Raw genomic sequence first — 55836 nt, forward strand, 5'->3', positions numbered from 1 at the left:
ACGTCGGCGACGCCGGGCAGGGTGAGCTGGAGCAGCTTGGTCGCGAGCACCGAGCGCCGGACGGTGGGCGCCACCTGCCCGACCCACTCGGTAAACCCTGCGACGACGTCCGGGTGGGTGAGCAGGTCGGTCGCGTACCGCACCAGGCCCTCCTCGCGGGTCTCGTCCGGTGCGGTCCAGGTGGTCCATGCCTTCTGCTCGCGCGCCGCCTTGACGAGGTACGCGGTGAGGCGGTCGGCCTCGATCGGGCCCGCCTCGGTCCAGGTGCCCGCGAGCGTCTGCCAGAGCAGGTTCTCGGTGCGGCCGTCGAGGTCGGCGGGGCGCGCGGCCGTGGTGGCCTCGCGCAGGCGCCGCACGAGCGTGGTCCAGGCGTCCGTGTGCGCGGCGAGCGCCCCGGTGCGCGAGCGCACGTCCTCGCCGCGCTTGGTGTCGTGCGTCGAGCCGGCGGTCATGGTCGCGGGCCACGACTCGGCGGTGCGTCGCGCATGCTCGTGGACCTCGTCGGGCCCGACGCCGAAGCGGCCCGGCGCCCCGCCGACCTCGCACAGGCTCACCAGGTGCGTCCACCTGTAGTACGCGGTGTCCTCGACGCCCTTGGCCATGACGGCGCCGCACACCTGCTGGAACCGGACCACGAGCTCGGCCCGCCGGTCCTCGTCCTGGCGCCCCGCCGATCCGGCCTCCCGCCCGAGGACCAGGTCGACGACGAGGTCCAGCGTGTCGTGGCGCTCCGGGTCGAGCCGGGAGCCGGCGACGTCGGCCGCCTCGCGCACGACGCGCTCGGCCGCAGGCGGCGGCGCCGCTCCCGGCACCACGTAGGCGCGGTACCGGCCGAACGCGACGACCAGCTCGACGACGCAGTCCTGCAGGGAGCGGAACGTGTGGTCGCGCAGCCGCACGTCCTCGCGGCAGATGTCGGCGAGCATGGTGGTCAGGAGGTGGGTCTCCGCGTACAGCGACGTCTCGACGATCTGCCGCTTGGCCTGCTCGACGACGTCGTCGAGGGTGGTGTGCTCACCGGTCACCTCGTGCATCAGGCGTGCGAGCGGGGCGCCGCCGTCGGGGTCGACCTGCAGGGCGTGCAGCCGCCACGCCGTGTCGTAGCCCGTGGTCCCGGCGACGGGCCAGTCGTCGGGCAGCTCCTCGTCCTCCTCGAGGATCTTCTCTGCCGCGACCCACGCCCCGCCGGTCGCCTCCCCCAGCCGTCGCAGGTAGCCGCGGGGGTCGGCCAGCCCGTCGGGGTGGTCGATCCGGAACCCGTCGACCACGCCAGCGTGGAAGAGCTCGAGCAGCAGCGCGTGCGTGGCGTCGAAGACGTGCTCGTCCTCGACGCGGATGCCCGCGAGGGAGCCGACGTCGAAGAAGCGCCGGTAGTTGAGCTCCTCGTCGGCCACGCGCCAGTACGCGAGCCGGTAGTGCTGGCGGCCCACCAGCTCCGCGAGCGGCAGGTGCTCCGTCTCGGGCCGGACGGGGAACAGGTGGTCGTAGTAGCGCAGGACGGGCTGCTCCTCGCCGCTCCCGGCGCTGCCGTCACCGGGCACGACGGTGTGGTCGAGCACCAGCTCCCCCGCGGCGAGCACCGTCCCGACCCGTGCGCCCAGCACCGGCATGAGCAGCCCCCCACCCTCGGCGAGCTCGACGTCGAACCAGCTCGCGTACGGCGAGTCGGGCCCGTGCTTCAGCACGGACCACAGGGCGCGGTTGTGCCAGGCCGGTGTCGGGACCGCCATGTGGTTCGGGACGACGTCGAGGACGACGCCCATCCCCCGCGTGTGCGCAGCGGCCGCGAGCCGTTCCAGCCCTTCCCGGCCGCCGATCGTCTCGCTGATCCGGGTGTGGTCGACGACGTCGTACCCGTGCGTGGACCCCGGCGCCGCCTGCAGGACCGGCGAGAGATACAGGTCAGTGACCCCGAGCGTGTCGAGGTACGGCAGCACCTTCTCGGCATCCGCGAACGTCAGGCCGGGCCCGAGCTGCAGGCGATAGGTGCTCACCAGGGTGCGGCGGCCCGGTCCGGGGAGATGGGAATGCACTGTGCCTCCGTCGCTCGGTGGTCCGTCGGCCTACACGGTAGGCGGGATGAGCCGCGCTCGCCCGGAGGTCACGCCGGGAGGCTCAGCGCCCCGGCCCTGCACCACATCCCGCGTATCGTCGGCGTATCGAAAACCACATACGCCACCGCAACAGGCCACGCCCTTCACTCGCGGTATGAGCCACGACGCGCCACCGGCAGAGCCTGCCCCCACCGCCCGCTGGCCCGTGCTTGCCGGCCTGGCGGTCCTCGGTCTGGCGATCGTCCTGTTCTTCCCGGTCGGGATGGTGCTGCGGATGCTGTCCGTGCCGCTGCGCACGGCGGACTGGCAGACCTGGGTCGGCACGTTCAACGGCATCGCCCTCCTCACGCTCGCCGCGCTGCCGGTGGCCGCGCTCGTGGCGTGGGCGCTCGCCCGACGCCGCCGTCGCACCCTCGGCACGACGGCGGCGTGGCGAAGGTCGCTGGCCGAGGTCGGCACCGTCTACGGGACGGTGCCGTGGGTGTGGGTCACGATGCTGCCCGGCAGCGGGGCCGGCGTCGTCCCCGGACGGCTGAGCCTGGTCCCGCTGCAGGACCTGGTCACGATGGGAACCGGCGGGATCATCGGCAACCTGCTGGTGTTCGCGGCCCTCGGGGCGCTCGCCCCGCTGCGGTTCGCGGCGCTGCGGTCGGTGCCACGGGTGCTGGCGCTCGCGGCGGGCTGCTCGGTCCTGATCGAGGTCACGCAGTACGTCCTGCGACTGGACCGCGTGTCCTCGGTGGACGACGTGCTGCTCAACGCCGCCGGCGCCGGGCTGGCCGCGCTGGTCTCCCGCCCCTGGTGGCGATCGCTGCCCCGGGCGGCCGGGACCGGGCCGCGCGCGGCACCCGCGACCTAGGCTGCACGTATGCGCGTGCTGATCGTGGAGGACGAGCCCTACCTGGCCGAAGCCGTCCGGGACGGACTACGGCTGGAGGCCATCGCCGCCGACATCGCCGGCGACGGCGACTCCGCCCTGGAGCTCCTGAGCATCAACTCCTACGACCTCGCGGTCCTCGACCGCGACATCCCCGGGCCGTCCGGCGACGAGGTCGCCCGGCGCATCGTCGCGTCCGGCAGCGGCATCCCGATCCTCATGCTGACCGCCGCCGACCGGATCGACGACAAGGCCTCCGGGTTCGAGCTCGGCGCCGACGACTACCTCACCAAGCCGTTCGAGCTCCGCGAGCTCGTCCTCCGCCTGCGGGCGCTCGACCGCAGGCGCGCGCACGCCCGGCCCCCGGTCAGCGAGATCGCAGGGCTCCGGCTGGACCCATTCCGCCGGGAGGTCTACCGGGACGGCCGCTACGTCGCGCTGACCAGGAAGCAGTTCGCCGTGCTCGAGGTGCTCGTCGCGGCGGAGGGCGGCGTGGTCAGCGCGGAGGAGCTGCTGGAGCGGGCGTGGGACGAGAACGCGGACCCCTTCACCAACGCCGTGCGCATCACGGTCTCGGCGCTGCGCAAACGGCTCGGCGAACCCTGGATCATCGCCACGGTGCCCGGCGTCGGCTACCGCATCGACACCGGGCCTGGCGACGGGCCTGGCAACGGGCACGGCGACGGGCACGGCGACGTGCCGAGCAGCGGGCGTGCGGGCGCGGACCGTGGATAGAGAGCCCGGGACGAGCGTCCGCCTCAAGCTCGCCCTCAGCTACGCCGGGTTCCTCCTGGTCGCCGGCGTCCTGCTGCTCGCGGTGGTGTGGGTGTTCCTGCTGCGCTACGTGCCCGAGCAGATCTACACCCCGGGTGGCTCGGTACCCGGCGGCCTCGGCTCCGTGTTCATCCCCAACCAGGGCGACCTGGAGCGCGCCTTCTTCCCGCGGGCGCTGGTCGCGCTGGCGTTGCTGCTGGTGTTCGGGCTCCTGGGCGGGTGGCTCCTCGCCGGACGCATGCTCAGCCCGCTGCGGCGCATCACTCATGCCGCACGCCTGGCCACCGACGGATCGCTGTCCCACCGGATCCAGCTCGAGGGACCCGAGGACGAGTTCCGCGAGCTGGCCGACACGTTCGACGCCATGCTGGCGCGGCTCGAGGCACACATCGCAGAACAGCAGAGATTCGCCGCCAACGCCTCCCACGAGCTACGCACGCCGCTGGCGATCACCCAGACCCTTCTCGAGGTCGCCCACAACGATCCGGGTCGCGACGCCGGCGAGCTGGTCGACCGCCTCCGGTACGTCAACACCCGGGCGATCGACCTCACCGAGGCGCTGCTCGTGCTCAGCCGCGCCGATCAGCGGTCCTTCGTCCGGGAACACGTCGACCTGTCCCTCATCGCGGAGGAGGCAACCGAGACGCTCCTCCCCCTGGCGGAGAAACGCGGCCTCACCATCGAGACCTCCGGGGACGTCGCGCCCGCCGCCGGCTCGTACGCGCTCCTGCTGCAGCTGACCACCAACCTCGTCCACAACGCGATAGTCCACAACCTCCCCGAGCAGGGCAGCGTGCTGGTCACGACCGGCGTCCGCCCCGGGACGGTGGTGCTCACCGTCGAGAACACCGGCGAGAAGCTCCCGCCACAGCTGGTCACGACGCTCACCGAACCGTTCCAGCGCGGCGCCGAGCGCATCCGCGGCGACCACGCGGGTGTCGGCCTCGGCCTGGCGATCGTCAAGAGCATCACCACGGCGCACGACGGCACCCTCACCCTCGCTCCCCGGCCCGACGGCGGGCTCCGGGTCACGGTGCTTCTGCCCACCCCGCACGTCCCGGGAGCCGTTCCGCAGCCGTGACGGTGCCCGCCTGGTGTATCGCCCGGTGTATCGGGCGGTGTATCGGGCGTGTATCGAGAAACGGAGACGTCCCGGCAACGCCCTCCGCGATGGGCTGGGGACATGACCCGACAGGACTTCACCCAGCTCCCCCCTGCACACGCGGGTGCCTCCGCCCGCCGACGCTCCAGCCCTCGCAGGACTCCGGCCGTGCTCGCGGTGGCCGCCGTGCTGCTGGCCGCCCTCTTCGGCATCTATCCCCTGCTCGACCGCGCCGACTCGCCGGTGGTCCAGGCGGTCGACGACGCGCTGGCCCAGGGCTCCGCGTCGTCCGGCCCGACCGGCGTGGACGGCGGCGAGATACCCGACGGCGCCGCGACGCTCGACGACGACCTGCCCGCGATCACCGGGCTCGACCCTGCGCTCGCCGACGCCGTCCGCCAGGCCGCTGCCGACGCGGCGGCCGACGACATCGACTTCTGGATCACGAGCGGCTGGCGCAGCCCCGCCTACCAGCAGGAGCTGCTCGACCAGGCGGTCCGGAAGCACGGCGGCCTCGAGGAGGCTCGGAAGGTCGTCGCAACGCCCGAGAAGTCGGCGCACGTCAGCGGCGAGGCCGTCGACATCGGGCCGACCGAGGGCGACTACTGGTTGATTCAGCACGGCACCGACTACGGGCTGTGCCAGGTGTACTCGAACGAGATCTGGCACTTCGAGCTCCTGACGGAGCCGGGCGGCACGTGCCCGCCGATGCTCGACGGCGCGGCCGGGTGACCTTCCGGCCGGGAGACCTGCCGGCCGGGTGACCTTCCTGCCGGCCGCGCCTGACTCTCGTTAGCCGGCGGACTCGGCGACCCCCGCCACCGCCTTCGTCCGCGACCGGCCCGAGGCGTCCTTGAGGACCACGTACTTCAGGTCGACGTGCGGTTCCAGGGCGCTGTACTTGTCGTTGGGCGCACCGATGATGAGCTGGAAGCCGAGCCCGCGCCAGGCTCCGACGGCGCGACCGGTGAACCGGGCGTCCGCCTTGATGAGGGCCTCGTCGAGGAACACAGGGGCGTACCGCGGCCGCTCCGCCCCGGCGTCGCCGAGCTGGTAGCGCAGCGCCGCGCCGACGATGAACGCGACCAGCTCCTGCGACTCCCCGCCGGACTTCTCCCCGATGCCGTCGTAGTGCGCCACGTGGTTGCCGTCGAGGTCCACCTTCTCGGCGCTGAGCCGCACGTGCCGTCGCACGTCCACGAGGTCGGCGAAGTCGGGCGCGTTCCGGCGGATGCGGTCGATCACCTTGGCCATCCGCAGGTACCGCCGCTCACGCTCCGCGTCCGTCGCCTCGCGGGTCAGCGAGTCGCGCAGGTTGCGCAGCTCCTTGCGGAACGCGCCGACCACGGAGGACTGGTTGTCGCGCGCGTCGATCCGGAGCCGGTGCTCGTCGTCGGCGAACGGGAGGTTCGCGAGGATGTCGTTGACGGGGCCGATCCGCTCCTTGATCTCGCGGACCGAGCCGGCCAGCGCCCGGTACAGGTCGGTCAGGTCGTTCCCCGACAACCGCAGGAGGCTGTTGCGCCAGTCCGCCTCGAGCTCGTGGAGCCCGCTGGTCTCCAGGTCCGTCAGGATCCGGTCGTAGTCGCCGAAGGACGCCTCCGGGTCGGTCCCCAGGTTCGGGTCGTGCCAGCGCTCGCGGAAGTTCTCGAAGGTCCGGCGCAGCGCCTCCCTTGCGGTGCCGAGCGCGGTCTGCGCGGCTTCCCGGTCCGCCTTGAGCCGTTCGGTGGCCTGCCGGAGCGCCCCGTCGAACGCCTCGAGCGCGGCTGCCGCGGCGGCGCCACCGCTCGCGGTGTCGACGTCGGCGGCCGTGAACAGCCCGTCGAGGTAGGCACGCTGCTCCGGCCCGACGGCGACCGCTGCGGCCTCGGCGTCGTCGAGCGCCTGCTGGGCGGCGTCGACGTCGTCGGTGACGGCGGTCCAGCGCGCCTCCAGCGCGTCGGCGCGCGCCGTCGTCTTGCCGAGGTCCTGGTTGAGGGCGTCGATCTGCTTCTCGAGCGCGCCCGACTGGTCCCGCAGGCGCGTGATCTCGGGGTTGCCTGCGGTGACCTCGTGGATGACCTGCGTCCAGCGGGACCGTTCAGCCCGGACGGCGGCGACGTCCACCTGGTCCCACGTCAGGCCGCTGACCACGCGGTAGGCGGCGAGCTCGTCGTCGTGCCGGTTCAGGTGCGCGTCGGCGTCCGCCACGCGGCGTTCCGCCTCGTCGAGCCGCTCCCGTGCCTCGCCGATGCGCTCGTCGAGGTCGGCCAGCGCGCGGCCGTTGGTGAAGCCGAGCACGTTGGACCGGAGGCTTCCGCCGTGCGCGCCGCGGTGGCCCTCTGACTGCTGGCCCGTCCGGGTGAGCGCCATCTTGTGCTGCCCGAGCTGCCCCGGCGTGTCCACGCAGACGTAGGCGAAGCGCTGCGCCAGCTCGTGCTTGAGCCAGCCGGCGAAAGGCCCGCCGCGGACGTCGAGCCGGCCCGGAAGGGTCCGCGTGTCGAGGCCCAGCTCGTCGCGCATCCCTGTGGGTACCCCCTCGAACCGGATCCGGGTGGTCGTCGGGACGGCGTCGATCGCCTTGCGGAAGGCCTGGATGCGCGCCGTGTCGATCAGCATCTTGGTCGCGAAGCCGCCCAGCGCGAGGTTGAAGGCCCCACGCCAGGGCTCGAACTCGGTGCGGACCTCCAGGAGCTCGCCCACGAAGGGCAGGTCCTCTGGGGTCAGCCCTGCGGCCTCGGCCAGCGTGGCACGCGCCCGGTGCAGGTGGTCGGGGATGTTGCCGCGCCGCTCGGCGGCCGCCGACCGTTCGGCCTCGAGCTCCGCGAGGTGGGTGCGCGCGGCGTTCCGCGCCGACATCGCCTCGCCGAACGTGTCGCGCGCTGCCTTCTTCGTCCCGACGTCGGCCAGGGCCGCGCCTGCACGGGCAGCCACCGCCGAGAACTCCGCCTCCGAGGTGGCCTCCGCTTCCAGCACGCCCAGGGCGTCGTCCAGCCGGCCGCGGGCTCGCTCGACCTCGGCCAGCCGCGAGTCGACGCTCTTGAGCTCGCGCTGCGCGGTCGCCAGCCGGTCGCCGCCCGACGCGCGGAGCGTCTCCAGCACGCCGTCCAGCTCGGACTTCGCCGCGGTGATCCGGACCCTGGTCTCCTCGGCGCGCCCCGATGCCGTCCGGTGCTCGGTCTGCAGGTCGTGCTCGACGGCGCGCAGCAGGCCGAGCCGCCGCCCGTTGCGCCACAGCGCCGCCGGCGACGCGGCGTCCGCGAAGGAGCCGATCTCGTCGATGACCCGCAGCCGCTCGACCGCTCCCTCGACGGCCGCGTGATAGCCGCGGATCGGCGCGAGCGCGCCCACCTGCTGGCGGGCCGTGATCATCTGCTCACGGGTGCCCGCGAGCTTGTCGAAGTGCTCGACCACCTCGTCCGCCTTGGCCAGGGTCTCCGGCTCCTCCAGGACCATGGCCTTGTAGAGGGCGTCCACCGTGGTGATCTGCTGGCCGGCCTGGATGCGGCCGAGCAGCGCCACCGCCTTGTTGCCGTCGCCCGACGCGCCGATGCCGAGCGTCGAGTGCAGGCGCGCCGTGAACTCCCGGTCGGTGTCGAAGCACGTCAGCCCGGCCGCAGTGACCTCGGTACGGGCCAGCCGCTGGGCGGCGGCCCGCTCCAGGTCGCGCAGGTCGAAAGGGCCGTCGAGCGTGGCCCGCAGCGGGACGACCTCCTCGAGGGTGCGTGCGGCGGACGGGACGTACCAGGCGCGGACGGCGGTGAACTGGGTGCCGGACTGGTCCACCCACGTCATCGCGATGGCCGACCAGGTGTCCCTGCCGTCGCCCCGCAGCACGCGCTGGCGGGGGCCGTCGTCGGTCCGGGACTCGTCGATCTTGCCGCGCGCGTAGGACAGGATGTTGCGCTGGTCCTTGCCGCGCGGCCGCCCGACGACACTGCCGTTGGACGCGCCGTTGAACGGCGTGGTGTGCGGCATGAGGAGCGCGATGTAGGCGTCCATCAGCGTCGACTTGCCGGAGCCGGAGCCGCCGGAGAGCAGGGTCGCCGTCGTAGCCAGGCGCACCTGGTGGAGGCCGTCGTAGCCGCCCCAGTTGACGAGCTGGAGGTCACGCGCGACCCACTGCTGGCCGGTCGACGCCGCGGGGATCATCCCGAACAGGGTGTCGATCATCGTCATCGCTGGTTCTCCTGGTTCTGCTGGTTCTGCTGGTTCTGCGCACGCAGCCACTCGCGCAGCTCGCCGAGCCGTTCGTTGCTGAGCACGATCTCGACCAGCGGCGTGACGCGGAATCGGCCCTCGGACTCCTCCTCGATGAGCCCTTCCTTCTCCAGCCGCCGGACGGCGGTGCGGATCTCCGTCTGCCGCGCGGCCAGGTTCTTGTCGTCCGGGTCGAAGAACGTCAGCACCGTCTGCTCGACCTCCTCGACGTCCACCCGGGCCGAGGCCTCCCCCGCACCCTGCTCCCGCTGGAAGACCGTGCGCAGATGGACCAGGACCAGCGTCTCCGCACGGGTGTACGGGTCGTCCTTCAACAGGATCGGGACGTCCAGCTCGGCGGAGCGGACCTGCTTCTTGTACGCGATCCCCCGGTCGTGGTCCACGACGAGGTGGACGAACAGGTCGTGCAGCCGGGACTCGATCACGTGCTGGTTCTCCAGGAGGGTCCGCCACTGCGCCGGGTTCCGGTCCGCGACGAGGAACCTGCCCCGCAGCAGCCGGACCAGCACCCGGCGCACCGCTGCGTCCAGCGTTCCCGAATCGCCGGCGAACAGCTGCTCCGGATCCTCCTCCATCGGCACCGGCTCGATGAACCCGCCGTCGGCCTCTGCAACGTACTCCTCGACGGCGGTCTCACTCATCTGCGTCTTCCTTCGTGCGTCGTTCGGTGTCCAGCTTGGTATCCAGCTCGGTGCCCTGCTTCGTGTCCTGCTTCGTGTCCTGCTTCGTGCCCTGCTTCGTGCCCTGCTTCGTGTCCTGCTTCGTGCCCTGCTTCGTGTCCTGCTCGGTATCTGCCGCCGTCCGCACCGTGACGCCGCCGAACGCGAACCGCCGCCGCGAGCCGTCGGGCCGGATCGCCTCGACGACCGCCACCTGGTCGGTCTCGGTCATGCCCTGATGGTCCGCGAGCTCCAGCAGCCCGAGCAGGTCCACCGGCCGCCGGATCGCCACGGGTGCGGCGCTGAACACCGCGGCGAGGTCCGTGCGGCCGCCGTCGCCGTCGGTGGTGGGCACAGCGGCGAACGCGGCGAGGTGCTCGCGCAGCTCGGCGTAGTGGGGGCCGCCCCACTCGCGGGCGCCGTCCTCCAGGTCGGTGTCCGCGCCGTCGTCCGGTGCCTGCAGCGGGGCCGGCGGCTGCGGCGGGCTCAGGTCGCTCGTCGACTGACGCAGGTGCGCGATGTCCGCGACGGGCAGCCTGCGCAGCGGGTCGACCTCCTGGCCCCGTCGCGTCGTCGGCACCCACGCCTGGAAGCTGATCATGACCTCGCGCAGCAGCTCGTCGACCTGCCGGTCACGGAGCGGGTCGTGGTTGCGCACCTGGGTCGTGATGACGTGGGAGGCCTGGCGCTGGGCCTTGATGACCTCGGCGACGCCCTGCTCGATCCGCCGCCCGACATCGCGCAGCTCGGTGCGCTGCTGCCCCGGCAGCCGCCCCGTGAAGCGGTGGCGCAGCACCGTGTCGAGCTGGAGCGACAGCTCGTCGATCCGCTGCGGGTCGCCGATCAGCCGCAGGGCGCCGGCGAAGGCCCTGCCCTCCGGCGTGGTCGTCATCACCTGCTCGCCGCGCTCCAGGTACTCGCGCAGCACGTCGCCGGAGGGCCGCTCGTCCTGGCGGAGCGCGGTCACCACGTCCCGCTGCATCGCCTTGATCGACTCCGCGACGCGCGCGAAGTCCGCCGGCAGCTCGCGCACCAGGTGCAGGACGTTCTCCGCCTCCTCCAGCAGCTCCTCGTCGTCGACCTCGTCGACCTCGCCGCCCCGGTCGAGCCGCAGCAGCTCGGCCTGCAGCCGGTCGATCTGCGCCTGGAGGCGGGCCATGCGGACCGCCACGTCGGGGTCTGCGTCCTGCGCCAGCCGCTCCACCGCGTCCAGCAGCGTCCGGACCCGCGACTCCGAGACCCGGGCCCGCGTTCCGCCGGCCCGCCCGGCGACCTCCAGCGCCCCGACGGCGTGCGCCGAGAGCTGGTAGACCTCGACGTCGCCGTCGACGATCTGACGCTTCAGCCAGCCGACGTCGGACCACTGCCGGCACAGCTCCCGCGCACTGCCGAGCGGGATCGCCCTCGTGCCGTCCGCGTTCAGCTCGTATCCCTGGGCGCGCAGCTGGTCCAGGGCGTCACCGATCTCGGTATGGGCCTCCGCCACGGGAACCGTCGGGCGCTCCGGCGTGAACACGAGCGAGAGCAGCGACACGACGAGCGGGGCGTACCTGCGGTGGAGCAGGTCCAGCATCGGCTCCTGGAAGGCGCGGAGCGCACCGAGGTAAGCACCCTCTGCACGAGTAATCATCGCCGCTCAGGGTACGTGGGACCACGGACGTCCACCGTCCCGTCGTGCACAGGCCAGGCCCGCGCGGTTCAGCCCGCCGGGATGTCGGACGGGGTGTCGGACGGGATGTCGGACGGGGTGTCGGACGGGCCGCCGGGGATGGCGGGCAGGAGCTGGGCCGCGAGCGAACGCGCCGTCGCCGACAGCGTCCCGATGTCCATCCCGCTGCGGCCCATGAAGGTCAGGCCCTGCTGCGCGGCGAGCAGCGCCCGTGCGGTGCCGTCCGGGTCGGCGGAGGCCGGCACGTCGCCCTCGGCCTGCGCCCGCACCACGCACTCGGCCAGGAGCGCCGTCGTTCCCTCGTACGCCTGCCGCGCCTCCGCCGCGACGACGGGGTCGGCGGACGCCAGCTCGGTGGTGCTGTTGGCGAGCAGGCAGCCGCGCCGCGCGGACACGCCGTCGGGGTCGCCCACCGACCCCATCAGGAAGGACCGCAGCGCGTCGACAGCGCGCGGCGCGGAGTCGAGGGACCGGCGCAGTCCGAGGTCGAGCGACTCCACGTACCGGCGCAGCACCCGGAGGAAGAGCTCGTGCTTGTCCCCGAAGGCGGCGTAGAGGCTGCCCTTGCCCAGGCCGCTCACCCGCATGAGGTCCTGCATCGAGGTGGCCGCGTAGCCCGAGTCCCAGAACTGGTTGCAGACCGCGCGCAGCACCGCGTCCTCGTCGAACTGCCTCGGCCTCGCCATGCCCCCAGGATAGTGATTCTTGACCGGCCGGTCCAGCACACCTAATCTGGACCGACCGGTCAAGAAAAAGTGGTGGGGCACCCGCGACCGGACGGACACCCAGCCTCAGCACGCTCCGAGCACCACACCGCAGAGGAAGAACAGTCATGGGTCAGCTGACCAACAAGACCGTCCTGGTGACCGGCGGAACCTCCGGCATCGGGCTCGCCTCAGCGAAACGCTTCGTCGCCGAAGGCGCCCGCGTCTACCTCACCGGGCGGCGCGAGCCGGAGCTCGCCGCCGCCGCCGAGGCGCTGGGTGACCAGGCGATCGCCGTCCAGAACGACGTCTCCGACCTGGACGACCTCGACAGCCTGTTCCGGCGGATCGCCGACGACGGGAACCGGCTCGACGTCCTCTTCGCGAACGCGGGCGGCGGAGAGGCCGACCAGCCCCTGGACACGCTCACCCCGGAGGCCTTCGACCACACCTTCGGGATCAATGTGCGCGGCACCGTCTTCACGGTCCAGAAGGCGCTCCCGCTGCTGAACGACGGCGGCAGCATCGTGCTCACGGGCTCCAGCTCGGCAAGCCGCGGCATCGCGGGCTTCGGCGTCTACTCCGCCACGAAGGCGACCCTGCGGCAGTTCGGCCGGGTCTGGGCGGCGGAGCTCGCGCCCCGCCGCCTGCGTGTGAACACGGTGGTACCCGGGCCCACCGACACCCCAGGACTCCGCGGCCTCGCCAAGGACCCGGGCCAGACCGCCGCGCTGCTCGACGGCATGGCCAGCAGCACGCCCATGGGCCGCGCCGCCGATCCGGCCGAGATCGCCAACGCCGTGCTCTTCCTGGCCTCCGACCAGTCGAGCTTCATCACGGGCAGCGAGCTGTTCGTGGACGGCGGCGAGGTTCAGGTCTACCCCTGACCCCCGACCGCCCCATAGCCCGGCCGCTCGACGAGGACCTGCGCCAGCCGGACGCGCAGGTCCTCGTCGGTGAGTGTGCCGACGTCGTCGACCCACTGCTCGGTGCCCCCGCGGTGCGACAGCGCGCGCACCTCCGAGTCGGCGATTGCGCCCCGCAGCGTCCCGGCCACACCGTCGCGCAGCCCCGTGAACGGCCGGTCGTAGAAGTCCTCGCAGGCCGCCCCGGCCAGTGCCGGCAGCCCGATGGCGTGCTGCCGCTCGTGCAACGCCTCGCACGCCGCGCGCAGGGCGGCGTCCCGCTCCGGCCAGGTAGGTGCCGCGAGCGCGTCGGTCAGGTGCCCGGCGACCGACGGCGCCACGGGCAGCCGCCCGAACAACGTCCCGGCCCACTTGGGGTACGGCGGCCAGCGCCGCTCCAGCAGGAAGCCGAGCCGGACCAGCGCCGTGACCAGCCGAGCGGCGATCAGCCGGGAGCCGAGGTCGTCGCCACGCTGCCCGGTGCGGCCCACGAACGGCAGCTCCTGCCCGATCCGTGTCCAGTCGGCCGCGAGCACGTGGAGCCACACGTCGTGCGGGTACCAGGCGAGCCGTTCGCGCAGCGCGGTGATCGCGCCGGCCGTGTCCTCGAACACCGGCCCTGCCGTCACCTCCAGGACGGACTGGCCCGTGAGCGACAGCCAGTCCGGCACGCTCAGACCGGCGCCGACGTCGAGCCCCGTGCGGGACCGGACGAAGCCGTCCGGCGCCGCGACCTCGATCCGGTGCCGGGCCGCCGGGTCCCAGGTGAGCGGGAACGCCGTCGGCCAGCCCTGGTAGGCGGCCGGGAGCGACGCCGCAAGGAGCTCGTCGACCTCGCCCACCCGGTCGGCCGGGACGAGCAGCGTGAGCCGCAGCCCCCAGTCGTGGTCTCGGGAGGTGTCGTCGTCGAGCCCCAGCACGTCCGAGCCGGTGCCGAGCTGGCCTGCCGCCCTCGGCACCTCGGGCAGCGTGCGCTCCAGGATCGGGCGGACGACGTCGGCCCAGTACGCACGGGCGAGCTCGGTTCCGGACATGCCGCCAACCTAGGAGCCGCGCCGGGAACGGTCCAGGTGAATCGGCCCGCCGACGCCGCGCGGCCGGCTCACCGCACGTTCGCGGTGACCGCCCGCGCCGTGAAGCAGGTCGAGCCTCCCACGTAGATGCGGTCGCCGTCGGACAGCCAGCGTCGCTCCCCCTGCCGCAGCGGCTCTACGGGGACGGCCTCACCGCGCCCTGCGACGTACGTGCCGTTGGCCGACCCGAGGTCGATGACGCTCCAGCCGCCCTCCACCCAGGCGATCTCGCAGTGCCGGCGGGACACGCCGCTGTCGTCGCAGACGATGTCGGGCACGACGCCGCGGGTGCGCGACGCGCGACCGACCACGAGGCGCGCGCCCGTCAGCGGCACGACGGCGTCGACCGACGTGGCGACCAGGGTGTCCTCGGGGACCTGGTCGGCCGACCACTCGAAGTCCGACCGGACCTCGACCGCCCACGCCGTCGGCTCGCTCTCCATCCGCAGGGGCCGGACGACGGGCAGCACCACGCGCGGCAGGGTGATGGAGTCGTCGAGCCGGGGCGCCGCACCGATCCGGACGGCCAGCAGCGGGACGTGCTCCCGGACGACGACCGGGTGGGCGGCCAGCATCCTGGCCAGGCTCAGCGCGCCGTCGAGCGGCAGGCCGGCGCTGGGCTGCACGCGCACGTCCTCCCGCTTCTCCAGGAGGTGCTGGAGCACCATCGACCGGAACATCGGCGCGTACATCAGGAGCTTTCCCGTGGTGACCGCCACCGGCTCCACCCCGGGGTGGCGCAGCACCGCGCACAGCCCGTCCGCCAGAGACCTGGCGGCCTCGTCGAGGATCTCGCGGCACGCCAGGTCCCCGTTGCCCGCCGCCCTGATGACCTGCGGCGCGAACCCGGCGAACAGGGACACGTCGGTGACGGCGGCCCACCGCTCCCTGCGCCCGAAGTGCCGCTCGGCGGCCTGCACAAGACCCGGCGACGCCCCCACCCGGCGACCGTCCATCGACCGCGCCGCGGCGTCCAGCCCGCGCCGGCCGATCCACGCGCCGCCGCCGTTGTCGCCGACGTGCGGCCCCATCCCGTCCGCGAGGTGCCACCGCCCGACGTCGTCGCACGCGACGGCCACCGCTCCGGTCCCGACGGCGAGCGTGGCGCCAGGCCCCGAGCCGAGGGCACCCAGGTGCGCCGTGACGGCATCGCTCGACACGGCGGTCGAGCTGGTGCGCAGCTCCTCGGCGAGGATGTCGTGCACGAGGTTGGGGTCGAGGCTCCCCGCCTGCGTCTGCGACCGGAACCCGCGCATCCCGACGGCGGCGGCCGCCACCCGCGGACGCCCACCGAACTCCGCGGCGAACCCACGGCACAGGCCTCGCACCACGTCCGGCACGGTCGAGCGCCCGGCGACGACGCCGGCAGGCGGCCCCGTGACCTCGTAGGACCGGCTACCCGGCCCCGTGCTGACCCGCAGGCGCGAACCCGTGCCGCCGATGTCCACACCGGCTACCCCGGCGTCCGCTCTCGGGGCCCCTGCCCCACCCTGCTGACCAGTCACTATCGGCACGGGGCCATAGTCACCCGAGATGTCGCAGTCCGCTATGCGTCGAGTGTCATATGCGCTCGGCGCCCGTCCGACCTTCGCGTAGCGAGCGGACCGGGGTCGGGACAGGCTGGTGACGAGGACACCGAGGAGGTCGACCGTGTCACCTGCCGCCGCTGCCGGCCGCAAGCCCGCCCGCCCGGGCGCGGAGGAGTGGGTTCCCGCGAGCGCCCGTGTCGACAAGCTGGCGCAGGCGGTGCACGACTGCCGTGGCTGCGAGCTGTGGGGTCCGGCGACCCAGGCGGTCTTCTCGTCCGGGCCGGACGACGCAGCGGTGGTGCTGGTCGGCGAGCAGCCGGGCGACCGCGAGGACCGCGAGGGTGAGCCGTTCGTCGGCCCGGCGGGGCGGGTGCTTGCGGAGGCGCTGGAGGCCGCGGGCCTGGACGCGGAGCAGGTGTACGTGACCAACGCCGTCAAGCACTTCCGGTTCACCGAGCGCGGCAAGCGGCGGCTGCACAAGAAGCCGGATGTCGCGCACATCCGGGCCTGCGTGCCGTGGCTGGAGGCGGAGCTTTCGGCAGTGCGGCCGCGCGTCGTGGTCGCACTGGGCGCGACGGCGGCCCGGGCCGTGCTGGGGCACGAGGTCCGGATCGGCGCCGAGCGCGGGCAGGTGCTGGACGGCGAGACGCACGACGTGGTGGTCACCACGCACCCCTCGGCGCTGCTGCGGCTGCGGGACCGGGCGTCGTACGGCGCGGAGTTCGACGCGCTGGTCGCGGACCTGCGGACGGCGGCCGACGCGGCGGCGTGACGGCACTCAGGCCGCCGGGTCGAGCACCACCTTCACGCAGCCGTCCTCCTTGCGCTGGAACATCGCGTACGCCTCGGCGGCGCGCTCGAGCGGCCAGCGGTGGGTCCGCAGGTCGAGCGCGCCGAGCGGGTCGGCGGGGTCGGCCGCGAGCCGCAGCAGGCCGTCGGTCCAGTGCCGCACGTTGGCCTGTCCCTGCCGGATGGTCACCTGCTTGTCGAACAGGCGCAGCATCGGCAGCGGGTCCTTCGCGCCCCCGTAGACGCCCGAGATGGAGAGCACACCACCGCGGCGCACGAGCTCGATCGCCGTGAGCAGGGCGGCCAGCCGGTCGGTGCCCGCCCGTTCGACCAGCGGTCTGCCCACGGCGTCGGGCAGCACGGCTGCTGTCTTGTGCATGGTCTCGGCGACCGGCGAGCCGTGCGCCTCCATGCCGACCGCGTCGATCACGGCGTCCGGGCCGCGCCCCTCGGTGAGGTCCTTGACCGCCCCGACGACGTCGTCCTGCCGCCCTGAGTCGATGACGGTGGCGCCGTGCCGAGCCGCCATCGCGAGCCGCTCCGGCACCAGGTCCACCCCGATGACGAGGCCTGCCCCGCGGTGGGTGGCGACCCGGGCCGCCATCTGGCCGACCGGGCCGAGCCCGAGCACCACCACCGATCCGCCGTCGGGCACCTGCGCGTACTCGACCGCCTGCCAGGCGGTGGGCAGCACGTCCGAGAGGTACAGGTACCGCTCGTCCGGCGCCCCGTCGTCCGGTACGACGACGGGGCCGTACTGCGCCTGCGGCACCCGCAGGTACTCCGCCTGACCACCCGGCACCTGCCCGTACAGCTTGGTGTAGCCGAACAGGGCGGCCCCGCTGCCCTGGGCGGTGACCTGGGTCGTCTCGCACTGCGACTGCAGGCCGCGACGGCACATCCAGCACGTCCCGCAGGCGATCCCGAAGGGCACCACGACGCGGTCGCCGACCCGGAGGCCGCCCGCCTGCGGGCCGACCTCCTCGACCACGCCCATCGCCTCGTGCCCGAGCACGTCACCGGCGTCGAGGAACGCTCCGAGCACACCGTAGAGGTGCAGGTCGGACCCGCAGACAGCCGTAGAGGTCACCCGCACTATCGCGTCGTTCGGCTCCTCGATCCGCGGGTCGGGGACCGTCTCGACACTGACGTTCTCCCGGCCCTGCCACGTGACTGCTCTCATCGTCCGCTCCTCGTGTCGTGGGTGGGGCGCCATGTCCACGCTGGCACCGCCCTTCCCCACCCGCATCTCTGCCCGCTGCGGGCGGGGAAGGGCGGTCAGATCGCGGACAGCATCAGGGAGACGGCGAAGCCGACCGCGACCAGTGAGCCGGTCGCCACGCCCTCGACCCGGTACGACTCGGGCAGCAGGGTGTTCGAGACCATCGCGAGGAGCGCGCCGGCCGCGAACCCCTGGGCGAGGGCTCCTGTGCGGTCGCCGCCGGCCGGGTCGAGGAGCAGGTAGCCGAGTGCGGCGCTCACCGCGGCGACGAGCACCACGGCCGACCACATCCACAGCACCCGTGACCTGGTCCAGCCGGCGGCACGCAGCCCGCTCGACGAGGACAGCCCCTCGGGGAAGTTGCTGAGGATGACGCCGGCGAGCAGAGCGACGCTGACGTTGCCCTCGAGCACCGTCAGGCCGAGGACGAACGACTCGGGGATGCCGTCGAGCACCGACCCGAACACGATCGCGAGCGGTGCCCCAGTTGCCTGGGCACCGCTCGCGTCCTTGCGCTCGCCGCCACCGCGGCGGCTCAGCCACCAGTCACCTGCGGTGAAGGTCGCGGCCCCCAGCAGGGTGAGGAGCCCGACCTGAGCCACCGACGCCGTCTTGACCGCCTCGTCGACCAGCTCGAAGGCGACCGACCCGATGAGCAGGCCGGCACCGAGCGCCATGACCACCGCGATGAACCGGCGGCTCGGTGCCCCGGCGTACGCGACCAGGGCGCCGACGAGCAGTGCCGCCGCGCCGACCGCGCCCCACAGGAAGGCCAGGGCCATGAGCTCGGCCGGTCAGGCCAGCGCCTTCGTCTTGAGCCTCTCGTACTCCGCCGGCGTGATGGTGCCGGTGTCCAGGAGGGCCTTGGCACTCGTGATCTGGTCGGCGGGTGACGCGGTGGCCACCTCGCGGATGTAGCTCTCGGTCTCGTGACGCGCCTGCGAGACCATCTCGACCTGACGCCGCGCCATTCCCCGCCCGCGGGCGATGAGGTAGACGAAGGCGGTGATCACCGGCAGGAAGATGAGGAAGACCATCCACAGGGCCTTCCACCATCCCGAGAGCTCCTTGTCGCGGAACAGGTCCGCGATCACCTGGAAGAGCACCATGAGATACGCCAGGAAGAAGAAGCTGAAGACCATCAGCCAGAAGAAGTCCCAGAAGTCCATGATCCGTCCTACTCTCGTGATCCTCCATGAGGCTCAGTCCTCGAAGTGCCGGTGAGCACGGACCGAGAGCTCGAACGTAAGCGTGCACCGGTGTCGGCGACCTCGTAGGAATCGGGTGAGAGCGGCCGTCTCACTCGTAGCGCAGCGACGAGATCGGGTCCTGCCGGGCCGCTCGCAGCGCAGGAAGGGTGCCGGCAAGGAACGCGATGCCCATGACGGCGAGCACGACGGTCGCGACGGACACCGGGTCGAAGGCGACCAGCGTCAGGCCAGGGAGGTCGGCCAGCAGCGTCCCGGAGAAGCTGTTCACCAGCTGCCCCGCACCGATCGCACCGAGCACGCCCAGAGCGCTGCCGACGAGGCCGATCACGACCGCCTCGATGCTGAACAGCGAGAAGACCCGGCCGCTGGACAGCCCCATCGCCTTCATGAGGCCCACCTCGCGGGTCCGTTCCTGGACCGCCATGAAGAGCGTGTTGACGATGCCGATGCCCGCAGCGACCAGCGCGATCACGGCGAACCCGTTCAGGACGAGCACGATGCCGTCGATGACCGCCGTGAAGGTGCCGAGCTGGTCCTCGAGGGTGCTGCCGAGGTAGCCGGCGTCCTCCAGCCGGTCCTGCAGCGCCTGCGCCTCCGCCGTCCCGGCGGCGGCGTCGAACCATACGGACGCCTGCCCGTACCGGGTGGCCGCCGCCTCGGGACCGCCAGTGGTCTGCAGGTCGAAGAGCACCTCGGTGAGTGCGTCGTTCGGGATCGCGCCGGCGCTGCTGATCACTCCCGGCTCGGCGACACCGACGATCGTCGCCCGCGTGGTCACCTGGTTCCCGGTGCCGTCGGTGACGCCGAGCCGCACGGTCTGCCCGACGGCGTCCTGCGCGCTGCCGAGCTCCAGCGGCTCGAGATAGCTCTCCGGGAGCACGAGCTGGCGCTCGTCGGCGTCGAGGTCGACCTGCCGGCCGGACGCCAGCTCGGCCTTCATCCCCGGCACGAACTGCGAGACGGACAGCTGGTACTTGTCGCCGCCGTCGTGCTGGACGTAGTCGGTCGCGACCTGCTTGACCGGCTGGACGCTCTGCACGCCGTCGATGTCCGCGATGGTGTCGATGTCGTCGTCGGTCAGCGCGACGGTGCTCGCCCCCGGCGGGCCGTCGGCCTCCACCTGGTCGGGGTCGTACTCCGCCGGACCCTCCGTCGGCGCTTCCTCTGCCGCCTTGGTCACCGTCATGACGTCCTCGACCCCCACGGAGGCGACCGTGTCGTCGAGGTAGCTGTTGACGCCGGTGCCCAGGCCGTTCGTCAACGACAGCGTGAAGGCACCGATGAAGATGGCCAGCACGGTCAGGCTGGTGCGCAGCCTGGACCGGAACGAGTTGCGGAAGGCGGTGGCGACGACGTCGACGGCCTTCATGCCGCCACCCCCTCTGGCACCGCGACGAGACCGTCGCGGATGAACACGCTGCGGTCGCACCGGGCGGCGAGGTCCTCGTCGTGCGTGACGACCACCAGGTTGATGCCCTGGCGCCGGTTGAGGTCGAAGAGGATGTCCTCCACCACTGCGCCGGTGGCCGTGTCCAGGTTGCCGGTCGGCTCGTCCGCGAAGATCACGCGCGGCTGGTTGATCAGCGCCCGGGCGATGACCACGCGCTGCTTCTGCCCGCCGGACAGGTCGTTGGCCCGGTTGCCCGCCTTGTCGTCGAGCTCGAGCTGGGCGAGCGCCGCCATCCCGCGTGCGGTGCGCTCGCGGCGCGGGACCCCTGCGATCTTCAGCGGGAGCGTCACGTTGTCGAGCACGCTGGCCTGGGCGTTGAGGAAGAACTGCTGGAAGACGAACCCGAAGGCGCTGTTGCGGGTCTGGTTGAGCTGCTTGGCCGACAGCCGCGAGGTGTCGGTCCCGTCCAGGGAGATGGTCCCGGAGGTGGGCCGGTCGAGCAGGGCGAGCAGGTGCATCAGGGTCGACTTGCCCGAGCCGCTCTTGCCGATGATGGCCATGGACTCACCCTCGGCGATGTCCAGGTCCAGGCCCTTGAGCGCCTCGAAGGCGCTCGGGCCTGAACCGTAGGTCTTGTGCAGGTTGCTGACGGAGAGCAGTGGGGATGCCACGTCGGCCGCCTCTCTCGTGTTGCCGGAGATGTTGACGTGGTCAAACCTCGCCGATGCCGAGCCAGCGCGAATCACCCTGACGGTGACTCTCGTGTACCGCTCTGGTAGTACTCGCCGGTCACCGGGCCGATCGGCGGCCTGCGAGCCGCCACCGCGACACCACTCGACACCACTCGACGCCATACTGGTGTCATTAGTGACGCCACAGGGGTTGCGGTGACACCACAGTGGTGTCATAGTTGCGTCATGGACCTGACGAGATATGTCGACGAGCTGCAGCGTCAGCTCTCCACCGCAGCCGCCGCGGGCGGGGACGAGGCCCGCGAGCTCGCCGGCCGACTGACCGCGCCCCTCGATGCGGCAGCTCGCCTCGTCCTGCTCGAGGCACTGTCCGCTGCGGCCGGCGAGATCTCCGCCGAGCTCGCCCCGGGCTCCGTCGACGTGCGGCTGCGCGGCGGCGAGCCCGAGTTCGTCGTCGCAGCACCCGCCGCCACCCCCGCACCTGTCGCCGCACCCGCCGCGGCCTCCGCACCCGTGGCGCCGCCCGCCGCACCAGCGACCGCCGACTCCGACGCGGGCGCCACCACGCGCACCACCCTGCGCCTGCCCGACCACCTCAAGACCCAGGCCGAGGTCGCCGCCGCCCGCGAGGGCGTCTCGGTCAACACCTGGCTCGTTCGGGCGGTCGCCGCTGCGCTCGACCAGCCCGCAGGCCGGCCCGAGCCGCAGCCCGGCCCGGGTCAGCCCGCCACGAACCGCGTCACCGGCTGGGTGCGCTGACAGCCGCCGCGACACCACACCGACACCACTCCCTCGACCACCGCCACTGCCCCGCCGCCCCCGCCACCGCACCTCGCCCTCATCAGGAGCCGTCATGCCCACATTCCCCGCCCCCACCCCCGTCCCGGTCGTCGTGGACGTGCCCTTCGGAAACCTGCGCGTCGTCGCCTCCGAGCGGGACGACGTGGTGGTCACCGTCCTGCCGGCCGACCCGGCCAAGTCCGGCTCGGTGCGCGCCGCCGAGGAGACACGCGTCGAGCGGGACGGCGACGCCGTCACGATCATCTACCCGGCCGCCTGGAAGCAGTACGTCCTGCCCTTCGCCGCCGGCGGCGCGATCGTCAACATCGAGCTGCCCGCCGGCTCGGACCTCAGGGGCAAGGCCGGCTCGCTGTTCGCAGAGGGTCGGCTCGGCGCCGTCGACCTCACCCTCAACGGCGGCGACGCCCGGCTCGACGAGGCCGCCCGCCTCGACCTCAAGGCCTCGGCCGGGAACGTCGTCGTCGGCCGCGCCACCGGCCCGACCACCGTGAAGGTGAGCGCGGGATCCGTACGGATCACCGAGTTCTCCGGCGAGGGCACCGTCCGTGCCAGCAACGGGACAACGACCGTCGGGTCGGTGACGGGCACGCTGGACGTCGTCGGGGCGCACGGGGAGATCGCGGTGGGCCGTGTGCACGGCACGCTCAGCGTCAAGTCGGCGCACGCAGGCATCCGCGTCGACCGCGTCGAGTCCGGCAGCGTCACGCTCACCACGTCCTACGGCTCGATCGAGGTCGACGTTCCAGAGGGCACCGCGGCCTGGCTCGACGTCTCCTCGGAGCACGGCACCGTCCGCAACCAGCTCACACCCACCGAGGGGCCTGTCGAGAACGAGGCCACCGCCGAGATCCACGCCAGCACCGGCTGGGGCGACATCATCGTCCGCCGCCCCTGAGCCCGGCCCGGCCCGCCTGGGCCTGAGCCGACCTGAACCACCGGACCGCCGTCGCCGGTCCTGGGACCGCCCGAACCACCTCCATGGCTACCCCCTACCCAAAAACCGTCCCACCCGTCTCTCCAGAGAAGGAAAAGCCCATGAGCATGGCCACCGAACGGGGTCGCGAGCCCGCGATCCGGGTACAGCACATCGAGAAGTCGTACAAGGACCTGCACGTCCTGAAGGGCGTGGACCTCGAGGTCGCACGCGGCAGCATCTTCGCGCTGCTCGGCTCCAACGGAGCCGGCAAGACCACCGTCGTCAAGATCCTGGCCACGCTGCTCAAGGCCGACGGGGGCACCGCGAGCGTCAACGGCTTCGACGTCGCCACCCAGGCCGCCGACGTCCGCGAGTCGATCAGCCTCACGGGGCAGTTCGCCGCCGTCGACGAGGTCCTGACCGGCCGCGAGAACCTGATCCTCGTCGCCAAGCTCCGCCACCTCAAGAACCCCGGCAAGATCGCCGACGACCTCCTCGCCCGCTTCTCCCTGACCGACGCCGGCGGGCGCAAGGCCGCCACGTACTCCGGCGGCATGCGCCGCCGCCTGGACATCTCCATGAGCCTGATCGGCAACCCGCCGGTCATCTTCCTCGACGAGCCCACCACCGGTCTGGACCCCCAGGCCCGGATCGAGGTGTGGGAGGCCGTCAAGGAGCTCGCCCGGAACGGCACGACGGTGCTGCTCACCACGCAGTACCTCGACGAGGCCGAGCACCTCGCCGACCGGATCGCGATCCTGCACCAGGGCCGCATCATCGTCAACGGCACCCTGTCCGAGCTCAAGGCCCTGCTGCCCCCGGCGAAGGTCGAGTACGTCGAGAAGCAGCCGACCCTCGAGGACGTCTTCTTCGCCGTCGTCGGCGACAACGGCACCGCCGGCAAGACCGGCACCACGACCAGCAGCCCCGCCGGCTCGGACAAGTGAGGAACACGACCATGAGCAAGCACTTCTTCGGTGACACCGCCGTCCTGACGGGACGGTCCCTGAGCCACATCATGCGCAGCCCGGACACGATCATCACGACGGCGGTCACACCGATCGCCCTCATGCTGATGTTCGTCTACGTGCTCGGCGGCGCGATCGACACCGGAACCGGCAGCTACGTGAACTACCTGCTGCCAGGGATCCTGCTCATCACCATCGCCTCGGGCATCGCCTACACCGCCTACCGGTTGTTCCTCGACATGCAGGGCGGCATCTTCGAGCGGTTCCAGTCCATGCCGATCGCCCGCTCGGCGGTCCTGTGGGGACACGTGCTGACCTCGCTGGTCGCCAACCTGATCTCGGTGGCCGTCGTCGTGCTGGTGGCCCTGCTCATGGGCTTCCGCTCAGGAGCAGGGGTGCTGGCCTGGCTCGCCGTCGCGGGCATCCTGATCATGTTCACCGTGGCCCTCACCTGGCTCGCGGTCATCGCGGGCCTGTCGGCCAAGACCGTCGACGGCGCGAGCGCGTTCTCCTACCCGCTGATCTTCCTGCCCTTCATCAGCTCGGCGTTCGTACCCACCGAGACCATGCCCGGCCCGGTGCGGTGGTTCGCCGAGAACCAGCCGGTCACCTCCATCGTCGACACGATCCGCGACCTGCTCGCGCAGGAGCCGGTCGGCACCGACATCTGGGTGGCCCTCGCCTGGTGCGTCGGCATCCTGGCCGTCGCCTACGGCTTCGCCATGGCCTCCTACCGGCGCCGGATCGCCTGACACCACCGGCACACAACGCTCGACCAGGGTCCTCGGCCGCACACCGCCCGGTGTGCGACCGAGGACTCGCGGCGACGGCGGCGACGCCCGCGAGGCCGTGAAGGGCTATCCACAGATTTCGACCTGGACGTGCGATGCGTACGACTGTTCGAGATGATGGTCGTGGTGAAGATGAGGAGCCTAGGAGAGCGGGTGGTGACCGGTGGAGCAGTCGACGAACGGCAGTGCGGCCGGCGGTCGGCCGCCCGCTGCTGGGGTGTTGGAGGACGTGCTGGCCCGGTTCGAGGACGTGATGGACGATCTGGCAGTCCTGACCGACCCGGAGGTGCTGGATGGGTGGGACGCGCCGAGCGTCACGCGGTTGATGCAGGCGCACACCCGGATTCGTCGGTTGACCGGCCGCCTGGACGGGGCGCGGTACACGTTGTTGCCCAGGATCGAGGCGGAGGGATCATGGCGTTCGGGTGGGATGGCGCGGGCGTTCACGACCTGGCTGCGGGTACGTGAGGGCATCTCAGCGTGCACGGCGGGCAAGGACATGACGATGGCGCGCCGCCTGGCCACCGCACTACCGGCCACCAGGGAGCGTCTGGTGGCGGGGACCTTGGGTGTGGATCATGCGCGGGTGATGACGGAGGTCGCGCCGACGAGCGAGACCCGTCAGGATGCGTTGGCCTGGCTCATCGACACCCGCACGGGTGAGACGACGACACCCGAGTTGTTCGTCCAGACCGTCGCGGTCGACTTGCCTGACCCGGTCGACGACCCGGACGGCAGTCGTACCCGTGAACAGGTCACCGCGGTGCTGGAGGGCGCGGTCACGGACGGGACGCTGGTGACCGGGGAGGGCCTGGTCCTGCGCGAGGCCGGCTCCTTGAACGCGGACCAGTTCCGGGTGGTGGCGCGCCGGTTCGCGACCGTGACCGACCCGGACACCGACGACGTTGACGACGACAAGGCCGCCCAGGGCGAGTTCCTCGACCTGGCCAAGACGTTCGGCGGCTACCACGTCGCCGGATTCCTGACCGACGTGCACGGACTACTCGTCACCGCGGCGATCAACGCGGTCATGGGCGCACCCTCGGCCGAGGACGCGCGTTCGTCGACACAACGGCGGGCACAGGGCCTGGCGGACGCGGCCCGCGTGGTGCTGGACACCAACCAAGCCTCACCCGGCGCGGCAATACCGCCACACCTGAACGTGACCGTGTCCTGGACCGAGTTCGTCACCCAGGCCACCCGCACCCGCGACGGCCTGTGCGTCACCTGCGGACAGACCAGTCCCGGCCGCACAGCACCGGGCCGCGCGACGGGCGCGGCCGCACCGGACACCGGCCCGAGCACACCAGGTACCGGCACCGGCGCTGGGCCGGTCACAGCTACGGGCGCGGGCGCAGTGGGCACCATGACGGTGTCGGGGCTGCTGTCAGCCGGTGGCCCGGTGTTCACCGAGACCGGTGGACGCGCCCCACGGGCGCTGATCCGGCGGCTCGCGTGCGACAGTGCCGTCACCAGGATCGTGTTCGGGCCCGACGGCGCCGTGCTCGACGTCGGCCGGGCACAGCGCACCGTGACCGGCCAGATGCGCCGCGCGGTGATCGCGCGGGACCAGCATTGCGTGTTCCCGGGATGTGATCAGCCGCCATCGAGATGCGAGGTCCACCACGCCGTGACCCACTGGGCGCACGGAGGGAACACCTCCGTCACCAACAGCGCCCTGCTGTGCTGGTACCACCATCAGCTCGTCGACACCCGGGGCATCACCATGCACTGGACCGGCAAGCCCACCGCCGACCCCAGCGCAACCGGCAGCACCGACGCCGTCCCCAGCGCCCTGCTGGAGACCGGGTGGGCCTTCACCGACGCCTCCGGGCACCGCATCCAGGTACCCGAACCCGTCGAAGCCCTACCCCCACCCGAGGCCGAAGCCGCCTGACCCCGCCCAGACCACGCCAACAGCCCGCGCCGGGGGGAGCCAGCTACTCCCAGACCGCGATGCTGCGCCGCACCGGCACGGAACCGTCGTCCGTGGCGAAGAGCTCCGGCGAGCGCCGTCGGGTCTTCTCGATGTCGTCGAACACCGCGCGGAGGTGGGCCCGCAGACTGTCGCGCGCGCTCGGGATGTCCCCGGCCACCACCGCGTCGAGAATGGAGTGGTGCTCGTCGACGAAGCGGCCCATGCCGTTCGTCTCGTGCAGGCCGAGGCGGCGTGCGCGGTCCAGGTGCCCCTTGGCGGCGACGACCGTGGACCAGGCCCTGCCGTGTCCGCTGAGGCGCAGGAGCCCGTGGTGGAACGCCTCGTCGAGCTCGAAGAACTTCTCGAGGTCGAGCCGCGCCTCTCGCTGCTGCTCCAGGTTGGCGCGCAGCTCGGCGAGCAGGTCGGGGTCGAGCGTCTCCGGGATGTCGTCGAACGCGGCCAGCTCGACCGCCTCGCGGAGGAACTGCGCGTCAGCGACTCGTTCGGCGTCGACCCGGGACACGAAGGACCCGACCTTGGGGAACACCCGGACCAGGCCTTCCTCGCCGAGGAGGATCAGGCTCTCACGCACGGGCGTGCGGCTGACGCCGAGGGACGCGGCGAGCTCGTTCTCCGACAGGGAGGCGCCGGGTGGCAGCTCAAGGGTGAGCACCTTGCGGCGCAGCGTCTCGTAGACGACTCGCCTGTTGGATCGGTTCGAGGCATCCCTCATGCACGCAGTCTAGGCGGGACGGCCCGATCTTCCACACCACGGCCAGTTGACACCCTCTTGTCGACGCTGCTTACATACAAGCACTGCCACACATTGGCGGGCGGGCATCCCCGACAACGACGTCAGTCAAGAAGGCAAGGAGCACACTTCCAATGGCGGAAACAGCAATGACCCCGCCGGGTAACGCGGTCACCCGATCTACCAAGGACCTCACCAGGGCCGCCGTGTCGGGCTGGCTCGGCACCGCCATGGAGTTCATGGACTTCCAGCTCTACTCGCTGGCAGCAGCCATCGTCTTCAACCAGATCTTCTTCCCCGAGGCCAGCCCCGCGATCGCCCTGATCGCCGCGATGGCCACCTACGGCGTCGGGTACGTGGCCCGGCTCGCCGGTGCCATCTACTTCGGCCGCATGGGCGACCGGCTCGGCCGCCGCAAGGTCCTGTTCATCACGATCGCGCTCATGGGCGGGTCGACGACCCTGATCGGCGTGCTGCCGACGTACCAGATGATCGGCATCACCGCGCCGATCCTGCTCGTCGTGCTCCGCCTGGTCCAGGGCTTCGGCGCCGGCGCAGAGATCGCGGGAGCCACCGTGATGCTGGCGGAGTACGCGCCGGTGAAGCGTCGTGGTCTCGTCGCCTCGCTGGTCTCGCTCGGCACCAACTCCGGCACCCTGGCGGCGTCGGCCCTGTGGGCGCTGCTGCTGGCCGTGCTCAGCGAGGAGCAGCTCCTGAGCTGGGGCTGGCGGCTGCCGTTCCTGCTCAGCTTCGTCCTGATGATCTTCGCGGTCTGGATCCGCCGGAACGTCAAGGAGAGCCCGGTCTTCGAGGCGCGGGCCGACGTCGTGGACGGGGTGGCCCTCAGCCGCGCCGAGGTCGAGTCCGCCACCGCCGCACCCGTGCTCCAGACGGCCATCAAGCAGCGCAAGGGCAAGGCGTTCTTCCTCGCGCTGACCCTGCGGTTCGGCCAGGCCGGCAACTCCGGACTCATCCAGACCTTCCTGGTCGGCTACATCGCCACCACCCTGGCGATGGACCGCGCACTGGCCACCGAGGCGATCATGTGGGGCTCCATCGCGGGCTTCGTGACCGTGCCGGTGATCGGCATGCTGGGCGACCGCTTCGGCCGACGCACGATGTACACCGTGCTGTCCCTGCTCACCATCGCGTTCGCGTTCCCGATGATGCTGATGATCACGAGCGGCAGCACCGCCGGCCTCCTGTTCGGCATGATCGCCGGGCTGAACCTCGGTGTCCTTGGCCTGTTCGCCCTGGAGAGCGTGACGATGGCCGAGCTGTTCGGCGCCCGGACCCGGTTCACCCAGCTCGCCCTGACCAAGGAGATCGGCGGCATCCTCGCGACCGCGATCGGGCCGGTCGTCGCCGCGTCGCTCACCGCGCTCACCGGCAGCTGGTGGCCGATCGCCGCGATGCTCGTCGTCTACTCGACCATCACGCTGGTGGCCGCACGGCTCTCCCCGGAGACCGTGGGCCGCGACCTCGTCCGGCTCGAGGACGCAGCATGAGGGCGGTAGTCGTCCACGGGGCCGGCGACCTGCGGGTCGAGGAGCGTCCCGACCCCGTCGCAGGGGCCGGCGAGGTGGTCGTGGCCATGGAGTGGGGCGGCGTCTGCGGGTCGGACCTGGCCTACTGGAAGAACGGTGCCTCCGGCACAGCGGTGCTGCGCGACCCGCTCGTCCTCGGCCACGAGGTGGCCGGCCGGGTGGTCGCGAGCGGCCCGGGCGTCACCGGCTGGGAGCCGGGCACGCCGGTCACCGTGCACCCGGCACAGGCCGCCGACGGATCGGCCCTGCCGCCGCGGCTGGCCGGCCGGACCAACCTCCACTCGCGGGTGCGCTACTTCGGGTCGGCGGCCTTCCACCCGCACACCGACGGCGGGTTCAGCGAGCTGCGGGCCGTCCCTGCCCACCAGCTGCGCCGGCTGCCCGACGGCGTGAGCACCGAGCAAGGCGCTCTCGCCGAGCCGCTGGCCGTGGCCATGCACGCGGTCAACCGCGCCGGCCAGATCAGCGCGGGTGTCCGCGGACGCGACGTGCTGGTCAACGGCGCGGGCCCGATCGGCTGCCTCGTCGTGGCGGCCGCCAAGCATGCGGGTGCCGCGACGGTCACCGCCGCAGACCTCTCCGCCTCCTCGCTGGCCGTGGCCAAGGAGCTGGGCGCCGACCGCGTCCTCGACCTCGGCGCAGGCGACCGCCTGCCCGACGACTGCGAGCTCGTGTTCGAGGCCTCCGGGGCTCCGGCCGCCCTCGGCGGCGTGCTGCGGGCCACCGCCCGCGGCGGGACCCTCGTCCAGGTCGGCAACCTCCCCGGCACGGCTGCCCCTGCTGCCCTCGGCGACCTCGTCACCCGCGAGATCACGTGGGTGGGCGCCTACCGGTTCGTCGAGGAGATCAGCGACGCCCTCGACGCCCTCGGCGACGGGCTGGACGTGTCGAGCGTGGTCACGCACCGCTTCGGCATCGAGCAGGCCGGCGAAGCGCTGGCCACGGCGGCGGGGCCTGGCAGCAGCAAGGTCCTGATCCGCCTCTCCGGCGACTGAGCCAGGCGCCAGCCGCTCCCGCCACCAGCGGGGCCCGGCAGCAACCGAGCCCGGCAGCAACCGAGCCCGGCGGCAACCGGGCCCCGGGGCAGCCAGGCCGGGCCGGAGCCGGCGCCGGCGCCTTCCGCCGTCGTTCACCCTCGTGTGAGGACCTGGCCATATCGGCTGCCTAGCGTGGCGCGCGTCCCGGCCGCATCGCGGCCCGCGCCAACGGTTGGAGCCTCAGTGAACGCCGACACCCCCGACACACCGTCGATCTCCGAGCTCGCCGAGCTTCGGCTGTCCCGCCGGACCGCCATGGCAGGCGGCTTGGCCACCGCGGCAGCGGCCTTCTTCGGCGTCACGACACCGGCGACCGCGGCAGGGGCCGGGGGCGGGGCCGGGGCCGCCACGGCGGCGGAGAGCCTGGGCCGCGGCGGCGGACGCCCGCTGCTCGGCTTCCCCGCCATCCCGCCCAGCATCGCCGATGAGGTGATGCTGCCGCCGGGGTACCGGTACGACGTGCTCTTCCCCTGGGGCCACCCGATCGTCCCGTCCGGCCCTGCGTTCGCCGAGGACGCGAGCAACAGCGCCGCCGACCAGGCGCGGCAGGCCGGTGACCACCACGACGGCATGTGGTTCTTCCCGCTCCGGGACCGGCGCTCCGGCCTGCTCTGCGTCAACCACGAGGCCACCACCGAGAACCTGCTGCACACCGACGGCCGGGCCGCCTGGTCGGCCGAGAAGACCGCCAAGTCGCAGGCCGCGCACGGCGTCTCGGTCATCCAGCTCGAGCAGGACCGGCGGGGCGAGTGGCAGCTCGCCGAGTCGCGGTTCGCCCGGCGCGTGACCATGACGACGCCGATCGAGCTCACCGGCCCCGCGGCCGGTCACGCCCTGATGCGCACGGACGCCGACCCGGACGGCGTGCTCGTGCTCGGCACCCTGAACAACTGCGCGAGCGGCCCCACCCCGTGGGACACGTACTTGACGTGCGAAGAGACCATCAACAAGTACTTCTACTACGGCGAGGAGCCGCCGCCGGCCGGGTCGGTCGAGGAGCGCTACGGCATCGGATCCGAGAGCCCGTACCCCTGGTACACCACCGACAGCCGCTTCGACATGCGGAACGAGCCGAACGAGTACAACCGGTTCGGCTGGGTGGTCGAGGTCGACCCCTTCGACCCGACGTCGACGCCCAAGAAGCGGACAGCACTGGGCCGCATGGAGCACGAGAACGCCGTCGTCGTGCGCGGCCGCCGCGGCGAGGCCGTCGTGTACATGGGCGACGACACCCAGTTCGACTACTTCTACAAGTTCGTGGGCGCCGAGCCGATCGCCAAGGCGCGCAAGCAGGGGCGGAGCCCGCTCGACGAGGGCACGCTGTACGTCGCCAGGTTCGACGAGGACGGTTCGGGCCGGTGGTTGCCGCTCGTCCACGGCGAGCCGGGCCTGACCGCAGCGGACGGCTTCGCGGACCAGGCCGAGGTGCTGATCCACACGCGCCTCGCGGCCGACGCGGTGGGCGCGACGCCGATGGACCGGCCCGAGTGGTGCACCGTGCAGCCGCACACCGGCGCGGTGTACTTCACCTGCACGAACAACACGGCCCGGACCGAGACCGTGAACGCCGCGAACCCACGGCTGAACAACCGCTACGGCCACATCATGAAGATCGACGAGAACGGCAACCCGAGCGCCGTCCGGTTCGACTGGGACATCTTCCTGCTCGCCGGGGACGAGACCAGCGGCGCCACGGTCCCGCCGGACCAGGCGTTCGGCTCCCCGGACGGCCTGTGGTTCGACGCCGTCGGGCGGCTCTGGATCCTGACCGACGGTGCCCAGCCGCAGGTCGACGGCGGCGACCAGAACAACCAGATGCTCGTGGCGGACACGGAGCGCGGCGACATCCGCCGGTTCCTCGTCGGTCCCCCGCGCTGCGAGATCACCGGCATCACCGCCACCCCGGACGGCCGGTCGCTGTTCGTCAACATCCAGCACCCCGGTGACTCCGGCACTCCCGACAACCCGCGGGCCAGCTCGAGCTGGCCGGACTACAGCCCGACGGGCCGCCCCCGGTCCGCCACCATCGTCATCACCAGGGAGGACGGCGGAGTGGTCGGCGCGTAGCTCCGACCCGACGCGCCGAGCGAGCCCGTGGGTGCCATGGCATCGTGGCCGGGGATGCCGAGGCACGAGAGGGGACTATCGATGCGTGGTACGGATCTGCTCACAGACGCGTTCGGCCGGATCAAGGAGGCGGTGCACGGCTCGGTCCTTGGCTTGTCGGCCGACGAGCTCGCGTTCCGCGTCGACGAGGACGCCAACTCGGTGGCGTGGCTCGTCTGGCACCTGACCAGGGTGCAGGACGACCACGTCGCCGACGCGGCGGGCACCAGCCAGGTCTGGTCCGACGACGGGTGGGACCGCCGGTTCGGGCTGCCCTTCCCTGCGGAGGAGACCGGCTACGGGCACGACGCCGACGAGGTCGCCGCCGTCCGGGTGCCGTCGGCCGACCTGCTGACGGGCTACCACGACGCGGTGCACGCGCGGACGGTGCGGTACCTGGCCACACTGTCCGACGACGACCTCGACCGGGTGATCGACGAGTCGTGGGACCCGCCGGTCACCCTCGGCGTACGGCTGGTCAGCGTCGTCAACGACGACCAGCAGCACGCCGGCCAGGCAGCGTTCGTCCGCGGGATCGTGCTGCGACGACGGGCGCGGTGATCCGACGGGCGCGGTGATCCGGCGGGCGCGGTGATCCGGCGGGCGCGGTGATCCGGCGAGGCGTGCTCGCCGGCTCCCGCGTCCTGACGTCCCGCGTCGAGGCCCTCCCGAGAACGCAGGAAACCGCGCTTACCGGCCAATCGGTGCGTTGACGCACATCGTGCGATTCGTCGTGCGTCCTCCCGATCGCGGTGGAATTATCGCGGATCGGGAGGTGGCACCCGGTATGACGGCGGCACGCGCGCTACGGATCGACGACTGGGTCGTGCATCGTCCCAACGTCGTGCGTTCGGTCGCTGCCCGCGTGCCCGGCATCGACGCAGAGGAAGCGGCCAGCCGCGCCCTGGAGAAGATGGTCCGGCTCGTGTCCACCGGCACCACCATCGACGACCCCGCCCCCTACTGGCGGCGCGCAGCGGTCAACGAAGCCATCTCCATGACCCGCGAAGCAGGACGCACCCGCCCCGTCGAGGACGACACTCTCGACGGCCTGGCACCCACGGTCGCCGGCGCAGAGCTCGACGCGGAACGTCAGGCTGACGTCAGCATGCTCCGCTCCGCCCTGTCCGACCTGGGCGACGACGACCGGCAGATCCTCCTGGAACGCCACGTCCACGACAAGGCCGTGACCGATATCGCGAGCGGCCTCGGCGTGCGCCCCCACGCCGTGACCATGCGGCTGCGCCGCGCCGAGGAACGTCTCGCCGGCGCGTTCGCCGCCGCCCACGCCCAGGGCGTCAACGAGCCCGAGTGCCGCACCACCCGCGCCGCGATGCACGACTACCTCAAGGACCGGCTCCTCCCCCGACGCCGCGCCCGGTTCGAGGTCCACATGGACGGCTGCGCCGAGTGCACACGTGCGTTCATCGACGTGCGCGAGGTCTCCTGGATGCTGCGTGACCTGGGCCAGCACGTCATCGCGGGTGCCGTGGCCACCGGCGCGCTCGGCGCCGCGGTCGGTGCCGGGGCAGCGGCCGGTGGGGCTGTTGGAGGAGCTGCCGGCGCCGGGGCACCGCGCTCGTTCGGCAAGAAGGAGGCGGCCATCGTCGCAGGCGTCCTCGCCGCTCTGGCCCTCGGTGGCGGTGCGGCCGCCCTGGTCGCCAACCAGGCCGACGAGCCCCCGGCCGCCGAGTCCGTCCCGAACCCCGGGGAGGGCGCCGGCGGAGGCGCTGGAGGGGGCGGTGGCGGTGGCGGTGGTAGTAGCGGAACCAGCACCGCCGACGACGCGAGCCCCGGCATCGGCGCGGACGTGGCGGGCTGGCTCGCCCAGCTCGGTATCGGCGACGGTCCGTCCGAGGACGACAGCGGATCGGGCGAGGCGTCAGGGACCGGGGCGAGCGGCACCCACGACAGCGGCGGCACCCACGACAGAGCCGACAGAGCCGACAGCGCGGGCAGGGCCGAGGGAGGCGAGCCGGGCAACGGCGGTGACGGCACCGGCGCAGGGAAGGACGACCCGAACGCCGTCGACGGCAGCACCGACGGTGACGGGCCCGTGACGGCCGACGGCGCCACCCCCGGCGTCGGCTCCGAGCTCACGGACTGGCTCGCCAGGCTCGGGGCCATCGGGATACCCGGCTTCCTGCTGATCATCTTCCTGCTGTGGCTCTGGGAGCGCTGGTCCAGGGCGGAAGAAGACTAGATGGCCGGCGGGCGGGCGCCGGTGCACTGTGGTCCGGTGGCGGGTGCCGGGTGGGCTGACCGACGACTTCGAGCACCGATCGCACGAGACACGCGACGAAGGGGACGACATGCGCATCGACCTGACCGGCAAGACGGCTCTGGTGACCGGCTCGACACAGGGCATCGGACGGGCGATCGCCGCGACGCTCGCCGACGCGGGCGCCCGGGTCGCGATCAACGGCCGGCGCGCAGAAGGCGTCACGGCCACGATCGATGAGCTACGAGAGGAGTCAGGGAGTCGCGAGCTGGTCGCGGCAACGGGCGATGTCTCCGATGCCACGGGCGCCGACGAGGTGCTCACCGCGACGGGCGACGTCGACATCCTGATCAACAACCTGGGCATCTTCGGCAGCATGCCCGCGCTCGAGATCGACGACGACGAGTGGCGCCGGTACTTCGAGGTCAACGTGCTCGCCGCCGTCCGGCTGATCAGGTCCAGCCTGCCGGGCATGACGGCACGTGGCTGGGGCCGGGTGCTCAACATCGCCAGCGACTCCGCGATAGTCATCCCCGCCGAGATGATCCACTACGGCGTCTCGAAGACGGCGCTGCTCGGTGTCTCCCGCGGCTTCGCGAAGGAGGCGGCGGGAACCGGCGTGACGGTCAATTCCGTCGTCGCCGGCCCCACCCACACCGGCGGGGTCGAGAAGTTCGTCTACGAGCTGGTCGACCCCGACCTCCCCTGGGACGAGGCCCAGCGCGAGTTCATGCGGCTGCACCGCCCGCAGTCGCTGCTCCAGCGGCTCATCGAGCCGGAGGAGATCGCGAACCTGGTCGCCTACCTCAGCTCGCCGCTCGCCTCGGCGACGACGGGCGCGGCGGTCCGGGTCGACGGCGGCTACGTGGACTCGATCCTCCCCTGAGGCTCCCCCGGCGGGTCAGAACCAGACGAACGGCACCACCATGGTCAGCAACGTCACGACCGGCGTGATGATCACCATCGACAGTCCCCAGACCGTGAGGTTCCGGTTCACGCGTGCGCGATCCACCTCAACGGTCGAGGCGACGATGGTCGCGCCGGTGGTCCCGAACGGCGCGCAGTCGACGAGCGACGCCGAGATCGCCAGTGCGTAGATGAAGCCGGTCATCTCCAGGCCGCCACCCGGGACGAGCAGCGGGACGGCCAGCGGGATGAGCGCCCCGATGATGCCGATCGTCGAGGCGAACGCCGAGACCAGGCCGGCCACGACGCAGATCACGAACGCGGCGACGAGCGGGTCGCTCACCGACCGGGCGGCCTCACCGAGCTGGTCGATGGCGCCGAGCCGGGTCAGCACCTCTACGTAGGTGATGATGCCGCCGAGCAGCAGAATCGTGCTCCAGTCGACCTTGGTGATCGCGCGGCGTCCGACGCCCGGGTCCACCAGCGCGAGGATCACCGCGATGGTCAGTGCGACCACACCGAGGTTGACGTCCACCTCGAGCTGCGTCAGCAGGAAGAACCCGCCGATCAGCACCACGATCGAGGCCAGCACGAGCACCTGCATCGCCGTGAGCCTCGCGGTCTCGACGGGCGCCTCGGTGCGCGTCAGCGTCGCCGTCGCGGTGCCGGATCCCCGGCTGGCGCCACGGCCGGCGCCACCACCCGAGCTGCCGGAGCCGCCGTCGGACGGGGCACCCGGTCCGCCGTCGGACGAGGAGCCGGACGCCTGCCGCGAGCGCTGGATGAGCTCGCGACCGCCGAACATGAAGAACGCGACGAGCACGACGAGCGCGTTGACGCCCACCGAGAGGCCGAACATCAGACCCGCGTCGTAGCGGATGTCCGCGGAGGAGGCGACGGTCTGCACGGTGATGCCGACGATGCTCGTGGGCGCCAGCGCACCACCGACGATCGCGGAGCTCATGGCGATGGCCATCATCGTGGAGCTGATCCGGTGGGTGGCCGCGAGGCTCATGGCGATCGGCACGACGGCGAAGGCCGCGTGCGAGGTACCGAGGCAGGCGACGCCGGTCGCGACGAGCCAGAGGCCCCACGGCAGCAGCGCGACGCGGTCGCCGATCAGGCCGATCGAGCGGTCCACCAGCCAGGTGATGGTGCCGGTCTCGCGGGCGATGCCGAACAGATAGGTGATGCCGAGCAGGATGATCAGCGCGTCGACGGGGAAGCCGCCGAGGACGTCGTCGAGGCTCTCGCCCACGACGCCGATGCCGACGATGAACGCGGCGACCAGGGCGAGCGCGCCCATGTGGATGTGGCGCAGCGCGGAGACCCCGAAGACCGCTGCGAGCCCGATCAGGGCGATGATCTCGGCGGTCATGCTGCCAGCTCCTCTGGGGTCGGCACTGCGAGGTTCGGCACTGCTGGGATCGGCACTGCGTGCGTGGTCGGGGCGAGAATCGTCATCGATCGTCTCCGTCGTTCGTGATGGTCGTCGTGGTGGTGGTCGTGTCCGGCGTGGTGGCGGTCGTGGTGGCGGTGCGGGCGATACCCGTCAGGTAGGCGGCGAGCGCCGGCGCGTCGACGCCTTCGACGTCGTCCAGGCCGATCAGGTCGCCCTGTGCGACGGGGCGTACGAGGCGTGCGCCGTCGAGCAGGTAGTACGGGGCGACCGTCTCCGCCCCGCCGAGGACCGTGGGGTCGAGCAGCACGGGCGCCACGCCGTCGATCTCGTGGTGGTGGCCCTGGACGTGGAGCTCCGCCCCGACGCCGAGGTCGTCGGCGGCGCGGGCGGCGAGCAGGGTGGTCCAGCGGGGCCGCAGCGCCGGCGCGCGGTCGGCGGCGGCGTGCACGGTGAGCGGCGTCTCGACGCCCATGTAGTGGTACGGCCAGTAGAGGCAGGCGTAGCGTCCGTCGCGGCTGATCACATGGCCCTTGCCGCGCAGCAGCTCCCAGGTGGCGGGGTCCCCGGTGCGCACGACGGCGAAGACGCCGCCGGCGAAGCTCGCCTCGCCCGGCAGGCGCAGTGCCGAGAAGACGTCGACGACGCCGTCTCGCCCCAGGATCCCGCCGTGCTCGCGTGCGGCGTAGATGTCGGCGAGCTCGGCGATGCGGGCCACCGGGTAGTGCATCGCCTCGACGTCGGCGGTCGCTCCCGTGCGCGTCGCGACGACCGCCATCTCGCAGGAGTCGGCCGCCGCAGCGCGCTTGAGGCCGCGCACGGCCTCGGCGCGGCGGGCGAGGGTGCCCGCGACGTCGTCGCCGAGCTCCAGCAGGTCGGCGAGCTCCGGTGCGTCGACGGTCACGCCGGCCTGGGTCACGCGGCCGGTGGCGGGGTCGAGCTCGAGGTCGTACTCGCCGGACTTGCCGATGGCGACGATGTCGAGCCCGACGGCGCTGACCCAGTCGACCAGGCGCAGCAGGTTGGCCGGCTGGTCGCCGTCGCCCGGGAGGTAGCTGAGGCCGTTCGCGGCGGCGCGCGCGCCGAGCTCGACGCCCACGACGGTGTCGACCTCCTTGCTCACCATCACGACGTGCGTGTGGTTGTCGAGGGCGGCCGAGGCGTACGCGAAGCCTGCCGACACCCGGCCACAGGCCTCGACGAGCACGTCGACGCTCGCCCAGTCGAGGGCGTCCGCGGAGGCGAGGAGGGCGATGCGGCCCTCTTCGACGAGGCGGGCAGTGTCCGCGGGCTCCGCGGCCTCTGCGACCCGCTCCGCCGGGACACCCAGCTCGTCGAGCATGCGGCGCACGCCCGCGACGTCGGGGTCTACCAGGACCACCGGGCGGATCTCGGGGGTCAGACCGAGCTGCGCGAGGAAGGTACGCCCGTAGCCACCGTTGGCGCCCGTCAGGGCGACGCGGAGCGGGGCGCGCGTCCGTGTGACGTGATGAAGGATCACCGTTGTTCCGATCGTCGTGCACCAGCTCGGCGATCGAGCGGGCTGGCGGCCACTGTGCCACAGTTTCTACTATCGTCCAACTTCGCATCAAATCGTCACAGAATGTGAGAGGATCCGAACATGCTCGGATCCATCGCCGACGACTTCACCGGCGCCACCGACCTCGCCACGATGCTGCGCAGGTCCGGTCATCGCGTCTGTGTGGTCATCGAGAACGGCACGCTCACCCCAGACCAGCTCAGCGAGGTCGACGCAGTGGTCGTCGCGCTCAAGACCCGGACGGCGCCGCGCGCCGACGCGGTCCGCGCCTCGCTCGACGCGGTGGACCGCCTGCGCGCCTGGGGCGCCACGCGCTTCTACGTGAAGTACTGCTCGACCTTCGACTCGACCGACGACGGCAACATCGGCCCGGTCCTCGACGCGGTGGCCGACGCCGTGGGCGCGGCGCGCGCCGTCGTCGTGCCCGCGCTGCCCGCCAACGGGCGCACGGTGCACGACGGCCACCTGTTCGTGGGCGCCGACCTGCTCGAGAACTCCTCGATGCGGCACCACCCGCTGACCCCGATGACGCGCTCGCGGGTCGCGGACCTGCTCCGCCCGCAGACCGTGCACGACGTCGGAGAGGTCGCCCTGCCGACCGTGCGCGAGGGCGCCGACGCCGTCCGGGTCGCGCTCGACGCGTCGGACGCCCGCTACACGGTGCTCGACACGACCACCGACGACGACCTGGCGACGATCGGCGCGGCCACCGCCGGCGACGTCCTCGTGTCCGGGGGTTCCGGCCTCGCGCTCGGCATCGCAGGCCCCCGCCTGCCCGACGCCCTGTGGTCACCGCCCGTCACCGGGCGCGGCGCGGTGCTGTGCGGCAGCGTCTCGACGACGACGCTCGGGCAGGTCGCCGACGCCGCGCGGACCCAGCCCGTCCGGCTGATCGACCTCGCGGCAGCCGTCGCGGACGAGCAGGGCACCGTCGCGGAGCTGACCGCGTGGGTCGAGCAGCAGCCCGCCACCTCCCGTCCGGTGGTGTGCGCGGCCCGTGAACGCGCCGACGTGCGGTCCCACGTGGACGGCGTCGAGGCGGCGCCGGTCGTCGAACGGGTGCTCGCAGGTGTCGCCCGCCGGCTGGTGGCCGACGGAACCGTGACGGCGCTGATCGTCGCGGGCGGCGAGAGCAGCGGAGCGGTGGTGCGGGCGCTGGGCGTCGACGCGCTGCGTATCGGGCCCGAGCTCGCACCCGGCGTCTGCTGGGCGACGGGCAGCGTCGACGGACGCACGGTCGCCCTGGCCCTGAAGAGCGGGAACTTCGGCGGTATGGATCTGTTCACGCAGGCCTGGGAGGTGCTGCGGTGAACCACTCAGCCACGAACGACCCGGCCACCAACGACGCAGCCCTGGAAGAAGCCACCACGGCCCTCGTCGAGTCCGGACGGCAGCTCGTCGCCGCTGGCCTCAGCCCGGGCAGCAGCGGGAACGTCAGTGTGCTGACCGGTGACCGGATCCTGATCAGCGGCACCGGCTCGTCCCTCGGGCACCTCTCGGCGGCCGACCTCGCGCACGTCGGGCCCGACGGCACGTACCTGGGCGGCGCCCGCGCCTCGAAGGAGACGCCGCTGCACGTGGCCTTCTACCGGCGCGACGCCGGCCACCGCGCCGTCGTGCACGTGCACTCGCCGCACGCCGTCGCGCTGGCGTGCCTCGCCCCGTGGGCCGCGCACAACGCGATCCCGCCGCTGACGCCCTACTTCGTGATGCGGGTGGGCCAGACGCCGCTGCTCCCCTACCGCCATCCGGGCGATCCCGCGCTGGGCGACGACCTGTTCGCGGCGCCCTGGCCCCTGCGTGCCGCGCTGCTCGCCAACCACGGCGCCGTCGTCGCAGGCTCGTCCCTCGACGAGGCCGTCGACCGCGCCACCGAGCTGGAGGAGGCGTGCAGGATCGCGCTGCTCACGGCGGGCTCCACGCGGCGTGAGCTGACGCCCGAACAGATCCAGGACCTGGCCGGACGCTGGGGAAGTCCCTGGACTCCGGCGCCCCTAAACTGACGCGCAGGAGGCGACGATGGCAAAGACGACGGCCCTGATCCCGGAGCAGCGCAGGCAGCAGATCCTGCGGCACCTGCGCGCGGAGCAGGTGCTCAGCTACCGGCAGATCACCGAGCTGCTCGGCATCAGCCAGATGACCGCCCGGCGCGACGTCGCGCTGCTCGCGGAGCAGGGGCGCGTCCGGGCGACGCAGGGCGGAGCCACGCTGGTGACCCGGCTGCTCAACGAGCCCCGGCGCGCCGAGAAGGCGGTGACCGGGCTCCCGGAGAAGAAGGCCATCGCCCGGGCGGCGGCCGAGCTGGTGACCGACTCGATGACCATCTACCTCGACGCGGGGACCACCGTGCAGGCGATGCGCCCGTACCTGGAGGAGCACACCGGGCTCACGGTCGTGTCGAACGACCTGAGCACGGTGCTCGCGTTCCTCGACCACCCGAGCGTGGACCTGATCAGCGTGGGCGGACGGGTCGACCCGGACAACCAGTCGACCATCGGCCGGCTCGCAGGGCTGACCCTCGCGGAGCTGTCGCTCGACCTCGCGTTCCTGTCGTCCAGCTCCTGGGACGCGCGCCACGGCGTCACCACCCCGGTCGAGGCGAAGATCGAGGCGAAGCGCGCCGCAATGGGGTCGGCGACGACGACGGTGCTGCTCGCGGACAGCGGCAAGTTCGGCCGCTTCGCCAAGTACCGCGTGCTGTCGCTGGACGAGCTCGACACGGTGATCTGCGATCCCGCGCTCGACGAGTCCGACGCGGAGCGCATAGAGGGCCTTGGCGTCGAGGTCGTACGCGCGCCGCTCCCCTGAGCCGCGAGATAGCCTGGCCATATCGCCGCCGATGCCACCACGCGTCCCGAGACCGCGGGCGAGCTGCTGACCCTCGCGGTCCAGGACCTCGTGCGTCGGATCCACGACCGCGTGCCGGCGGCGCTCGCCGACGAGCCCGACGCCGTGCACCGGCTGCGCACCGCGGTCCGTCGCCTGCGCAACGTGCTCGCCGCGTTCCGCAGGCACCTCGACAAGGACGCGACCGCCGACCTCCGGACCCGCCTGAAGGAATGGGGCGACACGCTGGGGCGGGCCCGTGACCTGGAGGTGCGCGCGCAGCAGGCCGCCGCGGCTGCTGATGCGGCCGACCTCGACGAGCAGGCGCGCTCCGCCCTGCTGGACCCGCTGCTGACGGCCCACGAGCAGGCACACGCCGACGCCGTCCGCTGGACCCGGTCGGAACGGGGCCAGGACCTGGACCGGCTGCTGACCGAGTGGGCCGCCGAGCCCCGGCTCGGCGAACGGGCCTCACGGCCTGCCAAGAAGGCCGCCCGCCGCGCCGTGCGCCGGCAGGTCGAGCGCACCCGCGGTGCAGCCGGCGAGCTCACCGACCTCGAGAGCGCGCACGAGCTACGAAAAGCAGCGCGTCGGCTGCGGCACACCTGCGAGGCCATCGCCCGCAAGCCCGTCGGGCTGCTCGGCCGCAGGACCAAGGACGTCGGTTCCGCCGGGCACCGGATCCAGTCGCTGCTCGGCGACCACCGCGACGCCCTGCTGCTCGCCGAGCACGTCCACACGCACGCGAACGGCTCCCCCGCGTACGACGCCGTCGTCGGCCGGTGCCAGGAGCAGGCCATCGCCGCACTGGCCGACCTGCCCGCAGCGCTGGGCGAGCTGGAGAGCCGCGCACGCTGAGCACGGTGACGGCCGGGCCGTCGAAAGAAAGGTGAAAGCGACGGTGAACTTCTCGCCGCAAATCGGGGGATCGCGTGATGGAGGCGGGTCGCGGGCCGCCGCACCCAGGTTCAGCGCATACGGTCATCTCGTCCTGCCGGACCGCCCGCAGCCGACCGTCCCCGAAGGAGCCCCGTGCAACTGTTCGACCTGGTGCTTCTCGTGGTGCTGTTCCTCGCCCTCATGGCCGGTCTCAGCCGAGGCCTGCTGGCGACGCTCGGCGGCCTGATCGGCCTCGTCGTCGGCGGGGTCGCGGCGTTCTGGGCGGTCCCTGCCGTCAACGACCTGCTGCCCACCTCCGAGTGGCGCGGGCCGGTGTCCATCGTCGTGGCGATCCTGCTGCCGCTGTTCGGCGCCTCCATCGGGGCGGGGATGGGCCGCGGCCTGCGGCAGGGCGTGGACCGTACCTCGCTCCGCCCGCTCGAACGCCTGCTGGGCGGGGTCGCGAACGTGGGCGTCGTGGCCCTGGCGCTCTCGTTCGTCGGCAACGCGGTCAGTGCGACGGGCGCACCCGGTGTCGCCTCGGTGGTCTCGTCGTCCGCCGTCCTGCGCACCATCGACAACCTGACGCCTCCCGCAGTGGGCCGCCCGCTCGCCGAGATGCGCGCCATCGTGCTCGACGACGGCCTGCCGCGCCTGAACATCCTGATGGTGCCGCGGGAGACGCCGGTGGTGCCGGCCGTCGACCTCGACAACGCACAGCTGGAGGCGTCGGCGCAGTCGGTAGCCCGGATCTCGGGCATCGCGTACGCGTGCGGCAAGAGCTCGACCGGGTCGGGATTCGTCGTCGCCGCCGACCGGCTGGTGACCAACGCGCACGTCGTGGCCGGTGTGGACCGGCCGGTCATCGAACTCCCCGGCGGCGAGGTCCGGGAGGGGCGAGTGGTCTACTACGACCCCGTCGACGACCTCGCCGTGATCGCCGTCGAGGACCTCGCCGCGGACCCGCTGGGCATCGCGCCGACCCTCTCGGTCGGCGACCGCGCCGTCGTCCAGGGGTATCCCTTCGGCGGCCCGTTCACCTCGGGGAGCGCAGGGGTGCTCAGTGTCGGCACGACACGGGTCCCGGACTCGTACGGCGCCGGCGGCGCCGACCGTGAGGTGTACTCGCTGGCGGCCGTGGTGCGACCGGGCAACTCCGGCGGGCCGCTCCTGACGACCGGAGGCGAGGTGGCCGGCGTGATCTTCGCGCGCGACGACTCCGACCGCGACATCGGCTACGCGATGACGACCGCGGAGCTGATGCCGGTGGCCACCCAGGCCGCCGACCTGAGCACCGCCGTGTCGACCGGGCAGTGCGCCGGCTGACGGTCGTCGAGAGCCCGGCGTCGGACGCCGCCCTTGCGTCTTTGTAAGCATTTCCTTACGCTTGCGTCATGACCGCTCTCGATGTCCTCGCCGACCCCACCCGGCGACGCATCGTGGAGATCCTGGCGGGCGGTGAGCTGGGCGCCGGGGCGATCGCCGAGCACTTCGATGCCAGCAGGCCCGCCATCTCCCAGCACCTCGGAGTCCTCGTCAGCGGCGGTGTGCTCACCGTGCACCGGGACGGGACGCGACGCATCTATCACCTCGATGCGGCAGCACTCACCGAGGCCGGTGACTGGCTCTCCGCCCAGGCCACCCGCTGGAACAGCACGCTCGACGCCCTGGAGTCCGCCCTCGACCGAGGAGAGATATGACCACGACACCACCCGTAGGCGCCGGAGCTCTCGGCGTCGGCGACGACGGAACCTTCCGCATCCGGTTCGACCGCACCCTCCGCCATCCCCTGCCCGCCGTCTGGGCGGCTCTCACCGACCCGGCGAAGTTCTCGGTCTGGATGCCCGGATGCCAGATCGAGCCCCGGGTCGGCGGCGACGTCCGCTACGACTTCGGGGACGAGGGCGCGGCGACCGGCGAGGTGGTCGCGCTGCGCGCGGCCGACGACGCCGACCCCACCGCCGAGCTGGAGCACACCTGGCGCTGGGAAGGACTCCCGGTCTCGACCGTCACCTGGCGCCTCGAGCCGACCGACGGCGGGACCCGCCTCGTCCTCACGCACCGCGAGGTGGGTCGCGAACCCGCCACGGACTTCGCCGTCGGCTGGCACGTGATCCTCGACAGCCTCGACCGTTACGCGGCCGACCGGCCCGCTGACGACGTCTGGGACGCCTACGAGGCCCTCGCCGAGCACTACGCGCGGGCCTGACCACCGCCCCGGCCGATTCGCCCGCCGCGAGACGGTGGTCGGGGCAGCCGGTCGGGGCAGGCGGGGCGGTCGGGGCAGCTCAGGCCGTCGTGCGGTAGACGAACCCGGCGAGCGGCGCGTGCAGCCGCCAGCCCAGCACCTCGTACAGGGCGCGCCCGTCGGCGCTGGCGCCGAGCACGCCCGTCGTGGCACCTCGCTCGACGGCGGCGTTCGCCAGCGTGCGCATCACGAGGCTCCCCAGGCCGCGGCGCTGGTGCGCCGGCTCGGTCTCGACCTGGTCGACGACGGCGTCCACGCCGGCCACCGCGACCTGGCCGCGGGCGGCGAGCCCGCCGTCGGCGGCGAGCACGCGGGCGAAGGTGACGCCTGCCCTGGTCTCGGCGGTCACCACGTAGCCGTCAGGGGCTGCGGCACCCGACGGACGCAGGCCGGTCGCCATGAGGAAGGCCGGGGGTCCCGCCGTCCAGCCGGGCGGGAGCCACGCGGCGACGGTCTCCGGAGCGATGAACGCCTTGAGCCACGTGCCCGGCACGGTGACCGCGCCGGCCACCGTGCGGACCGCCGCCTCGCTGGAGTCGAGCAGCACGTACCGGGCGACGTGGTCCGGCAGCCCGACGTCGATCCGGAAGCCTTCCGCCTGCTCGACCGGCGGCTCGGTCCCCCGGGACAGCGCCCAGCCCGCCACCCAGGCGCACGCGAGCCGGCCCAGCGACCGGTCCCCCGGATCGCCGGGCGCACGATCGCCGGGCGCACGATCGTCAGGCACTGATCATCCCCTCCCGGTCCTCGCTCTCCTCCGAGGCGGCGAAGGCGGCCAGCAGCCCGCGCAGTTCCCGGGCACCGACGTCCGCACCGAACACCGGCGTGCCGGGCTCCATGCGGATCCCCTCGGCGAGCGTCCCTGCGACCACCGGGTCGAATCCGAGCGCGTCCACGACCGCGGCCACCGCAGCGACGTCGGTGGGGTCGTCGCCGGCGATGGCGATCGCCTTGCGGCCCGGCGCCCCTGCCACGCGGGCTTCGTCCTCGAGGTCGTGATAGCCCATGTGGTTGAAGGCCTTGACGACACGCGCCCCGGGGAGCGCCGTCCGGACGAGCTCGCTCGTCGACTGCTCGGGGCGCAGGATCCGGTCCCGAGGGCCGTCGACCTCCCACCAGTGGTTCATCGAGTCGATCACGAGCTTGCCCTCCAGCGCGCCCTCCGGGACGGTCCGGTACCTGCCCAGCGGGAGTGCGAGGACCACGGCGCCCGCCTCGCGGGCCGCCGTCTCGGCGTCGACCGCGCGGGCGCCCGGAGCGAGCACCTCAACGGTGAGCGCGATACGAGCCGGGTCGCCGGAGCCTGCCACGAGCACACGGTATCCGGCCGCGACGGCGAGGCGGGCCAGCACCGTGCCGACCTTGCCCGCGCCGAGAATCCCGAGCGTGTGCACGGAGGCCGCCGACATCAGGACGCCGCCGACTTCGCCGGCTGTTCGGCGAGCAGCTCGCGGACCATCGGGAGCACACGCGTGCCGTACAGCTCGACCGCCCGCAGCCGGTCACTGGCGCGCATGGCCCCGCCGGCGGAGTAGATGAGGTCGAACCGGCCGACGTCCAGGGCACCGATGGCCCGGGCCATCTTGCGCGCCACCGTCTCGGGGGAGCCGATGTAGAGCGACCCCTGGGCGACGTCGGCCTCGAACTCGCCCCGGCGCAGCGGCGGCCAGCCGCGCAGGGCGCCGATGCGGTCACGGACCACCTTGTAGCCGGGGTAGAACAGCTCCATCGCCTCCTCGTCCGTGTCCGCGATGAAGCCGGGCGAGTGCATGCCGACGGGGTAGGCGGTGGTGCCGACCTCGGCGGCCGCCCGGCGGTAGAGGTCGACGTACGGCACGAACCGCTCGGGTGCGCCGCCGATGATCGCGAGCATCAACCGCAGCCCGTACGTGGCGGTACGGAGCACCGACTGCGGTGTACCGCCCACGCCGACCCAGGTGGTCAGGCGCCCGGACTCCGTCTTGGGGAAGACGTCGGCCTGGTCCAGCGACGGCCGCAGGGTGCCCTCCCACGTGACCGGCTTCTCGTCGAGCAGCCGGACGAACAGGTTGATCTTCTCCTCGAAGAGCTCGTCGTAGTCGCGCAGGTCGTAGCCGAACAGCGGGAACGACTCGGTGAACGAGCCCCGCCCGAGAATCACCTCGGCGCGGCCGTTCGACAGGGCGTCGACGGTAGCGAACCGCTGGAAGACGCGCACCGGGTCGTCCGAGCTCAGGACGGTGACGCCCGAGCCGAGCTTGATGTTCGAGGTCTTCGTCGCGATCCCGGCCAGCACGGTCTCCGGCGTGGAGATCGCGAACTCGGGGCGGTGGTGCTCGCCGACGGCGACGGCATCGATCCCGATCTGGTCGGCGAGCACCGCCTCATCGACCGTGCGACGGATCGCCTCCGCGTAGGAGACGACCTCGCCCTGGTCGTTCCGCGGCAGGTCGCCGAAAGTGTCGATGCCGAACTCGATGTCGCCCATGGGACTCCTCCTCGACTGCCCTACACATTTGATTGACGTGTCAATCATGCTCCGATATGGTTGACACGTCAATCACTGGAGGTTGTCGTGACAGAGGACACACCGCCCCGCCACCGGCAGTCGCCGACGCCGGACGAGCTGCGCACCTGGCGCGGGTTCATCGAGACCGCGCAGGCGCTGAACGGCCGGCTGAGCAGCCGCCTGCACGAGGAGTCGGCGCTGTCCCCCGGCGACTACGCGGTACTGCTCGCCCTGAGCGAGGCCGACGGGCGCCGGCTTCGCTCCTCCGAGCTCGCGGACGCCGTGGGCTGGGAACGCAGCCGCCTGTCCCACCACATCAGGCGCATGGAGGGGCGCGACCTCATCCGCCGCGACGACTGCGCCGTCGACTACCGCGGCGCCGAGGTGGTCCTGACGGACCAGGGGGCGCAGGCCTTCCGGAGCGCCTCGGTGCCGCACCTGCGCGCGGTGCGCGAGCTGTTCGTCGACGCCCTGACCCCGGCCCAGCTGGAACAGGTCGAGGAGATCACGCGGGCCCTCCGCCACCGCCTGGCCCCCGACAGTTGAGCGCTGGGTATCTGTTGGATCTCGGCCGCCGGCCCAACAGATACCAGCGCTCAACGATCGGGGGGTGTCGCGACCGGTCGGGTGTGGGCGGTCCAGTTGCGAGCGGATCCGGGCCGCACTTGCCTGGACAGACGGCGCCGGTCCACCGTCGCGTCCGCGAACGAGCTGGCCGAGGGACGGGACGTCGACCCGGTGCGCACCAGGACGTGGAGATGCCGATATGGAGAACTACCTCATTCCCGTGACCTTCCCGGATCTGGACACGGCGAAGCGCGACGCCGCATCGCTCGTGGACGCGTTGCGCGCCGCCGGCCTGCAGGCACGGATGGTCGCCGACCCTGGCCTGGACTCCCCCGGCGACTCGGGACGACCCGACCCGGGCCCGACCACCCGGGAGCTGCGCCTCCATGCAGGGAGCGCCGACGAGGCCCGCCGGCGCGTCCAGGAGGTGACGGACGGCCAGTTCCCCCGCGGGCTGGTGCTGCTGGGCAAGCCGACGCCGCTCTGACCCGCACCGGTGCGCGTTTCCGGTGCGCTCGGACCTGGAGCGGTAGCGTGTGCGCATGACGACGACCTCGGAGAACTCGCGGTATCTGCGGCTGCTGGGCGAGCAGGTGGGCCACGAGCTGGCGGCGCACCTGCAGTACATGGCGATCGCTGTCTGGTTCGACAGCCACGACCTGCCGCAGCTCGCCGCGCACTTCTACCGGCAGGCGCTCGAGGAGCGCAACCACGGGATGATGATCGTCCAGTACCACCTCGACCGGTCGCTGCCCGTGAAGATCCCCGGCACTCCCGAGGTGCGCAACGACTTCAACGACGTCATCGAGCCGCTCCAGCTCGCACTCGACCAGGAGCAGCAGGTCACCCGGCAGATCGAGGCGATCTTCCGGGCCGCCCGCGACGAGGGCGACGCCCTGGGCGAGCAGTTCCTGATGTGGTTCCTCGAGGAGCAGGTCGAGGAGGTCGCCGCCGCGACCACGCTCGTCACCGTCGCCAAGCGCGCCGGTGACAACCTGTTCGACCTGGAGAACTACGTCGCGCGCGAGACGATCGGCGACGCGGGTGAGTCCGCTGCCGCGCCGAGGGCGGCCGGCGGGGCGCTCTGAGCGAACGGGTTGGTTCTACTCGGTCCGCGCTGTCCCACCACCGCGCCGTCCTCACCACCGCCGTCCTCACCACCGCGCGAGGAGCCTCCGCATCGCGGCCACCTCGGCAGGTACGGGCCGACGCCGGCGGAGCGCGGCGGGTGCTTCCCGCAGGCCCCGGACCACGCCGGACCGGTGGCTCGGGCTCTGTGCCGCGACGTGCCGGATCTGGTCGACAGCGTCGCGCCACGGCAGGCGCATCAGCGCGGTGAGCGTCGCCGCACGGGCGATCCCGTACTGCCGCCCGTTCGGCGGCTGCCTGCTCGGCGACGGGTGATGGTGCACCACCAGGTCCTTGACGTAGGACATCGCCCAGCCGGCTGCCGCGAGGTCGAGCGCCAGCCGCTCCTCCTCGCCGGGGAACCGCACGACAGGGTCGAACCCGCCCGCGGCGAGGAACGCGCTGCGGCGGACCATCGCGGCACACGCCACGAAGCCGAGGAGCGCCTCACCGGGTACGGAGGCGTCCTGCGGCAGGGGCGATGCCGCCATCAGCTCGCTCACCGAGTCGGTGCGCTCCTCCGGCCCGACGAGGATCCGTGCGCAGACGAGACCGAGCCGCGGGTGACCGGCGAGCACGACGGCCGCCCTGTGCAGCGAACCCGGCGCCCACCACGAGTCGTCATCGGCGAAGGCGACGAACTGCGTGGCCGCGGCCCGGACCCCGACCGTCCGGGCCACGGCGCCGACGTTCCGCGGCAGTCGAATGACCCGCACCTCCGGACATGCCGCCGCGACGGCGTCGGGGCTCCCGTCGGTCGAGGCGTTGTCGACCAGGATCACCGGCGCCCGATGGGCGGGCAGGGAGGCGAGCAGGTCGGCTCGGCGGTTCCTGCTCGCGACCACGACGGTGACGCGGTCGTCCTCTGCATCCATCGTGGCCTCCCCCGGTGCTGCGACGTCGTCGGGCCCCTCCCAGCGTGGGGTGGGCCCGGTCCAGACGCATCCGGGGCGGACGACGGTGCAGACGACGGTGCAGACGACAGAGCGGGCGGCGGAGCGGACGCCGCCGGATCACCCGCTCGTGGCGTACCGCTCCGCCACGGCGCGGTAGCGCTCGAGGTAGCGCGGCCAGCCGTCACCAGCGGCGAGGCTCGTGAAGCCCTCCCAGCCCGCGCCGTGCCGGTCGAGATGGCGGTGCTCCAGCACGACCTTGGTCCGCTCCGGCGCCTCGGCGATGAACCGCACCTCGACCTCGCTGGTGCGGTCGGGGTCAGGCTCCACCTGCCACCGCGGGCTGATGTCCCAGGTGATGACGAGCCGGTGGGGCGGCTCGTGCACCAGGACGCGCGCCCAGGTGCAGGTGCTGCCGTCCAGGCCGACGTCGTAGATGGTTCCTCCCGCGCGCGGCTCCAGGACCGTACGTTCGATCGGCACGGACATGAGGTTGTGCTCTCGGGGCTTGATCTCGTCGAAGTGTTCGGTGAACACGCGGAAGGCGTGCTCTACCGGGACGTCGACGGTGATGTCGACCTGCAGTCGGGTCTGGTCCTGCGACGTGGTGCTCATCGAGACGTTCCTTCCGGTGGCGAGGTGGTCGGCTCATAGCTCTGCTCGGCCACGCTCTTGAAGGTGGACAGGGTTTGACTCCAGTAGGACTCCAGCTCCCGACGGAGCCCGTCCAGACCGCCGGGACGAGGCTGGTAGAGCCGCTCACGGCCCTGCTGGTGCACGTCGACCAGGTGCGCGTCGAGCAGCACCCGGAGGTGCTGGGACACGGCCGGCCGGCTGACCGGCAGGTCACGCGCGATCTCGGTCACCGAGCAGCGCCCCCGTGCGACGCGAGCGAAGACCTTGCGGCGCGTCGGATCGGCGAGCGCATGCCACGGGTCGGCGGTCGTTGCTTCCATAACCCGTAAGTTACTACTTACGCGTTTTCCTGTCGATGACTCGGCCGCATTTCCGGGCGCCGCACGTATCACACCCGCGTTCGGCGACTCCCCACTCGTAGTGAAACTGTTGCCCAGCGACTGGGCCACCATGCGCAGAGAGGGATGGGTTCGCGTGATCAGCACGGGCGACCTGCGGGCCGCCGACCGGCGCACTGCGCAGGACGCGGACCGCCGGGCCGGCGTCTCCGAGCTCCGTTCGGCCCTGGCCGGGCTGGGCGTGGCCGGGCCTGCCGGCCTGACCGGTGCCTCGGGAACGCCCGCGATCACACCCGGCCGAGCTCTGGACCGCCCGCTGTGCCGCACGACCCGGGCCGCTCTGCACGACTACCTGACGCGGAGCCTGCTCCCCAGCCGTCGGCGCCGCGTCGAGGCGCACCTGGACGGCTGCGCCGAGTGCATGCGCGCGTTCATCGACGTCCGCGAGACCTCCTGGGCGCTCCGGGGCCTCGGCCGCCGCCTTGCCACTGACGGCCGCCACGGCGGCAGGCACCGCCGCACGCCCCGGAGACGGGTCGTGGCAGCGGGCGCCTGAGGCCGGCGGACGATCGCCTGCCGCGGTTCCCTGCCCGACCGCGCCAGGGCCGGCCGTCACGTCTCGGGCTCCGGCCTCGTCAGTTCATCGTGACAACGATCCCGACAGGGAGAAGGGACGGCGGACGATGCCCACGCTGAACGAGAACGGCGAGGCCGAGCTCCGGCAGCACGTCGACACGCTGGTCCACCGGATCGAGACCAAGGATCTGGCGGGCCTGCGGCGGCTCTACGCGACCGACGTCGTGTCCTTCGACGTCGAGCCGCCGCTGCAGCACGTCGGCCTGGACGCGAAGCTGCAAAGCTGGAGAGGCGTGTTCACGTTCTTCCGCGACGTGCGCTACGAGCTGCGGGACCTGGTCTTCACGGTCGACCGGAACGTCGGCTTCGCGCACGGCTTCGGCCGGCTCAGCGGCACGCTGGAGAGCGGGGCGACGACGAACGGCATGTGGGTGCGGGCCACGCTCTGCTTCCGCAAGGTCGACGAAGCCTGGCTGATCACGCACGACCAGGTCTCCGTGCCGTTCGACATCGCCACCGGCAAGGGTGGCCGACCTCCAGCCCTGACCCAGGGCGCGTGGGTCAGCGGGCGCGCTTGCCGTCGTCCGGGATCAGCCGCCAGGCGACGACAGCGGCGAGCGCGGTCAGCACCGCCGCGACGACACACGCCACCTGCAGGGCGGCGACGAACGCCTCCTGCGCCGCCTCCACGACGTCGGCCCGTTCGCCGGCGACCGCCACCGCCGAGGCGAGCGAGTCGCCGGCCTGGGTCCGGACGTCCGCCGACACGTCGGCGGGCAGCGCGATGCGCGCCCGGTAGCCGAGCGTGACCAGCGAGCCGAGCACCGCGACGCCGAGCGCGACGCCCAGCTCGTACGCCGTCTCGGAGATCGCCGACGCGCCACCCGCCTTGGCCGGCGGCACCGCGGAGACGACGGCGTCCGTGGTCAGGGTCATCGCGAGACCCACGCCCAGGCCGACGGGAACCAGCGCGAGCGCGAGCCACACGTACTGGTCCGCGCCCTCGGCCGCCGCGATGCCGAGCATCCCGAGCGCCGTCACCGCGAGGCCGAGCGCGATCGCTGGACCACGCCCGAACCGCGTGATCGACCAGCCGACCACCACGACCACCACGATGGACGCGATGGTGGCCGGTAGCTCCGCGATACCGGCGCGCAGCGGCGCGTATCCCCGCACGAGCTGCAGGTACTGCGAGAAGAAGAACAGCATGCCGGTGAGCGCGAAGATCGCGATCAGGTTCGCCGCCACGGCGCCGCTGAACGCCGGGATCCGGAACAGCCCGACGTCGAGCAGCGGGTTCCGCCCGTCCGCGACCAGCCGGGCCTGACGCCGGACGAAGCCGAGCCCGGCGAGCACCGCCAGGGCCAGCACCCCGACGGCGAGCAGGTCGACACCCTCGGAGGCCGCGTGCTTGATGGACCAGACCAGCGGCATCACGGCGGCGAACGACAGCACGACCGACAGGACGTCGAGGCGCCCGGGGTCCGGGTCCTTCGCCTCAGGCAGCAGCACAGCTCCGGCGACCACGAGCACCACGACCACAGGGAGGTTCACCAGGAAGACCGAGCCCCACCAGAAGTGCTCGAGCAGCGCGCCACCGACGAGGGGGCCCACCGCGGCGCCGCCACCGGCCGCCGCCGACCACACGGCGATGGCGCGGCTGCGCTCGCGGGCGTCCGGGAACAGCGTCCGGATGAGCGACAGCGTCGACGGCATGATCGTCGCCCCCGCCACGCCGAGCAGCAGCCGGGCGGCGATGAGGACTTCGGCGCTCGGGGCGAACGCCGCGAGGGCCGAGGCGGCACCGAACGCCGTCGCGCCGATCAGCAGGAGTCGTTTGCGGCCGACGCGGTCGGCGAGCGTGCCCATCGCCACGAGCAGTCCGGCGATGGCCAGCGAGTAGATGTCCCCGATCCACAGCACCTGGGTGGCGGTGGCCGCGAGGTCGCGGGTCAGCGACGGAACTGCCAGGTAGAGGACGGTTCCGTCGATCGCGAGCAGGCCGACCGCCAGCACGAGGACGGCGAGCGCGGCCCACCGGCGGCGCGTGGAGAGGACGGGAGCAGAGACGTTCACGAGACAACTGTACCGTCCAGCCGGTACAGTTTGGCCCACCGGGCCCTATAGTGCGTGCCGAAGGAGAGGTGGTGGCGAGTGGGTCGAACGGCGGGCAGAGACCCTGAGCAGACGCGGTCTGCGCTCCTGGACGCGGCGGGCCAGCTGGTCCGCGAGCGCGGCGTCTCGGCCACTCTCGACGATGTCGCGCGCCGCGCGGGGGTGTCCAAGGGTGGGTTGCTCTACCACTTCGCGAGCAAGCAGGAGCTGCTCCTTGCGATGGCGCACGACTGGCTCGAACGGTTCAGGGTGGCCGTGCTCACCGCCGTCGACCCGGACGACGACGCTCCAGGACGCCTGGTCCGCGCCTACGTGCGCACGTCGATCGACGGTGCGCTGGACGCGGCCGCCACGCGGGACGCCCTCGTGGTGATCGCGCACCTGTCGACCGTCGACGCGGTCACCGACCTCGCCCGCGCCGACGCCCTGCGCTGGCAGGAGGACCTGCGGGCGGACGGGCTCCCCGAGGACGTCCTGCTGCTCGTCCTCGCCGCGGCGGACGGCGCCAGCGCCCAGCCGGTCTGGGGCATGGAGCCCGCACCGGAGGAGCTGGAGCGACTCCGCGAGCAGCTGCTCGCTCTGACGGTCGTCGAGCGGTAGACCGCTGCGGATGGTGTCGGCGGATGGTGTCGGCGGAGGGTGTCGGCGGACTGCTCCCGGCGGCCGTCCCCGAGCCGAACCGCAAGTTCCGCGTCTGCCGACGCCGCCCGGGGCGCCGAACCGCAAGTTCCGCGTCTGCCGACGCCGCCCGGGGCGCCGAACCGCACGATGATCGTTGCTCCTGGCGCCGAGCCGCAAGTTAGCAGTCCGCCAACCAGGTCCGCGGGGCCGAACCGCAAGCTGAGCGTGTCATTCGGCGCCGAGCCGCATGTTGCAGGTCCAGACGGACGCCGATCGACGCGTGCTTTGCTGTTCGACGCTGCGTGCGACGGTCAGCTTGCGGTTCGGCACTAAGTTCCGGCCGGATCAACGACCAACTTGCGGCTCGGCGCCGACGTGCAGATCCATCGACGCGCAGCGTGCGGTTCGACACCGGCGGACCGGCCTATGTCCTACGACTTGGACTGTTCGGCAATGTCTGGCCGGCATGGCGACGGTGCCTGATCCTTGTGGTGAACTTCGACCGGCCCAGTCCGGCCCAGTTCGGCCCAGACCGGCCCAGCCCGGCCCAGTCCCGTCTGATTCACCCTGCCTGAACTATCCGGCTGAGCCCGGATCTTCCTGCCACGGCCGAGCAAAGTTCAGGCCACCCGGCACTGCCCATGAGGCTGCGGCGACCAGCCGCTGACGATCAAGCCGGTCTCCCACCGACCAGGGGCGAGAGACCGGAGAGACCTCGAGGTACCAAAGCCCCGATGGCCCCGGCGACCCGCCCCGTGAGGCCCGCTACCGACCGGCCGTCTCGCCGCCCGCGATCCAGCGGTCCGCCAGCGCTTCCGAGCCCCTGGCGAGCATCGCGACGTCGGCTCCGACGAGAACGAAGGACGCCCCTGCCTCCAGGTAGGCCTGCGCTGCCGCCGGGTCGAACGCGTTGACGCCGACGGGCTTGCCTGCGGCCCGCACCGCCTCGAACGTCGCACGAACCGCTGCGGTGACCTCGGGGTGTGTCTGCTGTCCGAGCACACCAAGGGACGCCGCTAGGTCGGACGGCCCCACGAAGACGCCGTCCACGCCGTCGACGGCCGCGATGGCCGCTGCGTTCTCGACGCCGGTCGCGGACTCCACCTGCACGAACAGCGACACGTACCGGTCGGCGTCGGCCATGTAGCCCTCGACCCGGTTCCAGCGCGCACCGCGGGACAGTGCGCTGCCGACCCCGCGGACGCCACGGGGCGGGTAGCGCACGGCCCGCACGACGGCGGCGGCCTGCTCGGCCGTGTCGATCATGGGCACCAGCACGTTCTGGGCGCCGAGGTCGAGCAGCTGCTTGAGCACCACTGCGTCGTCGGACGGCGCCCGCACGAGCGGGGTGACCGGGTAGGGAGCGACCGCCTGGAGCAGTGCCGAGGTGGTCTCCAGGCTGATCGGCGAGTGCTCGCCGTCGATCAGGAGCCAGTCCAGGCCGGCGCCCGCGCAGATCTCTGCCACCAGCGGGCTGCCGCTGCAGACCCACATGCCTATCTGCGGCCGGTCGGCGCCGGCGATGCGGTCGCGGAACGTGGGCGGGAGGGTCAGACGAATCGGCACGAGACGGTCCCCAGCTCTCGGTAGTCGGCCAGCACGGTGTCCCCTGGCTCGACCCAGACCGGCCGGGTGAACGAGCCGGCCAGGATGATCTCGCCGGGCTCCAGCGCGTCGTCGTGCTGGGCCAGCTTGTTCGCGAGCCACGCGACGCCGGTGGCCGGGTGGTTCAGCACGGCGGCCGCGACACCGGACTCCTCGATGGCCTCGTTGCGGTACAGCAGCGCCGAGACCCAGCGCAGGTCGGTCTCCCCGATAGCCACAGGGTTGCCGCCGTAGACCATGCCGCCCATCGCGGCGTTGTCGCTGATCGTGTCGACGATGGTGCGTCCGGCCATCTCGATGCGCGACGACAGGATCTCCAGGGCCGGCACCACGTACTCGGTGGCCCGCAGCACGTCGAACACCGTGACGTCGGGCCCCTTGAGGCCCTCGCGCAGGACAAAGGCGAGCTCCACCTCGATCCGCACGTTCGAGAACCGCGAGTGCTCGATGACCGACCCGTTGTCGAAGACCATGTCCGCGAAGATCGCGCCGTAGTCCGGCTCCGTGATGCCGGTGGCGGCCTGCATGACCTTGGAGGTGAGCCCGATCTTGCGGCCCACCGGGCGGCGCCCCGCCTCGATGCCGCGCCGGCGCCAGGTGTTCTGCACGGCGTAGGAGTCCTCGACGGTCATGCCCGGGTACCGCGCGGTCAGGAGCGGCACCGTCGTGCGCTCCGCCTCGGCGTGGGCCAGCTCGTCCGCGATCGTGGTGATCGTCGCGTCGTCCAGCATGCGCTCCCCCATCAGAGCTGGTGTCCCAGCTTGTACTCGCCCTGCTTCCACGAGGGCAGCGCATCGGCGTCGTCCTCCGGGCGGGTGTACGAGAACCCGTCCGCCCCGATGGTCACCGCCATCTCCGAGGTGTCCGTGCGGGCGACCACGGGCTGCGGGTTGCCGTCCAGGTCCAGGACGAGCGACGCCTCGGTGTACCAGGAGGGCACCACCGGGTTGCCCCACCAGTCGCGACGCTGGTTGTCGTGCACGTCCCAGGTCACCACGGGGTTGTCGGGGTCGCCCGTGTAGTAGTCCTGGGTGTAGATCTCCACCCGGTGCCCGTCCGGGTCGCGCAGGTAGAGGTAGAACGCGTTGGACACGCCGTGCCGGCCGGGACCGCGCTCGATGTGGTCCGACAGCCGCAGCGCGCCGAGCTTGTCGCAGATGGCGAT

Annotated in this window: 54 protein-coding genes and 1 pseudogene (2 of these 55 running past the window's edge); 30 read left to right on the plus strand and 25 right to left on the minus strand. The window is 72.3% G+C overall.

Going from position 1 to position 55836, the window contains the following annotated elements; translation table 11 throughout:
- Positions 1–2033 carry the 5' portion of a malto-oligosyltrehalose synthase gene (gene treY / locus ACFS27_RS19385; protein WP_377186090.1) on the minus strand. 514 nt of this gene lie to the left of the window's left edge, so only the first 2033 of its 2547 coding nucleotides appear in the window; its start codon is at positions 2031–2033; its stop codon lies beyond the left edge, outside the window.
- A 175-nt stretch (positions 2034–2208) separates the two neighbouring features.
- Between treY and ACFS27_RS19390 the strand changes: the two genes are divergently transcribed.
- The 4 genes from ACFS27_RS19390 to ACFS27_RS19405 all read left to right on the plus strand — a co-directional run bounded on the left by ACFS27_RS19390 (position 2209) and on the right by ACFS27_RS19405 (position 5539).
- Entirely contained in the window at positions 2209–2913 is a 705-nt protein-coding gene (locus ACFS27_RS19390) for a VanZ family protein (protein WP_377186092.1), read from the plus strand.
- Between the two features lie 9 nt (positions 2914–2922).
- Entirely contained in the window at positions 2923–3666 is a 744-nt protein-coding gene (locus ACFS27_RS19395; protein ID WP_377186094.1) for a response regulator transcription factor, read from the plus strand.
- The gene (locus tag ACFS27_RS19400; protein ID WP_377186096.1) at positions 3659–4786 is read left to right on the plus strand and encodes a sensor histidine kinase; all 1128 of its coding nucleotides are present in this window, start codon (positions 3659–3661) and stop codon (positions 4784–4786) included. The genes ACFS27_RS19395 and ACFS27_RS19400 overlap by 8 nt, the downstream gene beginning before the upstream one ends.
- 102 nt (positions 4787–4888) lie before the next feature.
- Positions 4889–5539 carry a M15 family metallopeptidase gene (locus tag ACFS27_RS19405; protein ID WP_377186098.1) on the plus strand — a complete coding sequence of 217 codons (651 nt, stop codon included), beginning with the start codon at positions 4889–4891 and terminating at the stop codon, positions 5537–5539.
- Between the two features lie 60 nt (positions 5540–5599).
- On the opposite strand, the gene ACFS27_RS19410 is transcribed toward ACFS27_RS19405, so the two are convergent.
- From ACFS27_RS19410 to ACFS27_RS19425, 4 genes are all read right to left on the minus strand, one after another.
- A complete protein-coding gene (locus ACFS27_RS19410) occupies positions 5600–8965 on the minus strand; it encodes an ATP-binding protein (RefSeq protein ID WP_377186100.1) in 3366 nt (1121 codons plus the stop codon).
- Positions 8962–9648: a DUF4194 domain-containing protein gene (locus ACFS27_RS19415; RefSeq protein ID WP_377186102.1), complete on the minus strand. Its 687-nt coding sequence runs from the start codon at positions 9646–9648 to the stop codon at positions 8962–8964. Before ACFS27_RS19415 ends, ACFS27_RS19410 begins: the two co-directional genes overlap by 4 nt.
- Positions 9641–11296 carry a DUF3375 domain-containing protein gene (locus tag ACFS27_RS19420; RefSeq protein WP_377186104.1) on the minus strand — a complete coding sequence of 552 codons (1656 nt, stop codon included), beginning with the start codon at positions 11294–11296 and terminating at the stop codon, positions 9641–9643. The genes ACFS27_RS19415 and ACFS27_RS19420 overlap by 8 nt, the downstream gene beginning before the upstream one ends.
- Positions 11297–11364: 68 nt before the next feature.
- The gene (locus ACFS27_RS19425) at positions 11365–12021 is read right to left on the minus strand and encodes a TetR/AcrR family transcriptional regulator (protein WP_377186106.1); all 657 of its coding nucleotides are present in this window, start codon (positions 12019–12021) and stop codon (positions 11365–11367) included.
- A 146-nt stretch (positions 12022–12167) separates the two neighbouring features.
- Here ACFS27_RS19425 and ACFS27_RS19430 point away from each other — a divergent pair, with 146 nt between their 5' ends.
- Positions 12168–12926: an SDR family NAD(P)-dependent oxidoreductase gene (locus ACFS27_RS19430; RefSeq protein ID WP_377186108.1), complete on the plus strand. Its 759-nt coding sequence runs from the start codon at positions 12168–12170 to the stop codon at positions 12924–12926.
- Here the strand turns inward: ACFS27_RS19430 and ACFS27_RS19435 are convergent.
- Together ACFS27_RS19435 and ACFS27_RS19440 are read right to left on the minus strand one after the other, a co-directional pair.
- On the minus strand, positions 12917–13978 hold the full coding sequence (locus tag ACFS27_RS19435; RefSeq protein ID WP_377186110.1) for a DUF4037 domain-containing protein: 1062 nt from the start codon (positions 13976–13978) through the stop codon (positions 12917–12919). The genes ACFS27_RS19430 and ACFS27_RS19435 overlap by 10 nt on opposite strands.
- Positions 13979–14046: 68 nt before the next feature.
- Positions 14047–15531 carry a BadF/BadG/BcrA/BcrD ATPase family protein gene (locus ACFS27_RS19440; protein ID WP_377186112.1) on the minus strand — a complete coding sequence of 495 codons (1485 nt, stop codon included), beginning with the start codon at positions 15529–15531 and terminating at the stop codon, positions 14047–14049.
- A gap of 136 nt (positions 15532–15667) precedes the next feature.
- Here ACFS27_RS19440 and ACFS27_RS19445 point away from each other — a divergent pair, with 136 nt between their 5' ends.
- Positions 15668–16318 carry a UdgX family uracil-DNA binding protein gene (locus tag ACFS27_RS19445; protein ID WP_377186114.1) on the plus strand — a complete coding sequence of 217 codons (651 nt, stop codon included), beginning with the start codon at positions 15668–15670 and terminating at the stop codon, positions 16316–16318.
- Between the two features lie 6 nt (positions 16319–16324).
- Here the strand turns inward: ACFS27_RS19445 and ACFS27_RS19450 are convergent, their stop codons facing one another.
- From ACFS27_RS19450 to ACFS27_RS19470, 5 genes are all read right to left on the minus strand, one after another.
- Positions 16325–17518, minus strand: coding sequence for a zinc-dependent alcohol dehydrogenase (locus tag ACFS27_RS19450; protein WP_377186116.1), 1194 nt, complete (start codon positions 17516–17518; stop codon positions 16325–16327).
- Between the two features lie 95 nt (positions 17519–17613).
- Positions 17614–18339 (minus strand): ZIP family metal transporter, encoded by a 726-nt coding sequence (locus ACFS27_RS19455; RefSeq protein WP_377186119.1) that lies wholly within the window; start codon positions 18337–18339, stop codon positions 17614–17616.
- Positions 18340–18351: 12 nt separating this feature from the next.
- Positions 18352–18726: a PLDc N-terminal domain-containing protein gene (locus ACFS27_RS19460; protein ID WP_377186121.1), complete on the minus strand. Its 375-nt coding sequence runs from the start codon at positions 18724–18726 to the stop codon at positions 18352–18354.
- 130 nt (positions 18727–18856) lie between these two features.
- On the minus strand, positions 18857–20137 hold the full coding sequence (locus ACFS27_RS19465) for an ABC transporter permease (RefSeq protein ID WP_377186124.1): 1281 nt from the start codon (positions 20135–20137) through the stop codon (positions 18857–18859).
- Positions 20134–20829 (minus strand): ABC transporter ATP-binding protein, encoded by a 696-nt coding sequence (locus ACFS27_RS19470; RefSeq protein ID WP_377186127.1) that lies wholly within the window; start codon positions 20827–20829, stop codon positions 20134–20136. The genes ACFS27_RS19465 and ACFS27_RS19470 overlap by 4 nt, the downstream gene beginning before the upstream one ends.
- Positions 20830–21075: 246 nt before the next feature.
- Here ACFS27_RS19470 and ACFS27_RS19475 point away from each other — a divergent pair, with 246 nt between their 5' ends.
- From ACFS27_RS19475 to ACFS27_RS19495, 5 genes are all read left to right on the plus strand, one after another.
- Positions 21076–21609: a toxin-antitoxin system HicB family antitoxin gene (locus tag ACFS27_RS19475; RefSeq protein WP_377186130.1), complete on the plus strand. Its 534-nt coding sequence runs from the start codon at positions 21076–21078 to the stop codon at positions 21607–21609.
- Between the two features lie 94 nt (positions 21610–21703).
- Positions 21704–22546, plus strand: a complete 843-nt coding sequence (locus tag ACFS27_RS19480) for a DUF4097 family beta strand repeat-containing protein (RefSeq protein ID WP_377186133.1) — start codon at positions 21704–21706, stop codon at positions 22544–22546.
- A gap of 146 nt (positions 22547–22692) precedes the next feature.
- Positions 22693–23514 (plus strand): ABC transporter ATP-binding protein, encoded by an 822-nt coding sequence (locus tag ACFS27_RS19485; protein ID WP_377191094.1) that lies wholly within the window; start codon positions 22693–22695, stop codon positions 23512–23514.
- Positions 23515–23525: 11 nt separating this feature from the next.
- Positions 23526–24287 carry an ABC transporter permease gene (locus tag ACFS27_RS19490; protein WP_377186136.1) on the plus strand — a complete coding sequence of 254 codons (762 nt, stop codon included), beginning with the start codon at positions 23526–23528 and terminating at the stop codon, positions 24285–24287.
- 202 nt (positions 24288–24489) lie between these two features.
- A complete protein-coding gene (locus tag ACFS27_RS19495) occupies positions 24490–26223 on the plus strand; it encodes an HNH endonuclease signature motif containing protein (RefSeq protein WP_377186139.1) in 1734 nt (577 codons plus the stop codon).
- A gap of 43 nt (positions 26224–26266) precedes the next feature.
- Here ACFS27_RS19495 and ACFS27_RS19500 read toward each other — a convergent pair whose 3' ends face one another.
- The gene (locus ACFS27_RS19500) at positions 26267–26977 is read right to left on the minus strand and encodes a GntR family transcriptional regulator (protein ID WP_377186142.1); all 711 of its coding nucleotides are present in this window, start codon (positions 26975–26977) and stop codon (positions 26267–26269) included.
- 152 nt (positions 26978–27129) lie between these two features.
- Between ACFS27_RS19500 and ACFS27_RS19505 the strand changes: the two genes are divergently transcribed.
- The 6 genes from ACFS27_RS19505 to ACFS27_RS19530 all read left to right on the plus strand — a co-directional run bounded on the left by ACFS27_RS19505 (position 27130) and on the right by ACFS27_RS19530 (position 34792).
- Positions 27130–28503: an MFS transporter gene (locus tag ACFS27_RS19505; protein WP_377186145.1), complete on the plus strand. Its 1374-nt coding sequence runs from the start codon at positions 27130–27132 to the stop codon at positions 28501–28503.
- Entirely contained in the window at positions 28500–29537 is a 1038-nt protein-coding gene (locus ACFS27_RS19510) for an L-idonate 5-dehydrogenase (protein WP_377186147.1), read from the plus strand. The genes ACFS27_RS19505 and ACFS27_RS19510 overlap by 4 nt, the downstream gene beginning before the upstream one ends.
- A 225-nt stretch (positions 29538–29762) precedes the next feature.
- Positions 29763–31646 (plus strand): PhoX family protein, encoded by a 1884-nt coding sequence (locus ACFS27_RS19515; protein ID WP_377186149.1) that lies wholly within the window; start codon positions 29763–29765, stop codon positions 31644–31646.
- An 81-nt stretch (positions 31647–31727) separates the two neighbouring features.
- Positions 31728–32246, plus strand: a complete 519-nt coding sequence (locus ACFS27_RS19520; RefSeq protein WP_377186152.1) for a mycothiol transferase — start codon at positions 31728–31730, stop codon at positions 32244–32246.
- 226 nt (positions 32247–32472) lie between these two features.
- Positions 32473–33888, plus strand: a complete 1416-nt coding sequence (locus ACFS27_RS19525; protein ID WP_377186155.1) for a zf-HC2 domain-containing protein — start codon at positions 32473–32475, stop codon at positions 33886–33888.
- 109 nt (positions 33889–33997) lie between these two features.
- The gene (locus ACFS27_RS19530; RefSeq protein ID WP_377186158.1) at positions 33998–34792 is read left to right on the plus strand and encodes an SDR family NAD(P)-dependent oxidoreductase; all 795 of its coding nucleotides are present in this window, start codon (positions 33998–34000) and stop codon (positions 34790–34792) included.
- A 15-nt stretch (positions 34793–34807) separates the two neighbouring features.
- On the opposite strand, the gene ACFS27_RS19535 is transcribed toward ACFS27_RS19530, so the two are convergent.
- The gene (locus ACFS27_RS19535; RefSeq protein ID WP_377186161.1) at positions 34808–36190 is read right to left on the minus strand and encodes an SLC13 family permease; all 1383 of its coding nucleotides are present in this window, start codon (positions 36188–36190) and stop codon (positions 34808–34810) included.
- Between the two features lie 82 nt (positions 36191–36272).
- The gene (locus tag ACFS27_RS19540) at positions 36273–37712 is read right to left on the minus strand and encodes a homoserine dehydrogenase (protein WP_377186164.1); all 1440 of its coding nucleotides are present in this window, start codon (positions 37710–37712) and stop codon (positions 36273–36275) included.
- Positions 37713–37832: 120 nt separating this feature from the next.
- Here ACFS27_RS19540 and otnK point away from each other — a divergent pair, with 120 nt between their 5' ends.
- The 7 genes from otnK to ACFS27_RS19575 all read left to right on the plus strand — a co-directional run bounded on the left by otnK (position 37833) and on the right by ACFS27_RS19575 (position 43665).
- Positions 37833–39062, plus strand: a complete 1230-nt coding sequence (gene otnK, locus ACFS27_RS19545) for a 3-oxo-tetronate kinase (protein WP_377186167.1) — start codon at positions 37833–37835, stop codon at positions 39060–39062.
- Complete coding sequence (locus tag ACFS27_RS19550; RefSeq protein ID WP_377186170.1) at positions 39059–39754, plus strand: class II aldolase/adducin family protein; 696 nt, start codon at positions 39059–39061, stop codon at positions 39752–39754. The genes otnK and ACFS27_RS19550 overlap by 4 nt, the downstream gene beginning before the upstream one ends.
- 16 nt (positions 39755–39770) lie before the next feature.
- The gene (locus ACFS27_RS19555) at positions 39771–40559 is read left to right on the plus strand and encodes a DeoR/GlpR family DNA-binding transcription regulator (RefSeq protein ID WP_377186173.1); all 789 of its coding nucleotides are present in this window, start codon (positions 39771–39773) and stop codon (positions 40557–40559) included.
- 66 nt (positions 40560–40625) lie between these two features.
- Positions 40626–41435: a CHAD domain-containing protein gene (locus ACFS27_RS19560; protein ID WP_377191096.1), complete on the plus strand. Its 810-nt coding sequence runs from the start codon at positions 40626–40628 to the stop codon at positions 41433–41435.
- 174 nt (positions 41436–41609) lie between these two features.
- Complete coding sequence (locus ACFS27_RS19565; RefSeq protein ID WP_377186175.1) at positions 41610–42782, plus strand: MarP family serine protease; 1173 nt, start codon at positions 41610–41612, stop codon at positions 42780–42782.
- Positions 42783–42850: 68 nt separating this feature from the next.
- The gene (locus tag ACFS27_RS19570) at positions 42851–43156 is read left to right on the plus strand and encodes an ArsR/SmtB family transcription factor (protein WP_377186178.1); all 306 of its coding nucleotides are present in this window, start codon (positions 42851–42853) and stop codon (positions 43154–43156) included.
- A complete protein-coding gene (locus ACFS27_RS19575) occupies positions 43153–43665 on the plus strand; it encodes an SRPBCC family protein (RefSeq protein WP_377186181.1) in 513 nt (170 codons plus the stop codon). The genes ACFS27_RS19570 and ACFS27_RS19575 overlap by 4 nt, the downstream gene beginning before the upstream one ends.
- A 79-nt stretch (positions 43666–43744) precedes the next feature.
- Here ACFS27_RS19575 and ACFS27_RS19580 read toward each other — a convergent pair whose 3' ends face one another.
- From ACFS27_RS19580 to ACFS27_RS19590, 3 genes are read right to left on the minus strand one after another with little or no spacing between them, the layout of a single operon-like run.
- Positions 43745–44431: a GNAT family N-acetyltransferase gene (locus tag ACFS27_RS19580; protein ID WP_377186184.1), complete on the minus strand. Its 687-nt coding sequence runs from the start codon at positions 44429–44431 to the stop codon at positions 43745–43747.
- Entirely contained in the window at positions 44424–45113 is a 690-nt protein-coding gene (locus ACFS27_RS19585) for an NADPH-dependent F420 reductase (protein WP_377186186.1), read from the minus strand. Before ACFS27_RS19585 ends, ACFS27_RS19580 begins: the two co-directional genes overlap by 8 nt.
- Complete coding sequence (locus tag ACFS27_RS19590; RefSeq protein WP_377186189.1) at positions 45113–46171, minus strand: LLM class flavin-dependent oxidoreductase; 1059 nt, start codon at positions 46169–46171, stop codon at positions 45113–45115. The genes ACFS27_RS19585 and ACFS27_RS19590 overlap by 1 nt, the downstream gene beginning before the upstream one ends.
- A gap of 87 nt (positions 46172–46258) precedes the next feature.
- Here ACFS27_RS19590 and ACFS27_RS19595 point away from each other — a divergent pair, with 87 nt between their 5' ends.
- The 3 genes from ACFS27_RS19595 (at position 46259) to ACFS27_RS19605 (ending at position 47847) form a co-directional block, all read left to right on the plus strand.
- Positions 46259–46738, plus strand: coding sequence for a MarR family winged helix-turn-helix transcriptional regulator (locus ACFS27_RS19595; RefSeq protein ID WP_377186192.1), 480 nt, complete (start codon positions 46259–46261; stop codon positions 46736–46738).
- A gap of 220 nt (positions 46739–46958) precedes the next feature.
- On the plus strand, positions 46959–47246 hold the full coding sequence (locus tag ACFS27_RS19600) for a hypothetical protein (RefSeq protein WP_377186195.1): 288 nt from the start codon (positions 46959–46961) through the stop codon (positions 47244–47246).
- Positions 47247–47301: 55 nt separating this feature from the next.
- Positions 47302–47847 carry a ferritin gene (locus tag ACFS27_RS19605; RefSeq protein WP_377186198.1) on the plus strand — a complete coding sequence of 182 codons (546 nt, stop codon included), beginning with the start codon at positions 47302–47304 and terminating at the stop codon, positions 47845–47847.
- A gap of 66 nt (positions 47848–47913) precedes the next feature.
- On the opposite strand, the gene ACFS27_RS19610 is transcribed toward ACFS27_RS19605, so the two are convergent.
- The 3 genes from ACFS27_RS19610 to ACFS27_RS19620 all read right to left on the minus strand — a co-directional run bounded on the left by ACFS27_RS19610 (position 47914) and on the right by ACFS27_RS19620 (position 49736).
- Positions 47914–48762, minus strand: coding sequence for a glycosyltransferase family 2 protein (locus ACFS27_RS19610; RefSeq protein ID WP_377186201.1), 849 nt, complete (start codon positions 48760–48762; stop codon positions 47914–47916).
- A gap of 138 nt (positions 48763–48900) precedes the next feature.
- Positions 48901–49395, minus strand: coding sequence for an SRPBCC family protein (locus tag ACFS27_RS19615; protein ID WP_377186204.1), 495 nt, complete (start codon positions 49393–49395; stop codon positions 48901–48903).
- Positions 49392–49736, minus strand: coding sequence for an ArsR/SmtB family transcription factor (locus ACFS27_RS19620; RefSeq protein WP_377186207.1), 345 nt, complete (start codon positions 49734–49736; stop codon positions 49392–49394). Before ACFS27_RS19620 ends, ACFS27_RS19615 begins: the two co-directional genes overlap by 4 nt.
- A 154-nt stretch (positions 49737–49890) precedes the next feature.
- On the opposite strand from ACFS27_RS19620, the gene ACFS27_RS19625 reads away from it, so the two are divergent.
- Positions 49891–50310, plus strand: coding sequence for a zf-HC2 domain-containing protein (locus ACFS27_RS19625; protein ID WP_377186210.1), 420 nt, complete (start codon positions 49891–49893; stop codon positions 50308–50310).
- Positions 50311–50437: 127 nt separating this feature from the next.
- Positions 50438–50776, plus strand: a pseudogene (locus ACFS27_RS19630) (YybH family protein); the annotation flags it as partial.
- Between the two features lie 115 nt (positions 50777–50891).
- Here ACFS27_RS19630 and ACFS27_RS19635 read toward each other — a convergent pair.
- Positions 50892–52406: an MFS transporter gene (locus ACFS27_RS19635; protein ID WP_377186213.1), complete on the minus strand. Its 1515-nt coding sequence runs from the start codon at positions 52404–52406 to the stop codon at positions 50892–50894.
- A 78-nt stretch (positions 52407–52484) separates the two neighbouring features.
- Here ACFS27_RS19635 and ACFS27_RS19640 point away from each other — a divergent pair, with 78 nt between their 5' ends.
- On the plus strand, positions 52485–53045 hold the full coding sequence (locus tag ACFS27_RS19640; protein WP_377186216.1) for a TetR/AcrR family transcriptional regulator: 561 nt from the start codon (positions 52485–52487) through the stop codon (positions 53043–53045).
- A 786-nt stretch (positions 53046–53831) separates the two neighbouring features.
- On the opposite strand, the gene ACFS27_RS19645 is transcribed toward ACFS27_RS19640, so the two are convergent.
- The 3 genes in view from ACFS27_RS19645 to hpaD are tightly spaced (at most 11 nt apart) and all read right to left on the minus strand, a layout consistent with a single transcriptional unit that may run on beyond the window.
- Positions 53832–54632, minus strand: a complete 801-nt coding sequence (locus ACFS27_RS19645) for an HpcH/HpaI aldolase family protein (RefSeq protein WP_377186219.1) — start codon at positions 54630–54632, stop codon at positions 53832–53834.
- Positions 54617–55402 carry a 2-oxo-hept-4-ene-1,7-dioate hydratase gene (gene hpaH / locus ACFS27_RS19650; RefSeq protein ID WP_377191098.1) on the minus strand — a complete coding sequence of 262 codons (786 nt, stop codon included), beginning with the start codon at positions 55400–55402 and terminating at the stop codon, positions 54617–54619. The genes ACFS27_RS19645 and hpaH overlap by 16 nt, the downstream gene beginning before the upstream one ends.
- Before the next feature lie 11 nt (positions 55403–55413).
- Positions 55414–55836, minus strand: partial view of a 3,4-dihydroxyphenylacetate 2,3-dioxygenase gene (gene hpaD, locus ACFS27_RS19655; protein ID WP_377186222.1) — the 3' end only. Its footprint extends 723 nt past the window's final position; the window shows 423 of its 1146 coding nt (coding positions 724–1146); its start codon lies beyond the right edge, outside the window — the gene reads right to left on this strand; it ends in the stop codon at positions 55414–55416.

This window comes from Promicromonospora vindobonensis, assembly GCF_042685865.1.
Lineage (GTDB): Bacteria > Actinomycetota > Actinomycetes > Actinomycetales > Cellulomonadaceae > Promicromonospora > Promicromonospora vindobonensis.

Bases quoted from the DNA above. Each gene is read 5' to 3' on its own strand.
- ACFS27_RS19390 (WP_377186092.1), top strand. From the start codon at position 2,209: ATGAGCCACGACGCGCCACCGGCAGAGCCTGCCCCCACCGCCCGCTGG.
- ACFS27_RS19395 (WP_377186094.1), top strand. From the start codon at position 2,923: ATGCGCGTGCTGATCGTGGAGGACGAGCCCTACCTGGCCGAAGCCGTC.
- ACFS27_RS19405 (WP_377186098.1), top strand. From the start codon at position 4,889: ATGACCCGACAGGACTTCACCCAGCTCCCCCCTGCACACGCGGGTGCC.
- ACFS27_RS19410 (WP_377186100.1), bottom strand. From the start codon at position 8,965: ATGACGATGATCGACACCCTGTTCGGGATGATCCCCGCGGCGTCGACC.
- ACFS27_RS19415 (WP_377186102.1), bottom strand. From the start codon at position 9,648: ATGAGTGAGACCGCCGTCGAGGAGTACGTTGCAGAGGCCGACGGCGGG.
- ACFS27_RS19420 (WP_377186104.1), bottom strand. From the start codon at position 11,296: ATGATTACTCGTGCAGAGGGTGCTTACCTCGGTGCGCTCCGCGCCTTC.
- ACFS27_RS19425 (WP_377186106.1), bottom strand. From the start codon at position 12,021: ATGGCGAGGCCGAGGCAGTTCGACGAGGACGCGGTGCTGCGCGCGGTC.
- ACFS27_RS19430 (WP_377186108.1), top strand. From the start codon at position 12,168: ATGGGTCAGCTGACCAACAAGACCGTCCTGGTGACCGGCGGAACCTCC.
- ACFS27_RS19435 (WP_377186110.1), bottom strand. From the start codon at position 13,978: ATGTCCGGAACCGAGCTCGCCCGTGCGTACTGGGCCGACGTCGTCCGC.
- ACFS27_RS19450 (WP_377186116.1), bottom strand. From the start codon at position 17,518: ATGAGAGCAGTCACGTGGCAGGGCCGGGAGAACGTCAGTGTCGAGACG.
- ACFS27_RS19455 (WP_377186119.1), bottom strand. From the start codon at position 18,339: ATGGCCCTGGCCTTCCTGTGGGGCGCGGTCGGCGCGGCGGCACTGCTC.
- ACFS27_RS19460 (WP_377186121.1), bottom strand. From the start codon at position 18,726: ATGGACTTCTGGGACTTCTTCTGGCTGATGGTCTTCAGCTTCTTCTTC.
- ACFS27_RS19465 (WP_377186124.1), bottom strand. From the start codon at position 20,137: ATGAAGGCCGTCGACGTCGTCGCCACCGCCTTCCGCAACTCGTTCCGG.
- ACFS27_RS19475 (WP_377186130.1), top strand. From the start codon at position 21,076: ATGGACCTGACGAGATATGTCGACGAGCTGCAGCGTCAGCTCTCCACC.
- ACFS27_RS19480 (WP_377186133.1), top strand. From the start codon at position 21,704: ATGCCCACATTCCCCGCCCCCACCCCCGTCCCGGTCGTCGTGGACGTG.
- ACFS27_RS19485 (WP_377191094.1), top strand. From the start codon at position 22,693: ATGGCCACCGAACGGGGTCGCGAGCCCGCGATCCGGGTACAGCACATC.
- ACFS27_RS19490 (WP_377186136.1), top strand. From the start codon at position 23,526: ATGAGCAAGCACTTCTTCGGTGACACCGCCGTCCTGACGGGACGGTCC.
- ACFS27_RS19500 (WP_377186142.1), bottom strand. From the start codon at position 26,977: ATGAGGGATGCCTCGAACCGATCCAACAGGCGAGTCGTCTACGAGACG.
- ACFS27_RS19505 (WP_377186145.1), top strand. From the start codon at position 27,130: ATGGCGGAAACAGCAATGACCCCGCCGGGTAACGCGGTCACCCGATCT.
- ACFS27_RS19510 (WP_377186147.1), top strand. From the start codon at position 28,500: ATGAGGGCGGTAGTCGTCCACGGGGCCGGCGACCTGCGGGTCGAGGAG.
- ACFS27_RS19520 (WP_377186152.1), top strand. From the start codon at position 31,728: ATGCGTGGTACGGATCTGCTCACAGACGCGTTCGGCCGGATCAAGGAG.
- ACFS27_RS19525 (WP_377186155.1), top strand. From the start codon at position 32,473: ATGACGGCGGCACGCGCGCTACGGATCGACGACTGGGTCGTGCATCGT.
- ACFS27_RS19530 (WP_377186158.1), top strand. From the start codon at position 33,998: ATGCGCATCGACCTGACCGGCAAGACGGCTCTGGTGACCGGCTCGACA.
- ACFS27_RS19535 (WP_377186161.1), bottom strand. From the start codon at position 36,190: ATGACCGCCGAGATCATCGCCCTGATCGGGCTCGCAGCGGTCTTCGGG.
- otnK (WP_377186167.1), top strand. From the start codon at position 37,833: ATGCTCGGATCCATCGCCGACGACTTCACCGGCGCCACCGACCTCGCC.
- ACFS27_RS19555 (WP_377186173.1), top strand. From the start codon at position 39,771: ATGGCAAAGACGACGGCCCTGATCCCGGAGCAGCGCAGGCAGCAGATC.
- ACFS27_RS19570 (WP_377186178.1), top strand. From the start codon at position 42,851: ATGACCGCTCTCGATGTCCTCGCCGACCCCACCCGGCGACGCATCGTG.
- ACFS27_RS19575 (WP_377186181.1), top strand. From the start codon at position 43,153: ATGACCACGACACCACCCGTAGGCGCCGGAGCTCTCGGCGTCGGCGAC.
- ACFS27_RS19585 (WP_377186186.1), bottom strand. From the start codon at position 45,113: ATGTCGGCGGCCTCCGTGCACACGCTCGGGATTCTCGGCGCGGGCAAG.
- ACFS27_RS19590 (WP_377186189.1), bottom strand. From the start codon at position 46,171: ATGGGCGACATCGAGTTCGGCATCGACACTTTCGGCGACCTGCCGCGG.
- ACFS27_RS19600 (WP_377186195.1), top strand. From the start codon at position 46,959: ATGGAGAACTACCTCATTCCCGTGACCTTCCCGGATCTGGACACGGCG.
- ACFS27_RS19605 (WP_377186198.1), top strand. From the start codon at position 47,302: ATGACGACGACCTCGGAGAACTCGCGGTATCTGCGGCTGCTGGGCGAG.
- ACFS27_RS19610 (WP_377186201.1), bottom strand. From the start codon at position 48,762: ATGGATGCAGAGGACGACCGCGTCACCGTCGTGGTCGCGAGCAGGAAC.
- ACFS27_RS19615 (WP_377186204.1), bottom strand. From the start codon at position 49,395: ATGAGCACCACGTCGCAGGACCAGACCCGACTGCAGGTCGACATCACC.
- ACFS27_RS19620 (WP_377186207.1), bottom strand. From the start codon at position 49,736: ATGGAAGCAACGACCGCCGACCCGTGGCATGCGCTCGCCGATCCGACG.
- hpaH (WP_377191098.1), bottom strand. From the start codon at position 55,402: ATGCTGGACGACGCGACGATCACCACGATCGCGGACGAGCTGGCCCAC.